Source organism: Neobacillus sp. NRS-1170 (assembly GCF_050468025.1).
The window spans coordinates 1-57,671 of the sequence record NZ_JBITPF010000030.1 but is presented as its reverse complement, the minus strand read 5'-3'; the positions used below and the strand labels follow the sequence as shown (position 1 = coordinate 57,671).

The window sequence follows — 57,671 nt, the reverse complement described above, 5'->3', positions numbered from 1 at the left end:
GCAAAACATGTCCATGTTTGCAAATCACCAAAGATGGAAGGTGTCAGGATGGAGAAAGTATTTGTTCAACAATTCGAAGCCTTGCTTGAGAAATATAGTGAATTATTAGTAGGGGAAGCGGCTGAAGAGACGAAAGAAAAGGTGAAGGCTTGGGCGCTGTACACTCACATCGCCAAATCGATGCCAGCTTTGGCCAAGCACTGGAATGAATTGTACCCGGAAGCAAAGGAAGAAATGAAGCAAATTATTAATGAGATTAAAAAGATGAATGAGGAGCACCGGAATTCTGCAGAGAAATGAAAACAGGCTGAGTGGTTCAGCCTGTTTTTGTCTAGCTACAGCGCCTAGGGGCTCGCTGGTCTACAGCCGATCCGCCGTGAAGGTTAAAAAGCAAACTTCCCGCCGGCTCGTCTTATGCTTGTCGCCCCTGGGCAAGGCGCTTTCGCTTTTCTAATTACCGTTTATATTGGTTATTCTGGCTATTGGTTTTGTTGAAGCCTGGATCCTCATTGCCTGGTCCGCCATTGCCTTTTACGCTGGCTGCACTGACACCTGCTTTGGAAGGATTTTTCTTCATTTTTGCCATGGAAAATCACCTCAAAAATAGATTTCCCCTCACAGTAAAATTTATCAAAAGTGTTGAAAAAATTTATTTTTCAAAAAAAATTAAATTTTCCACGTTTATGGATTGCACAAATTTTCAAAATCTTTTATATTAAATAATAACAGAACTAATTCAAATGTGATTTTTTTTGAGAAAAAAATGAATGAGTATTCATTCAAAATGTTGAAGGGGGAGACAATGTTGAACCAACTTATTAAAAAAGCAGCCGTCTTAGGATCTGGAGTTATGGGATCAGGAATTGCGGCGCATCTTGCAAACATAGGAATACCAACCCTATTATTGGATATCGTCCCACGTGAACTAACGAAAGATGAAGCAGCAAAGGGATTAACTTTAGCTGACCAGCAGGTACGTAATCGTATCGCGGCAGCAAACATTCAAAAATTATTGAAGCAAAAACCTGCACCGCTGACTGCTAAAAAGAATCTAACTCTTATTGAAGCAGGAAACCTTGAAGACGATTTAGTCAAATTGAAAGACGTTGACTGGGTAATCGAAGTGGTTGTTGAAAACTTGAATGTGAAAAAACAGGTTTTTGAGCAAGTAGACCAATTCCGTAAGCCTGGCAGTATCGTAAGCTCAAACACTTCCGGTATTTCAGTGGAAGCAATGGTTGAAGGACGTTCCGACGATTTTAAGAAACACTTCCTTGGAACACACTTCTTTAACCCGCCTCGTTATTTAAAATTGTTAGAAATTATCCCAACGCAATTCACAGATACAGAAGTCCTCTCATTCATGAAAACCTTTGGTGAGGATGTTTTAGGAAAAGGTGTAGTAGTGGCCAAAGATACGCCTAACTTTATCGGCAACCGCATCGGTACGTACGGTCTCCTTATTACAGTTAGAGAAATGTTAAAGGGCGGCTATAGTGTCGGAGAAATCGATTCTATCACTGGACCATTAATTGGACGTGCGAAAAGTGCTACCTTCCGCACCCTTGATGTAGTCGGACTAGATACCTTCTATCATGTAGCAAACAATGTCTACGATAGTGTCCAGGGGGAAGAAAAGGAAGTTTTTGAAGTACCTGCTTTTATGAAAGCGATGGTTGAAAAAGGCTGGCTTGGAAGCAAATCCGGACAAGGATTCTATTTGAAAAAAGGCAAAGAAATCTTAGAATTGGATCCAAATACGCTGGAGTACGGTCCACGCAAAAAGCTTTCTACACCATCCGTAGAGCTTTCAAAGCAGGAAAAAGGCACAGCGAATAAATTGAAAGCGCTTGTTTACGCCAATGATCGTGCCGGCCAATTTTTATGGAATACAACTAAACATTCATTAATATACTCAGCACAGCTCTTAGGGGAAATCGCCGATGATATCGTAGCCATTGACCGTGCGATGAAATGGGGCTTCGGCTGGGAAAAGGGCCCTTTTGAAAACTGGGATGCAATTGGCGTCGAAAAATCTGTTCAAAAGATGAAAGAAGAAGGCATTGAAGTTCCAGCATGGGTTACCGAAATGCTAGAAAAGGGTCATACCTCCTTCTATAAAGAAGAAAACGGCGAGCTTTACTTCTATCACAAAGGTGAATACCAATCAGTGGAGTTTAATCCGAAGGCGATCGACCTTATGAAAATTAAAAAGCAAAAAGGTGTTATTAAAAAGAATGGCGGCGCGAGCTTAATTGATATTGGAGATGGAGTTGCTCTACTTGAATTCCATTCACCAAATAATGCAATAGGACTTGATATCGTACAAATGATTAATTTCGCTGTCGATGAAGTCGAGAAAAATTACAAAGGTCTTGTCATCGGGAACCAAGGAAAGAATTTCTGTGTCGGTGCCAACCTAGCAATGATGCTGATGGAAGCCCAGGATGACAATATTCTGGAGCTGGATATGGTCGTGCGACATCTTCATAACGGACTTTTAAAAGTAAAATACAGCTCTAAGCCGGTGGTTGCGGCACCATTTGGCATGACGTTAGGCGGAGGTGCAGAGGTTTGCCTGCCTGCAGCGCACATTCAAGCATCCTCTGAAACGTATATGGGACTTGTTGAGGTTGGAGTAGGCTTGCTTCCAGGCGGAGGCGGTAACAAGGAGCTTTATATTAAGCACTTAGAAAGCCTGCCAAATGGAGTACAATTCGACCTGCAAAACGTGGCCAATAAAGTTTTTGAAAGCATCGCGACCGCGAAAGTATCTACTTCCGCAGAAGAGGCACGCGATAATAATTTCTTAAACTTTGCTGATGGAATCAGCTTCAATGGTGACCATCTGCTATATGATGCAAAACAAGCCGTATTGGCATTACATGAAAAAGGCTATAAGCCAAAGGTGCGCCGCAAGGTTCCAGTCGTCGGTGAAACCGGTTATGCGACACTTCTGCTTGGTGCTGAAGCCATGCGTTTATCCGGCTTTATTTCCGAGCATGATCTAAAAATTGCCAAGAAGATTGCTTATGTCATCGCCGGAGGCAAAGTGCCATTCGGAACAGAAGTCGATGAGCAATATCTATTAGATTTAGAAAGAAAAGCTTTCTTAAGCTTAATCAGAGAACCAAAAACACAGCAGCGCATGCAGCATATGCTTGTGAAGGGAAAACCATTACGCAACTAAACTAATAGATTGAGAGAAAGTGAGGGAACTTCCATGAGAGAAGCGGTAATCGTTGCCGGAGCAAGGACACCGGTCGGTAAGTCAAAGAAAGGAACACTTGCCCAAGTTCGTCCTGATGATTTGGGAGCGTTAGTTGTTAAAGAAACCTTAAAGCGTGCCGGAAATTATGAAGGCAATATAGATGATTTAATTATTGGCTGTGCGATGCCTGAAGCAGAGCAAGGAAATAACATGGCCCGCAATATCGGGGCCTTGGCAGGACTTCCTTACACAGTTCCTGCCATTACAGTGAATCGTTTCTGTTCTTCAGGATTACAGGCAATTGCCTATGCAGCACAGGGAATAATGCTTGGCCACACCGACACAGCCATCGCTGGCGGAGCGGAATCGATGAGTATGATTCCAATGATGGGTCATGTTGTTCGTCCAAATATCAAACTGGCGGAAACAGCTCCTCAGTACTATATGGGAATGGGTCATACGGCTGAACAGGTAGCACAAAAGTATGGAATTACACGCGAGGATCAAGACGCCTTTGCGGTTAGAAGTCATCAGCGTGCAGCCAAAGCCATTGCAGAAGGAAAATTCGTTGATGAAATCGTACCAGTGGATGTCACTATTCGCTCAGTGGGAAAAGACAATAAGCTGGTTGAAAAGACAATCCAATTTTCACAAGACGAAGGTGTTCGTCCAGATACAAATTTAGAAACACTTGCGAAGCTGCGCCCGGCATTTGCTGTTACAGGTTCTGTTACTGCTGGCAATGCCTCACAAACAAGTGACGGTGCAGCGGCTGTTATGGTAATGGACCGTGAGAAAGCAGAAGCGCTTGGTCTTAAGCCATTAGCAAAATTCCGTTCGTTCGCCGTAGGCGGTGTTCCGCCGGAAATTATGGGTGTCGGGCCTGTTGTAGCGATCCCTAAAGCCCTAAAGTTAGCTGGCTTAGAGCTATCAGATATTAATCTATTCGAATTGAACGAAGCCTTTGCTTCGCAATCTCTTCAAGTAATCCGCGAACTAGGACTTGATGAAGAAAAAGTAAACGTAAATGGCGGGGCAATTGCCCTTGGACATCCGCTAGGGTGTACAGGAGCGAAGTTAACATTGAGCCTGATACATGAGTTAAAGCGCCGTAACGAACAATTTGGTGTTGTAACCATGTGTATCGGCGGCGGTATGGGTGCTGCCGGAGTATTTGAATTATTGTAATACGGTCAAGGGGGTTTCGAGAGTGTAGCCCCCTCTAAAAATCATTTAGGAGGAATTTTTATGACTGAAACTAAAAAAATCGTAAAAGGCGGAAGCTTTTTAATTGAAGATCTTTCATATGAGGATATTTTTACACCGGAAGATTTTACAGAAGAGCATTTAATGATTGGGCAGACAGCTGCAGACTTTGTTGAAAAAGAAGTGGCACCGCAAATCGAGCATTTAGAAAATCATGAATTTGATCGTACGGTTAAGTTATTAAAGAAAATGGGCGATCTTGGCCTTTTAGCGGTAGACGTTCCAGAGGAGTTTGAAGGCTTAGGTTTAGATAAAATTACTTCATCTGTTATTACCGAAAAAATGTCCGGCGCTGGCGGCTTCTCCCTTTCTTATGGAGCGCACGTGGGAATTGGTTCCCTGCCAATCGTGTTATTCGGTAATGACGAACAAAAGAAAAAATATTTACCTGCCCTTGCCTCTGGTGAAAAAATTGCAGCCTATGCATTGACTGAGCCAGGCTCAGGTTCTGACGCCCTTGGTGCCAGAACAACGGCAAAATTAAATGCTGCCGGTACTCACTATATCCTTAACGGTGAAAAGCAATGGATCACCAATGCTGGTTTTGCAGATGTTTTCGTAGTTTATGCAAAAATTGACGGCGAACATTTCACTGCCTTTATTGTTGAACGAGATTTCCCTGGTGTTTCAACAGGCGCTGAAGAAAAGAAAATGGGTATTAAGGCTTCTTCCACTCGTACCCTTATTTTAGAAGATGTAGCAGTCCCAGTAGAAAACTTATTAGGCGATTATGGAAAGGGCCACGTCATTGCGTTTAATATCTTAAACATCGGCCGTTACAAGTTAGCAGTCGGCGGCGTTGGCGGCTCTAAGAAGGCATTTGAAATGACTGTTAAATATGCAAATGGCCGTAAGCAATTTAAGACTCCAATTGCCCAATTTAATTTAACAAAAGAAAAGTTTGGCACTATGGCTTCTAAAATTTATGCGGCTGAAAGCTCCGTTTACCGCACAATTGGGTTGTATGAAAACAATCAAGGCCAGCTATCAACTGAAGAAGCGAAGGACATTAAAAAGGTTGCTGGTTCCATCGCAGAATATGCAATCGAGTGTTCTGTAAATAAATTCTTTGCCAGTGAAGTGCTTTCTTACGTAGTAGATGAAGGCGTACAAATTCACGGCGGATATGGCTTCATGCAGGAATATCCGATTGAAAGAGCCTATCGTGATGCCCGTATTAACCGTATTTTTGAAGGAACAAACGAAATCAACCGCCTATTAGTGCCAGGAACCTTCTTGAAAAAGGCCTTTAAAGGCGAGCTTCCATTATTCCAAAAAGCAATGGCGCTTCAAGAGGAATTAATGATGTTAATGCCGGAAGAGCCAGGCGATGAGCCGCTTGCACAGGAAAAATATCTTGTGAAAAACGCGAAGAAAATTGGCCTATTAGCTGCAGGATTAGCAGCGCAAAAATTTGGCAAAGCGCTTGAAAAAGAGCAAGAAATCTTATCAAATATCGCGGATATTGCTTCACAGGTTTATGCGATGGAATCAGTTGTTTTACGTACTGAAAAAGCGATTGCAAAAGACGGCTTAGAAAAGAATAAGCAAAAGCTTCTTTACACTCAAATCTTCTGTCAAGAAGCCTTTAATGAAATCGAACAGCATGCAAGAGAAACGCTTGTTGCGATTGAACAGGGTGATACCCTGCGTATGATGCTCACTTCCCTTCGCAAGTTTACTCGCCACACTCCAATCAACGTGATTGCGAAAAAACGTGAAGCAGCAGATGTTGTAATTGAAGCAGAACGTTACGTAGTATAATTTTTATTGCGGCTCCCTTCTTTTCCTGAGGGGAGCTTTTTATTTGATTATGATAAAGAACATGTTCCTACTCTGGTGATTGGAGCAAAACGCCTGGAGAGGAAATCAACAGCCCAGTTTAAACAACTTTTTATTTAAATATTTTTTTAAAAAGCAGGAAATTCTACAAAAGGTGTCGAATTTTACCTTTTGGGAGTGTCATCTATTAGGATTTTATAGTTGTCTGTGATAAAATGCATTTGACTAAAGAGGGTGGTGAAACGGTTGTCATTAACTTTTTACTGGTATCCGAAATGCGGAACATGTCGAAATGCAAAGAAGTGGCTGGATGCCCATCAGCTTACTTATGAAGAAGTACATATTGTGGAAAATCCCCCATCAAGGGAATTGTTGCAAGAGTTTTACCAAAAAAGCGGCTTGGAATTAAAGAAATTTTTTAATACAAGCGGTCAAAAATACCGGGAGTTAGGTATTAAAGACCGAATGAAGTCGGCAACAGACGATGACCTATTAGATTTATTGGCTTCCGATGGCATGTTAATTAAACGCCCTATTTTAACAGACGGAGAGCATGTGACCGTTGGCTTTAAGGAAGAAGATTTTGAGAAAATGTGGCTGAAGTAACATAGCCATTATGCAAAACTGGTAATCGATTTATTTCGATAATAGATTTTTGAATAATTCAATGGAGGGATTTTGCTAATGAGTACACCAAAAGAATTACGTTATTCTGAAGAACATGAATGGGTAAAAGTTGAAGGAGAAAAAGTGCGCGTCGGGATCACGGACTTTGCACAGCACGAGTTAGGGGATATCGTTTTCGTTGAGCTTCCTGAAGTGGGCGACGAAGTAACCGCTGACGAACCATTCGGCAGCGTTGAATCAGTTAAGACTGTTTCAGAACTTTACGCACCAGTCAGCGGAAAAGTTGTTGAAGTAAACGAAGATTTAAGTGACAGCCCTGAGTTCGTGAACGAATCACCATATGAAAAAGCATGGATGATCGTGATTGAATTATCCGACAGCAGCGAGGTAGACAAGCTTATGACTGCTGAACAATACGAAGAAATGACTAAAGAAGACTAATTTTTTGCTTTAAAGCACCTCATGGAGGTGCTTTTCTTACATTTTCCACTTTTTCTACTACTAAATTTGGGCAGGCTATAATAAAATGGGAAGAAGGCGGAAAAGCATCCATGAGCAAAAACCTATTTTTGAGATGACAATAATGCTATAGTTAACGTACCTAAGAAGCAGGCACACATTGTGAAAAATTTGGAATATGTTATCATAAAACAACTTCTTTTACAGGTGATGGATAATGAATGATACGTATGTTGACAAAGTTCTTATTGTCGAAGGAAAATCGGATAAAAATAAGGTCAAGAGTATTTTAAAGGAACCCGTTGAAATCATTTGTACAAATGGAACCATCAGTTTGACAAAATTAGACGAATTGATTGAATTTCTTGAAGACAAGGATGTCTATATCCTTGTGGATGCCGATGAAGCCGGCGAAAAGCTTCGGAAGCAGTTTAAACGGGAATTTCCTCATGCGGAACATTTATATATTGATCGGATGTATCGTGAAGTAGCCACAGCGCCTGTGCATCACCTAGCAACGGTTTTATTAGGAGCGAATATTGACGTTCATACCGAGTATTTAGAAATGAGCTAACTGAAATGAATGAGTGGAATCGAAATGATTTAACCACCTTCCTCAAATCAAAGGCAACCGGGCTTGTCTATTTTTATACGCCAATGTGCGGCACCTGCCAGCTGGCCTCTAAAATGCTGTTGGTAGTTGAGGAACTGGTAAAGATAGAAATGGGAAAAATGAATTTAAATTTTTATCCTGATTTAGCGGTGGATTTTGCAGTTGAAAGTGTCCCATGTTTGCTGATCGTACAAAACGGGGTCGTGATGGAGACATTGTATGCTTTTCATTCGGTACCGTTTTTGTTGGATAAAATAAGACAGTATATAAGCTGAAACAGATGCTTTTTGTGGGCATCTGTTTTTTTATGAATATTGATATTGCCTATGAAAGGTGAAAAATAGTCTTTGCGGTCACTGTGAAAGAGCCAGAGAGTCCGTGTGGTTGTGAAAAAAGATATAACGGAGATATAACGGTCACTCTGAAAGAGGCAGAGAGCCCGTGCCGGAGTAAAAAAGAAGATAACGGTCACTGTGAAAGAGGCAGAGAGCCAGTGTGGGAGTGAAAAAAGAGAAAACGGTCACTGTGAAAGAGCTAGAGAGCCCGTGCCGGAGTAAAAAAGGAGATAACGGTCACTGTGAAAGAGCCAGAGAGTCCGTGTGGTTGTGAAAAAAGAGATAACGGTCACTGTGAAAGAGGCAGAGAGCCCGTGCCGAGGCAAAAAAAGAGGTAACGGTCACTGAGAAAGAGGCAGAGAGCCCGTGCCGGAGTAAAAAAGCATCAACGGTTACTATGAAAGAGCCACAGTGACCGTGACAGATAATACTACCCCTTAGAGGTCACTGTGAATAAACTATTATCAATCTTTCTTTTCATCCTCAAAAAAAACTATATTCTTTTCTACCAGTAGAACTATAGTTTTGTTTTAAGACCCTTCTGATTTTCTTCATTGATATCACCACACACCACTCCCGCACAACATTAGTAGTAATCTTCATCTCCGGGAACAACAGCTTAATTTCCTCCACACTCCGCAATACGGCAGCATCAATTTCCTCTTCGCACCCGCAGTCATCACATACTAATTTTCCTGCACTCAAATACACATTAAAGGAATGGCACGCAGAACAGGTCATTCCCTTTCGCTGCTCCTCAAAACTATAAGCCCACAGTTTTGAATAAGGAGATACAATTTTATGAAGAGATACCAATTTTTCAGCGAGCTTTTTATGATGGATGCCCAATTTAGACTGCTTCATATTTAATTTTTTCATGAAAGTGTTTAACTGAGGTGCATAAATAATGGGTTCATTTAGGGGTGCCTGGTACAAGAAAAACTCGGGGTTATTAAAAACGACATATCCTTCAATTGGTATATTGTAGCCCAGATTTTGGAGTAATTGACGGAGCAGGGTTTTGGTGCGTTTCAGCTGGTCAAGCGGATTTGGATATATCTTTCCTGAGAGCGTCTCTAGCCGGTCAGGTTTAAAAATAAAATCTCCTTGATAATTTTTTACTTCAAAAATATAAAGTGGTTCTTGAAAAATAAGAGAGGAATCAATTTGAAAATCCTTATTATTACTTTCAAGAAGCAAATCATTTAAAATATAACAATTACTTTGCAATATCTCCGTTAATAAATCAAACTGTACTTCACCCTGGTAGCCTTTTTCAAGGTTAAAATAATTCCTCCTTTCTTCCTCCGTTAATTCCATTCGTGTGTTTAAAATCCTAAGAATCCTTAATTCCAATGGCTCAATACGAGGTTTGAAAGCCATGATCCACATCCTTTCCTACTTTAAATTTTATAAAAATATCACCCATCCTTAACAACAAACATTTGAACAATTTATAACAATTCCACCAATTTCGACACTTACCTCCGCTGACCCCCGCAATAACTGTCGAGCATTATTAAAAGGATAATAGCGCCCCATGATGAATAGTAATAGTAAAAGCATGGGACCGGAGTGGTGAAAATGATAGAGGCTTTAAATAATTTTCTAACAAAGGTAAGAGAACAAAGGCATATCCTTCCATTGATAGAAAACGTGGACCTTCGAGTGAACATAAATACCAATCAACAGTGCATTCAACTAGTAATAAAAAATGGAACCATTTTTACTCTTCAAAATCAACCAGCTAAATACGAAATTAGCGGCAATCTAAATGAAATAACACAACTCCTCGAGGGTAAGAAAAGGTTACGAACTCTAAAGCTCAGCATATCAGCGCCTTTAAGAACGACCTTGCTGCTCGAATCCCTTTTTTACCTCACAAAAGCACAGGAAGATTTTGCAAAAATAATTTAATCATAGGTGTTGACTCGGAATTAGACATCATGTATGCTGAATTTAGAATATTCTACCAATAAATCAGTCAAATAAAGTAATCTTATCTAGAGAGGCGGAGGGACTGGCCCGATGATGCCCGGCAACCGGTTGGACAACCAAGGTGCTAATTCCAGCGGAGCAGAAAAAGGCTTCGGAAGATAAGAAGAGAGACCCCCTCTTCTTATTGAAGCGGGGGTATTTATTTTAAAAGGAGTGGGAGTAATGGCTGAAAATCAAAAAAAGTATCGGTTTGAAACATTAAGTGTTCATGGCGGATTATCACCAGATCCCGTGACAGGAGCACGCGCAGTTCCAATCTACCAAAACAATGCCTATCAATTTAAAAACACAGAACATGCAGCAAACCTGTTTAGCTTAGCAGAACCAGGTTACATATATACCCGAATTCATAATCCAACCACGACCGTATTTGAAGAACGTGTTGCCCTTCTAGAAGGAGGCGTCGGCGCCCTGGCAGTCGCTAGCGGGATGGCTGCCATCACACTCGCAATCCTAAATATTGCCGAAGCAGGCGATGAAATTGTTGCAGCTTCCAATCTCTATGGCGGAACCTATAATTTATTTGCGGTTACTCTCCCTAAATACGGGATTAAAGTAAAATTCGTAGATGCAGATAATCCGGAAAACTTCCGCACGGCTATTACCCAAAAAACAAAAGCAGTCTTTGCTGAAACAATTGGTAATCCAAGCTTGCGAGTTCTTGATATTGAAAAAATTGCCGAGATTGCTCACGAGGCCGGAGTCCCATTAATTGTTGACAATACCTTTGCAACACCTTACCTTTGCAGACCAATTGAACATGGTGCAGATATTGTGGTACACTCCGCAACCAAGTGGCTCCTAGGGAATGGCACCACGACAGGCGGCATCATTGTTGATGGCGGCAAGTTTGATTGGAATTCGTCTAAATTCCCTGGCTTTACTACTCCAGATGCAAGCTATCATGATCTTATCTATGCAGAGGCACTAGGGGCCGCAGCATATATTATCAAAGCGCGAGTCCAGCTCCTTCGTGACCTTGGACCAGCCTTAAGTCCACAAAATGCTTTCTTGTTTACACTTGGTCTTGAAACACTGCATGTTCGCATGAAAGAGCATATCGCCAATACAAACCAAGTCGTTGAATATTTATTAAATCACCCTTCCGTAGAGTGGGTTTCCTATCCAGGGCATACAACACATCCTGATCACGACTTAGCAAAAAAATATTTGCCAAAAGGTGCAGGATCTATGGTTATTTTCGGAATTAAGGGTGGAAAAGCAGCAGGAGCGAAGCTTATTGATTCCCTTTCTTTATGGGCTCATGTTGCCAATGTTGGGGATGCAAAAAGCTTAATCATTCATCCGGCTAGTACTACTCATCAGCAGTTAGATTCTGAAGGCCTTAAGGCAGCAGGAGTATCAGAAGATTTAATCCGCCTATCAATTGGTATCGAGAACGTCGAGGATTTGATTGAAGATCTAGAATCCGCGATTGAGTCTGCAACAGGCTTAACTTCGTTAAAAGCAAATGTTTAATATTTCCTAAATTCTTTTTTTAAAAAATTTCATTGACACTCCTTTTTATCCGTGGTACGATAATTTTCGTAAAATAATTACTTAAATAATTTAACGTGTTAATTGAATATATAGGATGCTCTTATCAAGAGAGGTGGAGGGATGTGCCCGATGAAACCCGGCAACCGTCAATTTATTGAAATGGTGCCAATTCACACAAAGCGTTTGCTTTGGGAGATGGGAGAAAGGTTATATTAATAATGCCTTTCTGCCTGTGCAGAAGGGCTTTTTATTTTCCTAAAATAGGAATATTTCTACCAATCAATCAAACCCTATAATCAAGTAATAGGTTGTAATTTCAGAATTTTAAGTAAACAGGATAAAAAGTAGGTGAAACGAATCTATGATCTCGATAAAAAATGTCCGAAAAATCTATCCATCGAAACAGGGGCAGCTAAAAGCCGTCGATGAAGTCAACCTGGAAATTAAAGAAGGAGAAATTTTCGGAGTAATTGGATATAGCGGTGCTGGGAAAAGTACTTTAATACGTATGCTCAACGGACTTGAGCTGCCGACCGATGGAAGCGTAACGGTAGCCGGTCGTGTTATCTCAAAAATTAAGGGCAGCGAACTTCGAAAGGCACGCCAGGAAATCAGCATGATATTCCAACATTTTAACCTTCTTTGGTCAAGGACAGTCAGCGAAAACATTGCTTTTCCATTAGAAATAGCTGGAGTGCCAAGCTCACAAAGACAAAAAAGAGTTAATGAGCTCATTAAGCTCGTTGGCCTTGAAGGCAGAGAAAATGCTTATCCTTCACAGCTGAGCGGCGGGCAAAAGCAGCGGGTCGGAATTGCCAGGGCACTCGCGAATAACCCAAAGGTTTTGCTATGTGATGAAGCAACCTCCGCGCTCGATCCGCAAACAACGGATTCAATCTTGGAATTATTAGTTGATATTAATAAACGGCTTGGCTTAACCATTGTATTGATTACACATGAGATGCATGTCATTCGAAAAATCTGCCACCGTGTTGCGGTAATGGAAAGCGGAAAAGTGGTTGAGCTTGGTTCAGTACTCGATGTATTTAAAAACCCTCAGCAGCCGATTACAAAACGATTCGTCCAACAGGTGACAGAGCCGGAAGAAACAAAGGATACTGCAGAGCATTTGCTTGAACGCTATCAATCCGGTCTGATTGTCCAACTAACCTTCATTGGGGAATCTGCTGAGCAGCCGGTCATCACTAATTTAATTAGAAATAACAATATTACGGTAAATATCCTGCAGGGGAAAATATCACAAACGCAAAGTGGTTCATATGGTACGCTTTTCATCCATATCGATGGGGACGAAAAAGAAGTCATGAATGCAGTTGACTTTATCCGTTCTCAGCAGGTAGGAGTGGAGGTGGTAGCAAATGATTAAGGAGTATTTTCCAAATGTAGATTGGCTTATTCTGTGGCAAGAAACAAAAAATACCCTATATATGACGGGGATTTCGGTGCTTGCAACCTTTATTTTAGGGACCTTGCTTGGATTAATATTATTTCTTACTTCTAATGGAAACTTATGGGGAAATAAACCGATTAACGCTGTATTCAGTACAATCGTGAATATTTTCCGTTCCATACCGTTTATAATCTTAATCGTGTTATTAATTCCGTTAACTACGATATTGGTTGGATCAATGATTGGCGTTAATGCTGCATTGCCTTCATTAATAATTGGTGCTGCGCCGTTTTATGCGCGGATGGTGGAAATTGGACTCAGGGAGATTGATAAAGGAGTCATTGAAGCAGCCAGATCAATGGGGGCAACAACTGGTACGATTATCTGGAAGGTGCTTCTTCCGGAATCAATGCCGGCACTCATTTCAGGGATTACCGTTACAGCTATTGCCCTTGTCAGTTACACGGCGATGGCAGGAGCGATTGGGGCAGGCGGATTAGGAAGTCTCGCTTACAACTATGGGTACCAGCGAAACCAAAATGATGTCACCTTTATGGCAACAGTCGTCATTTTACTTATTGTGTTTGTGATTCAATTTATTGGTGATTTCATCACTTCAAAATTAGATAAAAGATAAAAAGGAGAGGTTAAAATGAAAAAATGGTTAACAGTACTTTTAGCACTAACACTTGCACTTGCGCTGGTAGCTTGCGGTAAATCTGAAGAAAAATCAGAAGGTACTACTGAAAAGGGCAGCAAAACAACAACATTAGTTGTCGGGGCATCTACTGTTCCCCACGCTGAAATTCTTGAAAAAGCAGCACCGCTTTTAAAAGAAAAAGGGATTAATTTAAAAATTACAACCTTCACTGACTATGTTTTACCAAACAAAGCTCTTGCTTCAAAAGAACTTGATGCTAACTATTTCCAGCACATTCCTTACTTAGAGTCTCAAAATAAAGAGTTTGGATATAATTTTGTCAATGCTGGCGGAATCCATATCGAGCCAATTGGTGTTTATTCTAAGAAATACAAAAAACTAAGCGACCTTCCAAAAGGTGCCCACCTGATCATGAGCAACTCTGTAGCAGACCACGGCCGTCTCCTTTCATTGCTTGAAAAAGAAGGTCTAATCAAGCTTAAAGATGGCATTGATAAAACAAAAGCTGAATTGAAAGACGTTGTTGAAAATCCTAAGGATTTAAAATTTGATGCAAACTATGAAGCAAAATTATTACCACAAATCTATAACAATGGCGAAGGCGATGCAGTTCTAATCAACTCAAACTATGCGATTGATGCGGGCTTAAACCCAGTTAAAGATTCCATTGCGATTGAAGATAAAGAATCACCATATGTAAACGTAATTGCAGTTCGTAAAGGTGATGAAAACAAGCCAGCAATCAAAGCACTTGTTGAAGTACTTCATTCAAAAGAAATCCAAGACTTTATCCTTGAAAAATACAAAGGTGCAGTTGTACCGGTATCTGAATAATTACTATGAAAAAGCAGGCGATGTGAGCCTGCTTTTTCATATAAATAGGTAGAAACTGAGGATACATGAATCAACCTAAATGGGTAAAAATACAAAAGACTTTATACTTGAATCGACTTGGCAATTATTAAAAAAATGAGGTATTATTTTAATCGAGTGTTTTTACATAATTGGATAGTTATCTGAATTTTTTAAAAACAACTCTTTTCATTCTCATTTAGGACAGCCTCAATGAAAATAGCTGCTTGGTTTTTACTGTTTAAGAGTTGCTAATACATTTCATTTGTTATAAGATTGGAATGAGAATAAAATGAGAATAGAGTTATAGATCTCCTTTGATCTACAAGATACAAAACATTCTTTTCGGAGGTATTAATATGGCTGGATCAACTTTAACTATCAAGGATTTACACGTAGAAATTGATGGGAAAGAAATCTTAAAGGGTGTAAACCTTGAAATAAAAGGTGGAGAAATTCACGCAATTATGGGTCCTAACGGAACAGGTAAATCCACTTTATCTTCCGCAATCATGGGGCATCCAAAATATGAAGTAACAAGCGGCAGCATCACATTAGATGGTCAAAACGTTCTGGAAATGGAAGTTGATGAGCGTGCTCGCGCAGGTCTTTTCCTTGCAATGCAATATCCAAGTGAAATCAACGGCGTAACAAATGCCGATTTTTTACGTTCAGCCCTAAATAGCCGTTTAGGTGAAGGCAATGAGATTTCTTTAATGAAGTTTATTCGCAAAATGGATAAGCAAATGGAATTCTTAGAAATGGATTTAGATATGGCACAGCGTTACTTAAATGAAGGCTTCTCCGGCGGTGAGAAAAAGCGTAACGAAATCCTGCAATTGATGATGCTGGAACCAAAAATTGCGATTTTAGATGAAATTGACTCTGGTCTTGATATTGACGCTCTAAAGGTTGTTTCAAAGGGTGTTAATGAAATGCGCGGCGAAGACTTTGGCTGCTTAATTATTACTCACTATCAACGTCTTTTAAACTATATCACTCCTGACCATGTGCATATTATGATGCAAGGCCGTATTGTGAAATCAGGCGGCGCAGAGCTGGCACAACGCTTAGAAGCAGAAGGATATGACTGGATCAAGAAAGAGCTCGGCATTGAAGATGAAACAGTTGGGCAAGAAGCGTAAGCAGTTAGGAGGATTACAATGACAACAGAAACAAAATTACCATTTGATAAAGGGTTTGTGAGTTCTTTTTCAAAAGAGACGGGCGAACCTGCCTGGTTTGCAGAGCTTCGTCTAAAGGCATTAGAACATTTCGAAGAATTACCAATGCCTCGCCCTGACAAAACGAAAATTGATAAATGGAACTTCACACAATTTAATCAGCATGTTGTAAAAAGTGCTGCTTACAATTCACTAGCTGAACTTCCAGAGGAAGTAAAAGCATTAGTTGAAGAGAATAAGAACTTATACATTCAACGAAATCAAACTCCTGGCTTTTTATCTTTATCAGAAGATCTAAAAGCAAAGGGTGTTATTTTTACCGATATTTTTACCGCTGCAAAGAATCATGGCGACATATTGAAAAAGTACTATATGACTCAGGCTATTAACGCTGATGAGCACCGTTTAACGGCCCTTCACGCTGCGCTTGTGAATGGGGGAGCTTTCTTATACGTTCCTAAAAATGTTGAAATCTCTGAACCAATTCAAGCGGTGTTTGTACAGGATGATGCCCAAGCGAATCTATTCAATCATGTGATTGTCGTGGCGGATGACAACAGCTCCGTAACGTACGTTGAAAACTATATTTCAACGATGGAAGAAACGAATACACTAGCCAATATTCTAACTGAAGTCATTGCCAATAGTAATGCGAAGGTCCAATATGGTGCGGTTGATTACCTGGCAAAAGGAATCACTACCTACGTGAACCGCCGCGGTGTTGCTGGCAGAGATGCTCGGATTGAATGGGCACTAGGTTTAATGAATGAAGGCAATACGATTTCCGAAAATACAACAAACCTTCTTGGTGACGGCGCATATGCCGACACGAAAACAGTTGTGGTTGGACGCGGAGAGCAAACACAAAACTTTACTACAAAGGTCGTCCACTTTGGTAAACATACAGAAGGTTATATCTTAAAGCACGGCGTAATGAAGGATAGTGCTTCTTCCATTTTCAACGGAATCGGCAAAATTGAACATGGCGCTTCTAAATCAAATGCAGAGCAGGAATCACGCGTATTGATGCTTAGCGAAAAAGCACGCGGCGATGCCAACCCAATTCTCCTCATTGATGAGGACGATGTAACTGCAGGACATGCAGCGTCAGTTGGCCGTGTTGACAAAATCCAGCTCTATTATTTGATGAGCCGTGGAATTCCGAAAAAAGAAGCTGAACGCTTAGTTATTCATGGCTTCCTTGCTCCAGTTGTAAACCAGCTTCCGATTGAAGGAGTAAAGAAACAGCTAACTGAAGTGATTGAAAGGAAAGTACGCTAATGAATATCGGGGAAATTCGCAAACAGTTTCCAATCTTAGATCAAGAGGTTAACGGCAAGCCTTTAGTATATTTGGATAGTTCAGCAACTTCCCAAAAGCCCCTAAAGGTTATTGAAACCGTTGAAAAATATTATCGTGAAATCAATTCCAATGTCCACCGCGGTGTGCATACACTAGGAACAAGAGCTACTGATGCTTACGAAGGTGCCCGTGAAAAAGTTCGTAAGTTCATCAATGCCAAGTCGATTCAAGAAGTTATTTTTACAAGAGGCACAACTACTTCCATCAACACAGTTGCTGCAAGCTATGCGGCGGCGAACCTGATGGAAGGCGACGAAATCGTTATTACCTATATGGAGCATCATAGTAATATCATTCCTTGGCAGCAGGTTGCCAGACGAACAGGTGCCCAATTGAAGTATATTCCACTTCAAGAGGATGGAACGATTTCACTCGAGGATGTACGAGCAACAGTAACACCGAATACGAAAGTTGTTTCGGTGATGCAGGTTTCTAACGTTCTTGGTGTCATCAATCCAGTCAAAGAAATCGCCCAAATTGCCCATGAAAATGGAGCGATTATGGTAGTGGATGGTGCGCAAAGTGCCCCGCATATGAAAATTGATGTTCAAGATTTAGATTGTGATTTCTTTGCTTTTTCAGGACACAAAATGTGCGGTCCGACCGGCATTGGTGTTCTTTATGGGAAAAAACATTTGCTTGAAAAAATGGAACCAATCGAGTTTGGCGGCGAAATGATTGATTTCGTTCAATTATACGAATCAACATGGAAAGAACTACCGTGGAAGTTCGAAGGCGGTACACCGATTATTGCAGGTGCTGTCGGTCTAGGTGCTGCTATCGACTTTTTAAATGAAGTGGGATTAGACAATATTGCCGAGCATGAACATAAGCTTGCAGCCTATGCTTTAGAAAAAATGTCAACGGTTGAAGGCATGACCATTTATGGCCCGCTTGATCCGGCAAAGCGTGCAGGACTTGTAACGTTTAATCTAGCAGACGTTCACCCGCACGATGTTGCGACAGTTCTAGATGCGGAGGGAATCGCAGTCCGCGCCGGACATCATTGTGCCCAGCCGCTGATGAGATGGTTAAAAGCTTCTGCAACCGCTCGTGCAAGCTTCTATTTATATAATACCGAAGAAGATATTGATAAACTTGTTGAAGGGCTTGTCAAAACAAAGGAGTATTTCAGCGATGTCTTCTAATAATTTAGATACACTGTACCGTCAAGTTATTATGGATCATTATAAAAATCCTCGCAATCGCGGGGTTTTGGAAGATGGCAGCCATACGATAGATATGAACAACCCAACTTGCGGCGACCGCATTCGCTTAACCCTTAAGGTGGTAGATGGGATCGTGGTTGACGCAAAACAGGAAGGGGAAGGCTGCTCGATTTCCATGTCATCCGCTTCAATGATGACGCAGGCTATTAAAGGTAAAACAATCGAAGAAGCGTTAAAGCTGGCGCAGATTTTTTCCGATATGATGCAGGGAAAAGATTACGATGATGACGATATCGATTTAGGCGATATCGAGGCACTTCAAGGTGTTTGCAAATTTCCAGCCCGAATTAAGTGTGCCACACTTGCTTGGAAGGCAATGGAAAAGAGTTTAAAGGAAGAGGAACAACAATAGAACGGCAGGGGTTTGAAAGCCCCTCTCGTTTATGAATGGAGGACACGATAATGGCAAAAAAAATGCCTGAAATCGGTGATTATAAATATGGTTTTGCCGATAAAGACGTTTCCATATTCCGATCAAAGCGTGGATTGACAAAGGAAATTGTTGAAGAGATTTCAAAGCTTAAGAGCGAGCCGCAATGGATGTTGGATTTCCGTTTGAAATCACTTGAGCATTTTTACAATATGCCAATGCCGCAATGGGGCGGAGATTTGGCTTCTTTAAATTTCGATGAAATTACGTATTACGTAAAACCATCTGAGAAGTCAGAGAAGTCATGGGACGAAGTACCTGAAGAAATTAAAGCAACTTTTGATAAATTAGGTATTCCTGAAGCTGAGCAAAAGTATCTTGCTGGGGTATCTGCACAATATGAATCAGAGGTTGTTTACCATAACATGAAGGAAGACCTTGAAGCACTAGGAATCGTTTTTAAAGATACAGATTCCGCGCTTAAAGAAAATGAAGACATTTTCCGCGAGCACTGGGCTAAAGTTATTCCACCAACTGATAATAAGTTTGCTGCATTAAACTCTGCTGTTTGGTCCGGCGGCTCTTTCATCTATGTACCGCCAGGTGTTAAAGTGGATACACCGCTTCAAGCGTATTTCCGCATTAACTCAGAAAACATGGGTCAGTTTGAGCGTACGTTAATTATTGTTGACGAAGGCGCACACGTACACTATGTAGAAGGCTGTACAGCTCCTGTTTATACAACAAACTCGCTTCACAGTGCTGTTGTAGAAATCATCATTAAAAAGGATGCTTACTGCCGTTATACGACGATTCAAAACTGGGCAAACAACGTGTTTAATCTAGTTACGAAGCGTGCAGTATGTGAAGCTAATGCAACTATGGAATGGATCGACGGTAATATCGGTTCTAAGTTAACAATGAAGTACCCTGCGGTTATTTTAAAAGGTGAAGGCGCACGCGGTATGACCTTATCGATTGCAATTGCCGGTAAAGGACAGCACCAGGATGCCGGAGCGAAAATGATTCACTTAGCTCCAAATACTTCATCAACGATCGTATCTAAATCGATTTCTAAGCACGGTGGTAAGGTAACCTACCGTGGAGTCGTTCACTTCGGCCGTAAAGCGGATGGCGCACGTGCTAACATCGAGTGTGATACATTGATTATGGATAATTTGTCAACTTCGGATACAATTCCTTACAACGAAATCCTAAATGACAATATTTCACTTGAGCACGAAGCCAAGGTTTCCAAGGTTTCAGAAGAGCAGCTTTTCTACTTGATGAGCCGCGGTATTTCCGAGCAGGAAGCAACTGAAATGATCGTCATGGGCTTCATCGAGCCATTTACTAAAGAACTGCCAATGGAATATGCCGTTGAGATGAATCGCTTGATCAAGTTCGAAATGGAAGGTTCTATCGGATAACAAAGAAATAACCTTTGTGTATCAGGGTTTGAGGGGTTTTAATAAATCTTTAAATTGTCGGCATGCCGATATCGTGCCGATTTGAATTTATCTTTGAATGTAGGAGGCGAACTTTTGAAGTTCGTCTTCTTCAATTTTTTCCGTAATAGCAAGATAAGTATCGGCTGTTGTTTTGATGGTTTTATGCCCTAATCGATTAGATACATATTTTAGACTTGCACCTGATTCCAGAAGCAATACAGCATGTGTGTGCCTGAAAACATGTGTGCCTTTATATTCAACCCCTGCTTTTTTACAGTACTTCTGGATTGTTTCTCGAATGATAGAAGGTGTTAAATAGTGTCCGTTATAATTTTGAAAAATGATGCCATCTTCATTTTTGCGGAATCTTGGATCTCCTAAAACCAATTCATTTTGCTTCAACTTAAACTTTTTTAATTCACGGATTAAATCTTGGTCAATTTTAATAGTTCGATAAGAAGCAGCATTTTTTAATGTTGTTAATTTTACTTTGTTATTATCATCCCGGCTTGTTTGTTTATCGATCGTTATCTTATCATCATCGATATCTTCCCATCTTAAAGCTAAAGCTTCAGATATCCTTAAACCGGTTTTGCTTAAAAAGTACATAAGCATGTAATAAAGCTGATAATCCGGAAAGCGCTGATGTTTATATGTCTTCATGAAATCCAAAAGCTTGTTTAATTCTTCAAGGCTAAAATATTTTACTTCTTCATCTTTTTTTACTGCTACACTATCCTGAACAGGAACCCTTAATTTATCAGCAGGATTTTTTTCAAGCACTTCAAGTTCATGAACAGCATAATGCAAAATACTCTTCATAACTGAAAGATATTTTAACCTTGAACCAAATGAATATTTTTCTTTGCCGTTTTCATCAAGTTCACCAAATTTGGCAATCCATCTTTTTATTTCAGGTCTATGAATTGTCATGATTTTTTTATGTTCAAAAGTGGGTAAAACATGATTTCGAATGATCACTTCAAGCTGCGCAAACGTGGACTCCTTTACATTTGCTTTTTTATGTTCAAGCCAATTTTTGACTACTTCTCCAAATAACATATTCCTATCATTTAAGGTTTGTCCGTAATAAATTCGTTCTTCTACTTTAGCAGCTTCTATTTCAGCTTCTTTTTTCGTGCGATAAGTACCAATACTGAACTCTTTCCCTTCTTTTGATACACGTGCTTGCCATTTTCCGCTTGGTAACTTTCTAAATGTAGCCATCTATAATCACCTCCTTTCAATACTCTAAAATGATTTCGATTAACTTTTTTATCTTTGATTTCTCTAAATTGTTCAAAAGCGTGTTCTTAAAATATATCTCATGTTTAGAACTTAATAAATAATCAAGATCATGTGCATCTGGTAATGCGCGAGTTTCAATTTTCCTCTCAGTAAATAAGTGACTTTCTCGTTCACTTTCACCCTTTATAAATTCGTCTTTATCATCCGCATAACCCACTTTTTCAATAGGGAGATATCCTGCAAGCATTAGTAAATCAACTGATGGAATATTAAGACCACTAGCAATCTTTTCAAGCGTGTCTACTTTTGGGATTCCTCGTTTACCTGTTTCAACTTGAGAAAGGTAAGAATGTGCAACACCTGACAATTCACTTAGTTTTCTAATAGTAAGTCCTTTTTCCTTCCTTAATCTTCTTAATCTATCTCCAAAATCGGCCACGTTATTTACCTCTTTCTACTCCAAATTCTATATTATTTTAACTCATATGGTTGCAAAAGTAAAACAATAAAAAATAATTTGCAAAAGCAGAACAAAAAATGTATATTTTTCCAATGGTTGCAAAAAGTAAATATAAATTAATAATCCATCCGGAGGTGTTTGCAAATGTTTAATGTTTCGTTGGATCAAGATACAGCAAAAGCTATCTACTTAGAAGAAGTTCGTAAACGTATCGAGGAAATCGAACAACAAACATTGCTAATCGATATAAAGGAACTTTGTAAAATGCTTTCACTAAGTCGCCCGACTGTAGAAAAATTGTTTATTTACAATCCAGATTTTCCCACTTTAAGGATAGGGAAGAAATATTTATTTAATCGAAATCAAGTAGTGGATTATATCAATCGATGGTCAATAAATGTTAAAAAGAATGGTGGGAACATAGAAATATGATTACTGTCACACAAATTAAAGAGGAAATTTCGATTATAGAAGTATTGGAGCGGTATACAAATTTCAAAGCAAAAAATCCAAATCGACGGAGTATTTCAGCAAAATGTCCATTTCATTCAGATCAAAAGGCATCTTTTGCGGTCTATCCTAAAACAAACACATTTAAATGTTTTAGTGGTTGCAACAACGGTAAAGCAGGCGATGTTATTAATGTAGTTATGCTTGCGAATAATATTGAATTTAAAGAAGCGGTTCAATTAGTAATTGAAGATTTTAACCTTAAGGAAGAACAATATCTTCATTTACAAAAACAAAAGAAATTTAAAAATAAAATTTTCCTTAAAGCAATAAAAAGCCGAATCATTGAACAATTAAATTATTTAAACGCTATGTTGAATTTAATTGAACAGAAAATAATTACTATTAAAAATTTAGAAGACCTAGATAATTTTGGTGATTTATATCATTTTAAAGAACAAATAAAATATTGGATTTATTGTTTACAGGAGGATGATGTATGTCCATATACACTTGTAGAAGTAAAACGCTTTATAGAGAGGGTTAGCGTAAATGAAAGATTTAGCTAATGTTGAAATTTTGCATAAACATGGGTTAATTCCTGAAATTTATTCACCTTCAATTGTTAATTCTACCGAAACAAATGAAGAGTGGGGAGAAATCGAAGATTTTGCGGAATATGAAACAGTGGCATTTCCCACAGATATTTTCCCTTCAATTTTAAGAAATTTTATTGAAGCAGTGTCCGAAGATATTCAAGTTCCACGTGATATTTTAGCTTTGCTTGTTTTTTCGGTTTTATCAACTACAAATGTAGGAAAATTTATTATTCAGCTTAGAAAAGGTTGGCTTGAACCAATTAATACTTATATTATTACAGCTATGGATCCTGGAAGTAGAAAGTCTGAAGGGTTTAAAAGAATGATAAAACCAATTAAGAAACATGAGAAAAATAGCATGATAAAACAAAAAAATGCTTTCGATAATAATCAATCAGATCGAAGAGTTTTGCATGGTAGAATTGTTGAATTAGAAAAATATGCTTCAAAAGAAAAAGATATTGAAAAAGCAAAGGCTATTCAAAAAGAAATATATGAATTAAATGAAGAATTGAACGCTATGCCATATGTTTCCCAAGGTCGTATTATTGCGGATGATGTTACACCTGAGCAACTAGTTACTATAATGCAAAATAATGATGAAACAATGTCAATGTTAACACCTGAAGGTGGATTGATTGCTACACTTTTAGGCAGATACAGTGAAAAACCAAATTTTGATATTTACTTAAAAGGATACGATGGGGAAAGTGTTATTATTGATCGAAGAGGAAGGAGCGAACGTTTAGAAGAACCTTTGCTTACTATTGGAGCTACCATTCAGCCGGGAGCACTAAAAGACTTTGATGAATATTCTCATTCCAGAGGATTACCACAACGTTTCTTATATTCAATTCCAAAAAGTAATGTAGGTTATAGAAGAATAGTAACAGAGCCAGTAAGCGAAAAATGTGAATGTGCCTATGAAGCTTTTATAGATAAGTTATTATCTTTAGAGCAAAAAAAAGAAGTTCTTTTATTTGACATAGAAGCCCAAAAGGGATTTGATGCTTTATGTCAAGACTGCGAAGAACTAATGAGAGACGGTTCAGATTTTGGCTATGGACATGCAAAAGAATGGATGAGTAAATTACCGGGTAAAATCGGTAGATTAATCGCTTTGCTTCATATCTCAGAACATTGCCATTTGAATAGTATTCCATTAATTATTAATTCGGATACTGTTTACAAAGGCACTCTACTATTGGAATACTTTAAAATACATTATTTAGCAACCTTCGGAATGTTAAAAAGCGGTTCAAATAATGAAGAAAAACGAGTATGGCATCACATTAAAAAACGAGCAATTTTATCTAATGGGCATGTTGAACGAAGAGAAGTCGGAAGAGCCGTTAATTACAGCATTAAAGCTGATGAGTTTAATTTAATCTTATTGAAATTACAAAAAAGAAACTTTATTAAATTTTATAAAATAAAAAGAAAAGAAATGATTTTAGTAAACCCTATTTTTTGGAAACATACTGACATTACAGACACTAGTATTAATCCTTAGAGGCATAATAGTTCATTGCATCAGATAGTTCACTTGACACACAATTGACGCATTGACAGATAATCTTACACTTGTTTATAAATACACTTCTTGTGAGTAGTAATGTCAAAGTAGCAACTGTGTGTCATTCGGTAAACTGACATTTCAATTCCTTATGGTTCTAGGATTATTAAGTTCTGTCACTAATGTCAGTTGATTTTGTAAATATAAAATAATTATCAAAGGTGATTATGTCCTTTATATAGTTAATTCTAGTTGAAGAAGGAGGTGGTTAAAACAGTGTTAAAGTCTTGTCATTATTGCGGAGGAATCCACCAGAGGAATTATAAATGCCCTAGTAAGCAGCAGCTGAAACGGAAGAAGGAATCCAATGATCTGAATCGATTCAGATGGTCAAGGCTATGGGTGAACAAAAGCAAATGGATAAGGCAACGGGACAAATATCTATGCCAGATATGTTTGCGTGAACAGTATTACACACAGACTAAATATAATTTCAATAACCTAGAAGTCCATCATATCGTACCACTTAATGAAGGATGGGATAAACGATTAGAGGATAGTAACCTTATAACCTTATGTGCCTATCATCATAAGATGGCAGACAGAGGAGAGATACCACGAGATGAATTAGCTGGTATCGTATCATTCATTCAGCTCAATTGATTCATCCCAATAGGGCATGGAATAAATTACACTGATTTTTAACGGAACAAGGCAGAGACAGTAACAGTTGCAAGCGCTTTAGTGTTCTATCGTAATAAAGGGAAATTGATATACCCCCCGGGGGATAAAATGTTTTTTGCCGTTTGCTTGGATACCTCGCGGCCCCCATTGACTCAAATTTTTATTTTACAGAGACCTTAAAGGAGGTTTTTATAATGAGCAAAGTTAAGCCAGTATCATTAAGAACTGGAGCCATGACAAAAGATGAACGGATCAATAGGAAAAATGCGGAGGATACCCTAAAAGGCAAGAAACACATAACCCAGACACCGCCTACTGATTTATGTAGCAAAGGGAAGAAGGCTTATATGGAAATCATTGAATCATTGCCAACTGACTTTTTAAACAATACCGATGTCCATACCGTTTCTATTGTGGCAGATGCCATTGCAAACATGCAGAAATGCCGTGACATCATTAATAAAGAAGGTTTGATAGTAGAGTATACGAATAACAGCGGAGCGGTAAATAAAGACCAAAATAAAGCCATATTGGTATATCAAAAATATAGTGAAATATTTCATAAATTCGCCGGTGAATTAGGGCTGTCCCCGAGTGCTAGAAGTAAATTGGCTTTAATGCTGAATGAAGAAATGGAAAAAGAATCAGATCCACTTCTTAAAATATTAGGAAGAGTATGAGTGGAATAAAGGCACCGTTTTCAAAAGATAAGAAAGTAAGAAATTTCTTATTAACCTTGGGTTTCGGGTTTGTGCATGAACAATCAAAACTAAAAGGCTGCCTACTTAAGACAGCCTTTAAAAATACTTTTTTTATAATTAAATGAATACCCATGCGAGTAATTAAGTACAACTGTGTGAGTGAATAAATACATGCACTTAAAATTATTTTTTATTCTTTTATATGAATTGGCTGGACAAAACGGGGAAGGTAAGCCCAAGAAGACTTGCTTTTTTACGTGAATTGTTGAACTGATTTACGATATTGAAACGGCACTTCTTAGTGCATTAAGGGATAAAAAATGTAGTATCTCACCTTATCAAGACTAAAATTGTGAAATGCTTAATAAAATTTATCAACAGCCTGGTTAACGATTTTATGATGTCATAAAAGCTGAGGTCATGTTTCTAAAGTCTTTTAAACAAAAATTTAGCTAAAAATAAAACACCGTATACGGTACTTATCACGTATTTCGGGTTTTACATTCAAAAAATAAAATTGTAAGCCACCAGCAATGGCGGCTTTTTCTATTGAAAAAAATAAACCATGTTTCTAATCTTCAATAGTAAATAAATTTTTATGCCGTGTGTTGGGGAAATGCCAAGGATAGTATGGCAATAGATAAAAAAGTTTTATTAGGACAAATATTCCTTTCATTAAAAGAATAAGATGAATTGGGGGTGGTTCAGTATGTATGAAGCTAATAGCATAATTAAGTTTATTGGTTCTGGATTAGTTATGATGGGGATATTGTATTGTACCGGCTTAATACTGTTAAATGAATGGCAAATCACATGTTATTCTCTCTCAGCATTTGCATTTGTTGCATCAGATATTTTTGACTTTGCATTAGAACCATATGATAAGAAACTCTTTAATAATATACTAGTTGCAGGTAAAATCAAGCGCCTTAACAAAGCGAAAGCTATCTCATATTTTATTGCAATCTCTTTCATAACTTGGATTCCTTTTGTTCATACACCCTCATCCCAAGAGTCTATAGTTACACTAAGTAACACCGTTTTACTAATTGGTTTAGGTGCAACGATTATTTTAATTGGATTTCGTATGGATAAAAAAGTTACTCGTGATATCAATTTATGGATTAAATTGCATACAAAAAAGAAACCCATTGAAGACGATGATGAATATGATGAAGAAATGTAAATCCACCAATAAAGTGGATTTTTCTTATTGGCAGGGCAGTGGAGATTAAAATCCCATGATTAACAGTTCCAGCAAATATGTAAATTTAAAACTTCAATACAAACAATGGATGAAGTGGAGTAAGCTAAAGGAACTCTAAATTGTGAATTAAAGGTGTTACAGTTTTTCTTAAAAAGGAACGCCGCCTAGATAACGAAAAATCAGGGTAAAATAAGCTATGGATTTATATTATTGGGAGAAAGAAATCTGAAAAGAAGGACCTAGAATTGAATCCAAGAATATTAGTGCTAAAGGACCAAGAAAGGGTCATTAAAAAAGGCAGGAAACAAACTCCCCCGACCCTACTTCCTTTTTGATTTTATTAAAAATTTGGCAAGTCCATCTTATCCAAATCCAACGCATATTCTAAAAAGGCTTGTATACTTCCATATTCAGAGACAATTTCTTTCTGTCTTTTAACAAAGGGGATTCTAAGTCCCAAAATATAAAATTTATCTGCATAATTAAAGGCCTTCCAAAATTTCTCTCTAGAACAACCTATTTTTACATGTGGGCTCATAATAACCAAATTTTTATAAGCTTTTTCGTCCCACAAATATTCTGCAATTTCCTTACTTTGTATTTTACACATTAAGGTACCATATGAAATAAATTGATAATTAGCATAAAACAGTATAACGTCATTAGTATTTAATTCGTTCCAAAGCTTTTCAGAACGTGCGCCCCATATTGAAACATGTTGGATATTTGAAGGCTTATCAATTTTGAAAAATTTAGTTTCTAGATCATTTAAATCAATGCAATTTAATACCGTTTTTTTAAAATTTGCTCTTGAGTGATTATCTGCGGCGCTAAAGCACACGATTTTACCTTCCATTTAATCACCACACCTTTAATTTTTCTAAATATGTATATGTGGAAATTACTTATATGTTAAAAAATTTGTTGGAAATATGTTTTAATCCCTACAATATTTGAATTAACAAAGGGTATTCCATAAAAGTACAGTTATAAATTCAATTGTAATCATTATATAGAGATGCATGCTGATTTTTAAAAAATTACGATATAGTAGTTCTTCTGCATTAAATTAATATATTTTTAGGGGGAAAACTAGAATTTCATGGTAAAATATTACCATTATATCATGTTCATTTATAAACTATTTAAATGGGGGAAGATCATGGAGGGAGAATTAAATTTAACATTAGAAGCTTTATTTCGATTACATGGGTTCAATCCTAACAGTGGTCAGAGAGAGGCCATTGAGTCCCTTGAAGGACCATTGTTCCTAATGGCGGGTCCTGGTTCTGGTAAAACCAGAGTATTATTGTGGAGAACCGTTAATGCAATTGTTTTTCACAATATTCCCCCGGAAAAAATATTCCTATCAACGTTTACTGAAAAAGCAGCTAAACAACTAAAAGATGGATTGCAAACTATTTTAGGGACCGTTACGAATATTACAGACTTACCTTTTGATATTTCCAAAATGTATGTTGGTACTGTTCATTCTCTTTGTCAAAGAATTATTGGTGATAGAAGATTCATTAAAGATAGAACAAGGGTAAAACCACCTATTTTATTAGATGAGTTAGATCAATATTTTTATATAAATTCCAATTCTTTTTGGAAAATGACTGAAGAGCTAATTCATATGACAGAAGAGGACATTCGAACAGAACTTAAACAATATTTTGGAAAGGGTTCTGTCTCAAGACATGAAACTACACAATCACTAATTTCTATATTTAATCGTTTTTCTGAAGAAAATTTACAGGTAGAAAAACTTTATGAACATGGGACGAAGATAAAAAATGAAGCATTTTTCCATGTAGTTAAGCTATATGAGTGGTATAAAGAAAAGATACTTAACAATAATATGGTTGATTTTTCTCTATTGCAACAAAAGGCTTTATTGCAGCTCATGCAAAGTGAACATGTTATAAATGAATTTGAATATGTTGTTATTGACGAGTTTCAAGATACAAATCGTATTCAAGAGCAACTATTCTTCCGCTTGGCTTTAGGTCATAAAAACCTTTGCGTAGTGGGTGATGACGACCAAGCGTTGTACCGTTTTAGGGGAGCGACTGTAGAGAATTTTGTTCTTTTTCCAAAGCGTTGCGCACTAAATCTGAATGCTAATGCAAAGGAAATTAAACTAAATATTAACTACCGCTCCAAAAAGCAAATCGTTGACACATATACTAACTTTATAGAAAAAATAAGTTGGGTTCGAGATGATGGTGAAGGTTACTATCGTCTTCATGATAAAGATATTCAGGCAAATAGCAAAGATAATGACCTTTCTGTTTTAACTACAACATGCTCTAAATCAGAAGATGTAGCAAATGAAATTGCATTGTTTGTAAGGAAGCTTATTGATGAAAAGAAGGTTGAGGACCCAAATCAAATTGCCTTTTTGTTCCCAGCTTTAAAGAACAATAAACATGTCCAACGAATGAAAAAGGCATTAGAAAAAGAAGGAATAAATGTATATGCTCCTAGAGCAGGAAGATTTTTGGAAGTAGAAGAAGCAAAAGCTCTTTTTGGACTTCTTATAAAAATCTTTGGAAAGCCTCAAAGGCAAGACTTTTCCGGTGCATACAAAGATTATCATGATTGGTTAGATACAGTAGAAGATATTGCAATAGAATTGATGAAACAAGACGAGCGGTTGGAGAGATATGTGTTTTCAAAAGTTGCAGAACTTAAAGGTTGTAAAGAGGATTATATACGCCTATTAAAAACACTAAATGACAATGAGTGGTCTTTGTTTGACATATATATTCCTAACACACATAAACGTACATTAGCAAGTACCCCATTACTTTCTCAACAAACAATTCGAGGCCTAGGAACTGACCGCTTAGACAAATTTATTGAACTTAGAGCGAAACAAGGAAAACCATTTACTTTGCAGTATATTTTAAATAGGGCGACTTCAGTTGACTGGAACATCTTAGACCTTTTCTATCGAATTTGTGGATTTCCATACTTTTCACAATTGTTCAAGTTAGCTGAGAATGGAACGGATGAAGGACCTATTTGTAATCTCTCCATGATCTCAGAGTATTTGTCTCGTTACATGGAACAATCTCGATCAGTAATAACAGGTGCAAGGTTGATAGAGGATAAACTTCGCAACGATTTTTTTGGTCGATATATTTATGGACTGTTTCGAGTCGGGGAATCTGAAGTTGAAAATGAAGAAACACCATTTCCAAAAGGTCGTGTACCCTTTCTTACAATTCATCAATCAAAGGGACTTGAATTTCCGTATGTTGTTTTAGGGAACCCTGGAAAGAAAAATAGGGGTGTCCCTAGGAATGAAGAGATCGTGAGACCGCTGATAAAAGGTGATAATGAACCGTTAGAACGAATACCTGAATTTGATACAATGAGGCTATTTTACGTTGCCTTATCAAGGGCACAGGAAGGGTTAATAATAGCTAATCTAAGGGGGCAAGGTCAAGTGGTAGATCCTGCGTTTAAACAGCTTTTTGCACAAATGAACTATCCGACCATACCAAGTGTAAGTATTGCTAATCTACCAAATGTTAAAATGAAGGAAGAGGACATACCTAAAGTTTATTCTTATACGAGTGACTATCTGCTTTATTTAAAATGTCCTAGAAACTATATGGTGTTCAAAAAATACGGCTTTGTGCCGTCTCGTTCCCAAACAATGTTATTCGGTAATCTTGTCCACCAAACAATTGAAGATATCCATAATAGAATCATTTCTTTAAGAGGTGATAGAAATGGGAAATGATGAAATGTTACAATTTATTGAAGAGGCTTTTGAAGAAAATTATGAGCTTTTAAGATTAGAGGGGGGGCACTCCCTTTCTCCTCATGTAAAAAAATTGGCTTTAGAGCAAGTAAAGAACTATTGGAAAAAACTTAAAAGCCTTGCTGAAAATGTTTCCGATACAGAAGTTAAATTAACGCTCCCTCAACAAGTAACCCCAGCTGGTAGAAAGTTTACTATTCAAGGGGTTGTTGACGTTGTCAAAGAAGATAATCAAACAATAATGTATGATATTAAAACCCACGATGTAGAATTTGTTAGATGCAATAAGCAGGATTATGAAGGGCAGCTAAACATCTATGCACACATTTGGCAATCCATACGTGGACAGCAATTAGACGGAACATCTATAATTGCCACCGGAGAAACAGACCTTCTAAAAAAGGCAAACCAAAGATTTAAACAAACAAATGACGAAAAAATATTAGAAGATGCATTGAAATTATGGGACCCAGAGGTTCCAATTGAACTTACCCCTGAAAAGGTTCAGGAGTATTTGGTTTCCTTTGGAGAAGTTGTTGATATGATTGAAGAACATGAATTTCTGGCTCCTCCGGTTGAGAAATTGAAAAGTAAATTGAAAAATAATAAAACTTTTATTGACCACGCTTGTAGAAACTGTGACATTCGGTTTTCCTGCGAATCGTATAAGGAGTATGCCTTTACTACTACAAAAGCAAGAAGAAACTTTTTAGAATTTTATTCGGATTACGGGACAGAAAATGAGCGTGTAGATTTAATTGAAGCAAACTTAGAAGAAGAGGTGTAAAGCTGTGTCTATTGAAGAGTTAAAACAACCTGAACGAATTGGTGAAGAGAAGATTGAAAAATTAAAAGAACTATTTCCAGAAGCTTTTGGAGACGGAAAATTAAATTTGGAAATCATAGAAGACGAGATTGCCAAAATAAATGAAGAATTATTAGAAGAAAAAACGGAAGAATTTTATGGATTACAATGGGCGGGGAAAAAGGAGGCAAGAAAGCTTGCTTTTTTAGCACCGCAAGGAACGTTAATGTTTAAAGAAGGTGAAGGAGTAAATGAGGATAAAACAAAAAATATTTTAATTGAGGGAGATAATTTAGAAATTTTACGCATTATGCAAAAAAGTTATTCTGGAAGAATAAAGATGATTTATATTGATCCCCCATATAATACTGGAGCAGATTTTGTCTATCCAGATGATTATAAAGAGCCTGTTGAGAAATATTTACAAAAAACGGGACAATCGGATGAAGAGGGATTATTAACTAGTAATCCTAAGGCAAGTGGTAGATATCATGCGAATTGGTTAAGTATGATGTATCCACGCTTAAAATTGGCTAAAAACCTTTTGCAAAAAAACGGAGTTATTTTCGTAAGTATCGATGATAATGAACAAGCTAATTTAAAAAAAATAATGGATGAGATTTTTGGAGAAGAGAATTTTGTTGATTCGATAATATGGAAAAAGAGATATGGTGGCGGGGCTAAAGAAAAATATTTAGTTAGTTTACACGAAACAATATTGTTTTACGCTAGAAATATAAATGAACTTCCTGAAATTTTTGTGCCATTATCTGAAGAAGATATAAAAAGGTATTATAAAAGTAAGGATAAAAATTATGAATTAAGAGGCCCATATCGTACTCACCCATTAGAAGCTACAAAAAGCGTTGGTGAAAGAAAAAACTTAATTTATCCAATACCTGGACCAGATGGCAACGAGATATGGCCAGAAAGACAGTGGTGGTGGGATAAAGATAGAACAATGAAGGCGTTAGAAAATGGAGAATTAGAGTTCGTGAAAACTAAGAAAGGAACTTACACAGTTCACACTAAACAGTATTTAAAGGATGAGAAAGGGGTTATTAGGAAAACAAAAGCACAATCAATTATAGACGATATATATACACAACATGGAACAAAAGAGATAGAGAGTTTATTCGGAGATTCTACTGTTTTTACTTTTCCGAAACCAACTGAACTAATAAAAAGGCTTATAAATATCGCCGATGTTAGGAAAAATGAAATAGTTTTAGATTTTTTTGCTGGATCTGGTACGACAGGTCATGCTGTATTAGGAAGTAATGCAGAAGATAATACAGATAGAAATTTTATATTAGTCCAATTACCTGAAAAAATTAAAAAGAATGTGTATCCAAACATTGCGGAAATTACAAAAGAAAGACTTAGAAGAGCAATTAAGCAAATTAATGAGCAGAACAATAATAACACGAAATTGGATAGAGGGTTTACTGTTTATAAATTAGAAAAATCTAATTTGCGAAAGTGGGACACATACAATGGACGAAAGGTAGATACACTCACTTTAAATGTAGACCTGTTTACCAATTCTCCTTTTAAAGAAGATTCTAAGGATAGAGATATTGTAATTGAATTAATGATTAATCAGGGTTTTCCGTTTGACAGCTCTATTAAAAAGGAAAGAAATTCAAATGAGTTATGGGTCATTGAACATGAAGAAGTCACATTAATCGTTTGTCTTGATGAAAATTTAGATAATTTAACATTAGAAATTTTATCAACACAATATAAAAAAGCCACTTTAATTTGTCTTGATAGTGCTTTATCAAATGAACAAAAAATTATTTTAAGTGAAACAATGAATGTAAAAACGCTTTAATAGTGAGGTGGACAAAATGGGAAAGAAGTTTACATTTAAATATAATCCGGACCAAAAATTCCAGTTAGATGCCATCTCAAGTGTTGTAGATCTATTTGAAGGCATTCCTTTTCAGGAACAAAAAGAAATGTTTGCAGGTACAACGAATGATGTGACACCTAACTTCCCAAACGAAGAGGTTTTAGACGAAATACTATTACATGAGAATCTTCAAATAATTCAAGAGAGAAATAATGCAGAAAATCGTGGCAGTGAGCTTGATATTACTGATGACTTAGAAGTTGACGATGGCATGGTACTTGAAGTTGCAGGAAATGATTCTTTTAGAGTTCCTCATTTCACTGTTGAAATGGAGACAGGAACAGGTAAGACGTATGTATATTTACGAACCTTGTATGAATTTAAAAAACGATATGGGTTTACTAAATTTATCATTGTTGTTCCAAGTGTTGCAATCTACCAAGGTGTTATTAAGTCAATTCAAACAATGCGAAATCATTTTCGTCAATTGTATGATAATCAGGATGTGACTGTAATACCATACGATAGTAATAAGTTAGGTGAATTGAACACTTTTTCAAATAACACTGACTTAACGATAATGGTGATGACAATTGATGCTTTTAATAAAGGGAATAATAACATTTATAAGCATACTGAAAAGCTTCAAGGAGAATGGAAGCCATATCAATACATACAAGCAACCAGGCCAATTATCATTTTAGACGAGGCTCAAAATTTTGAATCCTTAAAGGCAAAAGAGGCAATTAGAACGCTAAAACCCTTGTTTGTTTTACGGTATTCAGCAACACATAGGGAGACCCCCAATTTGGTTTATCGTTTAACTCCTATTGATGCTTTTAAGAATAATCTTGTGAAGCAGATTGAAGTTATTGGAGTAGCTGAATTAGGAAACTTAAATGATAAGGTTTTACGTTTAGTTGAAATTAAACGTACAAAGCCGTTAACTGCTATTCTAAAAGCATTCGTGTTAGAAAAAGGTGAATTAGTAGAAAGAGAAATAACCCTTAAACAGGGTGATAATCTTTATACTAAAACAAGAAATCCTGATTATGAACATTTTATTGTAGATGAAATCCGATACGGCAAAAAAGAAGAGGAACAAATTATTCAGTTTGAGAATGGTTCATCATTATCAGTTAGTGACTCAATACTTTCAAAGGAGAGTATCTTCAGGGCCCAAATTGAAAGAACTATAAGCGTTCATATGCATCGACAACAGGAATTAAAAACTCAGGGAATTAAAGTCCTATCTCTGTTCTTTATAGACCGGGTGAAAAACTATACAGCTCATGATGGTTTAATAAAGCGTATATTCGATGAGAGTTTCGAAAAGCTGAAAAATCATTATGACCATTTTAGAGCATTACAAGCGAGTGAAGTAAGAGAGGGTTATTTTTCCAAACCAAAAGTGGATTCACCGGAAGAAGCAGCAGTTGATACAGATGGGAGAACAAATGCACAACGGGAAATGGAGAAGCAAGCATTTGAACTAATTATGAAGAGAAAAGAACGTCTCCTAAGTTTCAATGAGCCTGTTTCCTTCGTATTTGCTCACTCAGCTTTAAAAGAAGGATGGGATAATCCTAATGTATTCCAAATCTGTACGCTCAATCAAACAAGTTCAACAATAAAAAAACGTCAAGAAATTGGTCGCGGCTTAAGAATAGCTGTTGATCAAGAAGGTAACCGAGCAGAAAATCATGAAATTAATGTCTTAACTGTTATTGCAAACGAACAGTATGAGTCATTTGTTTCACGTTTACAACAAGAATATATAGAAGATGGTACAGATGCTCCGCCACCTCCAAAGAAACCAGAACAAGGTGAAGTTAAAAGAAACAATGATTTATATAATTCAGAAGATTTTATAAAGTTTTGGCGAAAATTAAATAAGAAGATGACATATAAAGTGAATATCGATACGGAAAAATTAATCGAACAATGTGTTGAACGATTAAATAATGCGGATTTTCCATCTCCTCTAATTGAGATTACGAGGGGTCGATTTATTATGTGTGAATATAAAATTTCACTAATCGATGTTGAAGGTAAACGAGCAAAAATCAAAATCCATATGGAAGATTCTACTGGTACAAAAAAAGAGAATGAGCTATTTATAGAAGTAGATGATGATTTAAAAAAGATCACCAGGGACGAACGTTTGAGGGGTTTCAAATTGCTTCATATTGATGAATTATACGGGGAGCCATACGTAAAGTTTACAAATGAAATTACAGTAAAGAAATTTGAGCCTTATATATTCCATACAGAACGGGCAGAAAAACCAAAGAAATTATTAGAACAGGCAGACAAAACAACGTATCCAATACCTGATTTCATAACTCGTACCGCTAATGAGACGTACTTAACAAAGAAGACAGTTTTAGATATTTTTAAAAGGATAAGTAAAGAAAAGATAGAGAAGATTTTCTATAATCCAGAAGGATGGATTTCGACATTTTTATCACAAATACGTATTGCATTAAGTGATCATATTGTTGAAAATATTGATTTTCAAATTGATGAAAATAAAGAAATTTATGATGATGTAGATGCTTTATTCCCTAAAATGGTGAAACACCCTCAACGTGAACTAATTGAGTCTGGAGTTGCAGGATTATATGATAAAGTTCAAATAGATTCAGATGTAGAACGAAATTTTATCACAGACTTAATTAAACCTGATGTGGATAAGGGCAACACGGTACTGTATTTTAAATTCCCTCCTAAATTCAAAATACAATTGCCAAAGATTATAGGAAATTATAATCCTGACTGGGCAATTATACGAAAGTATAATGATGGTAAATTAAAACTTGAGCTAACACGGGAAACGAAAGGAGGAGTAAAGCTAGATGATTTACGCTTCCCGCAAGAAAAGCGTAAGATTCTATGTGCAATGAAGTATTTCGAAAAAATTGGTGTTAGTTATAGAGTCGTAACCGATACAAGTTATGATTGGATGGATATAAAAGAATCAAAACAATTAAGTCTAGAGGAAAGTAATATGATGTAAGAAAAATGGATCAGTTATGCTGATCCATTTTTTTCGTTTCGCAGAAAGTAGATAGAGGAAAAGATACGACAATATAAGGAGTTTTTCCTAAACTCCAGCTATGAATAGTACCTTTCCAGCAGGAAAATAAAAAGGTCTTGCCCTTTTGTTCTCGTTGTATGTGAGGGTGTTTCAAATACTTTTAAATCAAAGACTATAACGATTTTACGGGAACGAAACAGTCAGAAGCGGGAAGAGATACTACCGCCCGTAAAAACAAATGGGGTAAAACACCAATATAAACCTAGAGTTGCTTTGGTGCATCCCTTTTTAATATATATGATAGATAAAAATATTGGATAAAAATATATTTGTTGTAAAATAGAGGTATGGATTTGTTTTATTTTGGTTAAAATATAGAACTATTTGCGGGGGACTAGAGGATGAGACAAAAAGCTTTAGATTTGTTACATGCAATGGTGAATGAACAAGCTGTCTTTAAAAAGGATCAGTTAGAGGCAATTGAATCTGTATTAAATCGAGAAAAGACATTAGTTGTTCAACGTACTGGATGGGGAAAAAGTATGGTTTACTTTATCGCAACTAAATTATTAAGAGAGCAAATTGCAGGACCTACAATACTTATAAGCCCTCTTCTTTCTTTAATGAGAAATCAGATTGAATCAGCAAGAAAAATCGGAATCAATGCTGTTACGATAAATAGTAGTAATGATGAAGAATGGGATGAAATTGATAGACTCCTTTCAACAAATCAATGTGATATTCTTATTATTTCTCCTGAACGATTATCAAACCAACGCTTTATAAACAGTACCTTACCTTTAATAGAAAATAATGGAGGAATAGGCTTTTTTGTTGTTGATGAAGCCCACTGCATTTCTGATTGGGGTCATGACTTTAGACCTGATTACAGACGCATTGTTAGGATTGTTAATGGTCTTTCTCCTAATGTTCCTATATTAGCTACTACAGCTACTGCAAATAACAGGGTTGTCAGGGATATAGCAGAACAGTTAGGGAATGGCTTAAAAATAATAAGAGGAAGTCTAAAAAGGGAGTCATTAAGACTTTCTGTTCTGCATATGCCTGATTATGCAAAAAGGTTAGCTTGGTTAGCAGAAATGGTTCCCCAAATGAATGGCACAGGAATTATTTATTGTACTACCATAGGAGAATGTGACAGAGTTTCAAGTTGGCTTCACAGCCAAGGAATTAATGCACTTCCATACCATAGTAAATGTGAAGATAGAGAAATGCTAGAAAATAAGCTAATAAGAAATGAAATAAAGGTCTTAGTTGCAACTGACGCTTTAGGTATGGGTTTTGATAAACCTGATTTAGGTTTTGTGTTTCACTTTAGTATGCCTGGTTCATTAGTATCTTACTATCAGCAAATCGGCAGAGCTGGAAGGTCCTTATCGAATGCTGATGTAGTGCTACTTTTTTCAGAAGATGATAAATCTATTCACGAAGGGTTTATTGATAGTTCTTTACCGGAACAGAGGTATATGGGGATAATATTATATTTATTAGAACAGTATGGGGGACTTAGTAAGTATGAGTTATTATCAAAAGTGAACTATTCAAATGGACAGGTTGATCAATGCCTAAAATTGCTTGAAATAGACCAACTTGTCTATAAACAAGGAACAAAATTTTACCGTTCAGCCAAACCGCTTACGTCTGAATTGCTTAAAAATGAAAATGTACATCAAACTAAGATAAATGAATTAAACAAAGTAGTGGAATATGCCAATACAAGTGAATGCTTAATGAGATTCATTTCAGAGGAATTAGATGATATAGATATTGAGGATTGTGGAAAGTGTCAAAATTGTATTGGGCATAGTAACTTTCCTGTTGAAGTTAGAAGCGACTTATTATGGGCAGCGAATGAGTTTTTATATAATCAGCCAATTGTGATTGAATCTAGAAAACAATGGCCTCCTAATGGAGTTGGGGGACTAAGAGGGAAAATTCCTGTTGAACAAAGGAATGAAGAGGGAAGAGCATTGAGTATTTATGGTACTGCTGGTTTTGGAAGAATGGTTAGGACAGCACGATATGAAAATGGTTATTTCGGGGAAGATCTTGTGGATGCAACAGTTCGTTTTATTTCCACTAAATGGGACATGAATCCTCAACCACAGTGGGTTACTTCAGTCCCTTCTCTGCGAAATCCGTTACTAGTTCCAAGCTTTGCTAAAAAAGTAGCCGAAAGATTAGAATTACCGTACCTTGATGTAATCCATAAAATTAAGCATACAACGGAGCAAAAGTATATGAAAAATTCCTTTCTTCAGGCTTCAAATGTTATAAATGCATTTTCTATTAACCAAGATTGTCCCTCCACGCCCGTTTTGTTAATAGATGATATAATGAACTCAGGATGGACATTTACTATATGTGGTGTTTTGTTAAGAAATGCTGGGAGTGGGCCAGTTATACCATTTGCACTTTCTAAAACACCAAATTGAGGTGTGTAAAGAAATGAATCAAAATATATCGCCGGATAGCTTGGCAATTTTGTTATTGTGTTCAAATATTGGATTGAACAGCTTAAAAAGCAAAGAAATCAATTATAAGTCATTTAGTGATAAAGAGTGGATTAAATTATCGCATAGGATTGTTAGGTCTGAGGTGAGAAGACCGTCAGCCTTGTTTGAATTAAATGAGATAGGAATCCGTGAATATCTACAAATACCCTTAAGTACTGCGAAAAGAATAAGATATTTACTTGATCGAACAGGTAGTTTAACTTTGGAGTTGGAAAAGTTAGGTAATATGGGGATATGGGTAATTACTCGAGCTGACTCTGTCTACCCAAAAAGTTTTAAAAAAATCCTAAAATTAGATTCACCTACAATTTTATACGGGGCAGGGAAAATCGAATTATTGAATGATCGAGGCGTAGGTATTGTAGGATCTAGGGATGTTGATGAGCAAGGAGCTGTTTTTACCGATATATTAGCCAGAAGATGTGCTAAGGAAAAACTTACCGTAATTTCTGGTGGATCAAAAGGTGTGGATTTGATTGCACAAAATGCAGCTCTGGAAGAAGGCGGTAATGTTGTAGCAGTACTATCGGATAGTTTAGCTAAAACAGTTAAAAAAAAGGAAATATTAGCGCATATTTTAAAAGGAAATTTACTTTTAATTTCAGCTTACCATCCAAATTCAAGATTTTATAGTTATTCAGCTTTAGGTAGAAATAAGCATATTTATGGTCTTTCAAAATACACAGTGGTTTCTTCAAGTACAGCAGGAAAAGGTGGTACATGGAGTGGGGCAATAGAAAATCTGGAAGCTAAATGGGTCCCTTTATTTGTAAGAGATGAAACTGGAGTTCCTGACGGAAATATTGAACTAATCAAAAAAGGCGGTATTGGAATTGGAACTAAAGAGTTGGAAGAAACTGAGAGCTTAGAAACTTTATTACAAACCCGAGTGACAGAATATTTTAGTAGTGATGAGGAAATTAATGTTCCTCACGAGAAGCGTACTAAATTAAACGAACCTTTAGATTTATTTAACGTGGTATGGCCGTATATAGAGAGCTTGTTAAATAAACCACGATCAATAAAAGAATTGTCTATGGAATTTAATATTGAAGAATCCCAAATGGATATATGGATCAAAACGGCTTACTCAAAGGGAAAAATAAAGTATGTTAATGAAACAAAAATTATTTCAACAGTATTTTTTAATAAGGAAGAGCATCAGGATCGTCAGATAAGTATCTTTGAGACGCCCGTTGACTAAATTAAATAAATTGAGTCAATTAGGAAACCCAACAATTTTGTTGGGTTTCCTAAGTTATGAACACATTTGACCACATAACATATGGAACAAAATATTATTTCGTTTTTTCATATTTTTTATAGGCATGAAAGAAAGAACTCCTATTTAGCTTGAGTGGCTTTTTTTGTGTGCGGATATGTGTGCTACCTGTTTTTGCCTTATTTAATGTATTTTAATCAAAACGTATTAAAATGTTGATTTAAAGGCTTTTTTTAACCCTATTTTCTTCTGCTATATTTCCAAATAAATGGGCGGCATGATGTAATATTTGACGACTTTTACTACTATATATATTGCTGCCAGTTGCTCATATTTAATAAGCATGGGCTGAAAAAATTCAGGAGTACATGAAAAGAACCACAGATTGTAGTCTGTGAGTTCTCTCTGAGCTATCTTTCAAATAAGTCATAATAATCGCACTTTGAAATCCTGAATGCCCCTTATTTATGCGACTTCACACTTGCGGGCACCGTGCCGAAGTTGTGCCGATTTCATGCCGAGATGAATTTATTTTGTAATTTAAACTATTAAATAAAATGGCTTTATATCAATCTTCAGCCTCTTTTTTTATATATCATTTCATACTGTTTTAAGCAAAATTAATCAAATTCGAGATGGAAGGCTCCATCGGTTAATATTTTTTGAAAAAATTACCCGCTTGCCTTGATGGCAGGCGGTTTTTTTGTGTTGAAATATGCTAATCAGCGGATAGCTGGCTCCAATTAGCGGAAAACACCGCCCAATCAGCGGATGGCTGGCTCCAATTAGCGGAAAACACCGCCCAATCAGCGGATGGCTGGCTCCAATTAGCGGTTAACGCGGCCCAATCATCGGAAAGCATTCCAATCAGCGGATAACTGGCTCTAATCAGCCGATAACACCGCCCAATCAGTGGATGGCTCTTCTAACTGAATTAGGTTATGCTATTATTAAGTGGTGGAGGTGAATGAGTTGATTTATATTGGTGTGACCGGCTGGGGTGACCATGACAGCTTATACCCTGGTCAAATTTCCTCTAGAGATAAATTGAAAGAGTACGCAGGCCATTTTCCCATTGTTGAAGTAGACACTGCATTTTATGCAATCCAGCCGCAGCGGAACGCACAAAAATGGGTCAATGAAACGCCAGAATGCTTCCAGTTTATCGTAAAGGCCTATCAAGGGATGACCGGCCACTTACGCGGAGAAATCCCGTTCGAAACAAAACAGGCTATGTTTAATGCCTTTAATGAGTCACTAGAGCCATACATAGAGAAAAAAAAGCTCGCAATGGTGCTTTTTCAATTCCCTCCTTGGTTTGATTGCAATCGTGAAAATGTTGACTATCTAAGATGGTGCAAAAAGCAAATGGGAGAGGTACCATGTGCCTTGGAATTTAGACATCAATCGTGGTTTAAACCAGAATACCGTGATAGAACACTCGATTTTATGAAAGAAGAAAAATGGATTCATAGCATATGTGATGAACCGCAGTCTGGGGAAGGATCTGTTCCGACCATTCTTCAATCCACCACTCCTGAAAAAGTACTTGTCAGGTTCCATGGCCGAAATGTCCACGGCTGGCAAAAGCGTACAGATGTAGATTGGCGGGAAGTCCGGTTCCTATATCGCTATAACCAACAGGAACTAGAAGAATGGGCCGAATCCATCGCAAAGCTCAAAAAAGAATGCAGTGATGTATATCTCCTCTTCAATAATAACTCGGGCGGTGACGCGGCAGATAACGCTAAACAAATGATGGAACTGCTCCAGATTGAATATGAAGGGCTTGCCCCAAGGCAGTTGGATTTATTTTAATTATGAAAGATTTTAGAAGGTGAAGAAATGGAATGGATTCTTTTGGTTATCATAGGACTGTTAGCGAGTTCATTAGGATCGCTAATCGGTTTAGGAGGAGGAATAATCGTTGTTCCCGCCTTGCTTTACTTAGGATCATTTTCGGCCTTTGGCCATGTTAGCCCGCAGGTTGCGGTAGGAACGTCCTTGTTCACGATGATTTTTACAGGGCTATCCTCTACGCTTGCTTATATGAAACATAAGACCGTCGATTATAAGAGCGGATTAATTTTCTTGATTGGAAGTGGTCCCGGCAGTATTCTTGGAGCATGGGTAACAGAAAAATTACCGATGCATTCTTTTAATATTCTTTTTGGATTGTTCATTATTTTTGTCTCAATTATTTTACTGCTAAAAGATAAACTAAAGCCGATTCCATATAAAAAGGAAAAAGGAATTGTTCGCACTTTTACAGACAATACGGGGAAAACCTTTGAATACGGCTATAGTCCAATGATCGGCATTCTCGTTGCATTTATTGTTGGGTTTATATCGGGTATATTTGGGGTCGGAGGAGGTTCCTTGATGGTACCAACGATGATATTAGTCTTCTTCTTCCCGCCGCACGTCGCTACGGCTACCTCGATGTTTATGATTTTACCAACATCAATCCTCAGTTCCATTACGCATATAACGCTCGGGAATGTTAATTGGCTTTATGCACTGGCACTAGTCCCTGGAGCGTGGATTGGCGCTAGGGTGGGGGTCTACTTAAATACTAAGCTTAAGAGTAAAACGATCGTATTATTATTGCGGACGGTACTGGTTATTGTCGGCATACGATTAATTTATGAAGGAATTGCAGGATAAGATACAAATGGAAACCATACATATTTATCATACAAATGATATTCACAGCCACTTAGAAAATTGGCCTAGAATTGAGCTATTCCTCAAACAAAGAAAAACGCATCATCAAAAACATGAAGAAGAAATTCTATTATTTGATATCGGCGATTTTATCGACCGCTGGCATCCTTATTCGGAGGCTACTAAAGGAAAAGGAAACATCCAATTATTAAATATGTGCGAATATAACGCCATCACGATTGGAAATAACGAAGGAGTCAATCTCCCATACGATGATTTGGATCATCTATATGATAACGCCCAGTTCGATATAATTGCTGCGAACTTTTATAAAAAAAATCAAGTTTATCCAAGCTGGGTTAAACCATATAAGATTTATCCAACAAAAAACGGAACCCGTATAGGGGTCGTTGGGGTAACGGCGAATTTTGCGCATCTATATGAATTGCTTGGCTGGGAGCTGACGGATCCCATCATGGAGTTGAAAAAATGGCTCCCAATCTTAAAAGAACAATCAGACATTATCATCTGTCTTTCTCATCTTGGGAAAGAGGATGATGAAAAAATTGCCAGTGAGTTTCAGGAGATTGATGTCATTCTAGGGGCGCATACACATCATTATTTTGAAAACGGCCGGCTAGTAGGGGAAACACTGCTTGGAGCCGCAGGGAAGTATGGATATTTTGTGGGCCATATCACCCTAAAGCTAAATGAACAAAAGCAAATTAACGAAAAGGAAGCTATACTTTATGACGTAAAGGAACTTCCGGAGGCTCCCAATGAACAGGAGCAGGTCCAGTCATACCTAAGGCTAGGTAAAGAACTATTAAGTCTAAAAGTAACAACTCTACAAGAACCACTATTTAGTGATCCGTTTATGGTATCAAATTTTTCCAGCCTCCTTTGTTCTACCTTAAAAGAATGGTGTAAATCAGATATTGCCATGATTAATGCTGGACTCCTTTTAGGACCCTTATCAGGTGAGGTCACTGAATATGATCTTTTAACGGTTTGCCCTCATCCCATCAATCCGTGTGTCGTAGAGCTGACTGGCAGGGAATTTAAAAAAATTCTCACAGAAACCCAGGATGAAAACCTTCAACATAAACAAATCAAAGGATTAGGATTTAGAGGGGACGTTCTTGGGATATTTGTATATGAAGGCATTCGAATCCAAGATGGAAGGATGTTCATTAATGGGAAACCATTAGAGATGGAGGCAAAGTACACATTGGCCTTGCCGGATATGTTTACTTTCGGCCATTTTTTCAAAGAGGTCCTTCTCTCTAAACATAAAACCTATTTTCTGCCTGAGTTCTTGCGCGATCTATTAAAATGGAAATTGCAGCAGATGTCCTAGTTGAATACACTCTTTTTCGATTATTGTCATAATGTGATAATGAGGAAAGGAGTGTAGGAATTGATTGAGCTTTCACCAATCGAAATAGACGGCCATACCTTTTTGGCTGTGACCGTGTTACTTCCTAAAACAACATTGCTTGCAATTTCAAGCGATAAAGGATACATCATGTGCGGTGCCTTGGATGTCGGCCTTTTAAATGAAAAATTGAAGGACCGCAAGATTATTGCGGCAAGAGCCGTCGGGGTAAGAACCATCGATCAGCTTCTAAATGCGCCAATGGAATCGGTGACATTTGAAGCAGAAGAACTGGGAATCCACCAAGGAATGATCGGCAGGGACGCCTTGCTGAAAATGATTTAAAAGCTTGCTTTTAACTAAGCAAGCTTTTTAATTGGGCTAGTTCCACATCTTATAGCATACATATAGCTTGAAGGGGTGATTGTTTTGGCTAAGATTCGCCGACGGTTTACGAAGCGAGGTCCGCTGCCTTTCCGTTATGTTATGCTGCTATCATTTGTATTTTTTCTTTTTTCTACTGCCATTGGGATATGGATTATTAACAAAGGCATTGAACCGACGTTAATTAGTTATGCGGAATCCCAATCCAAAAAAATAGCCTCACAGGTTATTACAAAAGCCATAAATAAAAAGACAGTCGAGATAGGTGATGTAATTGCCGTAGAACCGGGCACGGATGGTGCTCCTCCTAGCGCAACCTTAAAAACGGAGGTAGTAAATCAGAAATTGTCCGAGATCACCAGTCAGATCCAAAAGAATCTTAATGCTGCGGAGAAGGGGGATCTTTCTTCCCTGCAGCAATTAACTGACGTAGAAATAGAATTAGAAAATACGAATTCGGATGGAATTGTTTGGAACGTACCGCTTGGGCGGGCAACCAATATGGCCTTGTTTGGGAATCTTGGGCCGAAGATACCGGTGAGGTTTCAAGCGATTGGGGACGTCCGTCCGGATGTAAAAATTACACCAAAACCACTGGGAATTAATAATACGTGGATTGATGTAGCCATTCATTTAGAAGTATCGGTGCAAATTATTACTCCGTTTTCGACGAAAATCACAAAACTGGATCAAAAAATTCCAGTTGGCGGCAGATTAATTCAGGGCGATGTTCCGCAATTTTATAATAATGGCAGTAATGCTCTGCCATCCATCGAATTGCCTAAACCAGAAGAAAAGAAAAAAACAAAGTCGACAAACTAAAAGGACAATCCTTAGTGGAAAGTCCTTTATTTGTCCAGCTCCAGCGCCTAGCCCCTCGAGGTCATAAGCCGCTCCCAAAATGAAGGCAAAAAGCGCCTTCCTTTTGGGAGCATCTTATGCTTGTCGGGGCTGATCAAGGCGCCTCCGCTTTTCTTATTTCCTTAGATTCATCCGCTCAATCCGCTTCCATTTTGCTAAATGCGGGTATGGATCAAACGACCATTCTGTTATCCCGTTATCTTTATACATGCCATAATGCAAATGCGGAGGAAATTTACCTGAGGTACCCGGCGGCCCATAACCTGTGTTTCCAACACTGCCAATAACCATTCCAGGCTCAACAATGGAACCAACCTTTAAATTACCGGCAAAGCCTCTGAGATGGGCAAAATAATGATACGTATTATTAATGTCACGTATGCCGATTCTCCATCCTCCAAACTTATTCCAGCCCTTCATTTCAATTATGCCATAGCAGGTGGCTCGGACAGGGACACCATGATTGGCAAAAATATCAGTCCCTTCATGCATTCTTCTGCCTCCCCAGCCTCTTGCATCTCCCCATGTACTGCGATAACTGTGATTGGAGCGAATTGGAACAGGGAAAACCTGAGTATCTAAATTAAGCCTTCCAAAATGGCGGTACATTTTGGCCTTACCAACAATAATCCCAACCGTTTTATCACGATGATAGTAATTCCATAGTCCGATTTTAATATTATCTTGATCGACACCATAGGAAAGAAGATAATTAGCAAAAGCGTATAAAACATCCTCATCGCTCTTTAAGCTCGCTTTACCATCTCCATTACCATCGACACCTATCCCATTAAAAAACTGAATGACGGCTGGATTTTTAGTCTTAGGGTTCGGATTCGTTAAGCCAGACCACTCTTCAGGTCGATAATAAATGGCGATGGTCCCTTCTGGTTTTGGTAAATCACGACGGGCCAAACGGACACTTCTTTCATATTGATCAATGGCGGCTAGGTAATACCAAGGTATATGTGTAACGGTTTCCACTTTTTTATAAAGCTTCATTCTTTCCTGATAGGGATCAGGTTCCTTAGCTTGAGCATCCCTGACAGCAAATGTAGAGGTGAAAAGTAAAAGGAAAGTTCCAATCATCAGAACAACCCTCACGCAGGAATCCTCCTTCCGATTAATGTACAAGTTTAGTTTATGTCTTCTAAACAATTTCATTATGGTCAAAAATTGGTAAGAAGAATTGATTGCTTGTCGTCAGGCAGGCAGTATGTTAAAGTGACAACAGAAGAACTCATTTTCCATACATAAGTGGATTGCAAGGGGTGTAAAAATGAGCAAGAAAGAAGAAATATTACGTAAACCCGAGTGGTTAAAAATAAAGCTGAACACGAATGAATCTTATACGGGCCTGAAGAAAATGATGCGCGAAAAAAACCTTCACACTGTATGTGAAGAGGCTAAATGCCCTAATATTCATGAATGCTGGGCTGTAAGACGTACAGCAACCTTTATGATACTAGGTGATACTTGTACTCGTGCCTGCCGCTTCTGTGCCGTTAAAACGGGGCTACCAACAGAACTCGATTTGCAAGAACCAGAACGAGTGGCCGACTCCGTTCAGCTTATGAACTTAAAGCATGTGGTCGTTACAGCAGTTGCACGGGATGATTTAAAGGACGGCGGTGCTGCTGTATTTGCTGAAACGGTTCGGGCGATTCGCCGGAAAAATCCATTCACGAGCATTGAAGTTCTTCCTTCCGATATGGGCGGAAAAGAAGAAAATTTACAGATGTTAATGGATGCTAAACCCGACATCTTAAACCATAATATTGAAACCGTCCGCCGCTTGACTCCAAGAGTTCGAGCACGTGCCAAATACGACCGCTCACTTGAATTTTTACGACGGGCAAAAGAAATGCAGCCAACCATTCCGACTAAATCCAGCTTAATGATTGGAATTGGCGAAACAAAGGAAGAAATTCTTGAGGTAATGGATGACCTGCGAGCGAACAATGTGGATATTATGACCATCGGACAATATTTACAGCCTACCAAGAGTCATTTGAGGGTGGAGAAATATTATAGTCCTGATGAATTTAAAGAACTGCAGCAAATTGCCATCAGTAAGGGCTTCAGCCACTGTGAAGCCGGTCCGTTAGTGCGCTCCTCCTACCATGCTGATGAACAGGTAAACGCTGCTGCAAAGCATAAGCAATTACTTGGTGAAAAGGAAGCAAAGAAAGCGTAAGCCAAGAAGAGTTCAGTCTAGGATGACTGAACTCTTTTTATTACTTATTTGTGGTTATAGTTTTGATCGTCCGGAGTAAGTCCATTTTCGTCCTCATGAGTGCTCATCCGTGAACCTTGAGGAGATTTTTTCATTTCTTTAATCAAGCCATTGACCAAATTCCGGGTATTACGGCTTGTTGAATCAAGATTAGCCAGATTTTCAACATCGCGCATTAAAACCTTATTGTCTGTCACGTAAACGTGATAGTATCTTGGTACAACGGACATTGCGGTTTGTTTCACCTGATCCGCCGTTAAATTTCGGTCCTTGGAATTAGTGTCATAAGCAACTAAAACTTCTTGGTCTGTTACAAGGGTGGCTACATCATTTACATTATTAATGTTGGTACTATATTTGCTGATTATGTTAGCAAGCTGTTCTCGGTCAAGAGCTGTATAATGATTATTGGCTGTGTTATCATTCATCAACGGACTCTTTTGGTGGCGGACATACCCATAATTGTTGCTGACATTTCGAATGCCGTTGCCGGCTCCTTCATTGTAAAGCTCATGCCGCTTATTATTTACATTAATGGTATTTCCGCTTTCCTCATAAATGTCATTCTTAGTGTCCTTTGTACATCCAGTTAAAGCAGTAAGCGTACACAATCCAATGACGATGATTGACTTTTTCAAGCTTAACACCTCCTTTTATTAGAATAGCCAAAGGGAGGATTTTTTTTCTTAGTAATTGATGGTGAATCGGTTATAATGAGAATTAAGAGTGTCTGGCAAATTGAGGTGAAAAAGGATGATAAATATTAACAACACCATGTATGAATTGGTGCAGGAGCATCGTAACGGTTTTAATGAAGATGCCCTAAAAGGGAGATATAGCGATATTTTATCAAGATACGATTACATTGTGGGAGACTGGGGCTACGGCCAGCTCCGTTTAAAGGGTTTTTTTGAAGACCAAAATCAAAAAGCTACCTTTGATACAAAAATAAGCACGCTCAGCGAATATCTTTATGAATACTGCAACTTCGGCTGTGCTTATTTTGTTTTGAAAAAGGTAAAAAAATAACGAAAGGCCAGAAAACTGGCCTTTCGTTTATTTGTTATATGGGGCCTGTACATCCGTGTCCGGATCATCATGCGGCGGATGGGCTCCTTCCATCTGCCGGGGCAGATCTTGATGAAATGACTTGAATTCATAATTAAATGCACTAATGGTCCGCTGCCCTTCTTCCCAGGGCGTGCTCTTATTTTGAACAGGCTCGTCTTTTCGTAGGGCCGAACCATATGGCCCCTCGGGAAACTCCTGAGCAGTAAGGAAATTATTCTGTTTTTCCACATTGGATAATTCCGTATACTTTTCTGCCTCTTTATCCGCCATATTTTCCACTCCTTTTAAAACCTAGTTTAGCCCAAGGAGTGAAAATCATGAGTAATTGTTTAAACTAATTCCATTAGAAAGGATCTTAGTTCCTCTGCATCTTCTTCATTTAATTGAAAAGCATATTCTAAATAGCCTTCCTCTTGCAGGTCATCGTGGCCTATAATAGCAAAACGGTTTCCCTGCATATCAAGGACAAGATGTTTACCATAATGGCGTGCGGATTGAACAATGGCTAAATCATAGCGATGGTTTTCACCGACAAAACTTACAAATCTTGTTTTTGTATTCTCCATATCATCATATAAGAAAAACCGTTCTTTCATCAAAATAATCTCCTTTAAAAAAATACTTTATTGCACCTTCTCTATATTAACAAATTTATATGATTGAGGGGAGTAGTGAAATTTCCACAAAATTTGTGAAATTGCATGTCTGGAAATACGAAATCTGTCAAAATATGCTACAATATACTTAAATTCTCAATTGTTGATTGGAAGAGGGATGAATTTAATGGTCCGTCGTTACATCGAAAAAGCAATAAGTGTAATGCAATGGGGAAAGAATTTACTGCCTCTTTCGTCAATTCGGTTTTACCCACCTCCAATTATATTGCGGAATCCCGCGTTAGAGGGTGTAGCAGCAGCCCTTCAATCTGGACATGAAGTGGCTGTGATTGTTTTTAATATCAAAAATTCTTCTGAATTGGATGATATACTGGGACAAACCCTTTATACACAGCTAATAAAAAGTATTAAAAAGTATTTCCGACTTTCTATTGAGAAAGAAATAAACAGTCAAGATGTCATCACTCTTCATGATTTTTATGGTGACGGTTTTACGATATTCTTAAAAGTTGATTTTGATCGGGATTGTTTATCAGAAATAGATTTGTTTATGAATAAAATAACCTATCATGTTGAAAAGAAATTACATATGTTATACCCTGCTGTCGAGCTTTATTTAGAAACGGGTTATATGTTTATTGATAAAAAACACTACTCGATTCATGATTCTGTTTTAAAAGCCCATATGCAGGCCGTTTTTATGGCAGAAAGAAAAGCTAAATCCGGTTTTAATGAAATGATCATGACGATGAATAAAATTATTTCAAAAAAGGACATTAAACTCTTAGCTCAGCCGATTATCGATGTAGCAACAAAAGAAATTCGAGCTTGGGAAATGCTAACACGAGGACCACAGGGAACCCTATTAGAAAATCCAATGCCGCTCTTTTCGCTGGCCAGGCAGACAGGGATGCTGTATGAACTGGAAATGATTATCATTGAAAAAGTCTTGGAGCAAATAAAGACAACGCGATGCCGCCAGGACATATTTGTGAATTGCACACCTTTAACTCTTGGCAATTTAAGATTTACAAGAGATTTAAAAAATCTTATGTTAAAATATAAAAGTATTTCGCCTAAGCAAATCACTATTGAAGTAACCGAAAGCGATTCGATCGAGGGCTTAAAGAACTTTATCTATAATATTAAAGTGTTACGATTAATGGGGTTTCGAATCGCGGTCGATGATACTGGTGCAGGCTATTCCAGTTTAAATACGATTAGTGAAATCATGCCAGATATCATCAAAATTGATCGCTCAGTGATCCAAAATATTCATCTAAATTCTCTAAAGGAATCGATGCTGAAAGGATTGCTGCTTGTGGCAAGAGAAGCAGGGTCGTTAGTTGTCGCTGAAGGAATTGAAAGCGAAGAAGAAGCATCGGTTCTGACGAGAAATAAAGTGGATTTAGCGCAAGGAAACTTTTATGCCCCTCCAGCTGCATTCGTAAACGGGCTTGCTACTTAGTCAGACAACAAAAAAGGAAGTGGAGCAAATGTATTTTGTAGACCGGGATAAAATGGAAACAACATTGGTTTATTTAGAAAAACAAATAAATCTTTTTACTGCGCAGCCGGAATGGACAACACCATTAGAAAAAGCTGCATTAGAACGGGTAACACAAATGATGCTAGAAGCCATTTTTGATGTTGGCAATGCCATGATTGACGGTTTTATCATGCGCGACCCCGGGAGCTACGACGATATCATTGAAATTTTAATGGATGAAAGAGTCATTTCACAGGAAACGGGTAATACATTAAAAAGTCTCATTCCATACCGGAAAAATCTTGTCCAAGATTATACAGAAATCGTCCATAGTGAACTAAAGGAACAATTTGAAAAGTCACATCCGGCTTTATCTCTTTTTGCGAAAAATGTCCGCGATTATCTTACAAATGAATTAGGTCCAGTTTCCGCCTTTAAAAGTCAGGGGTGAGGGTTTTTGAAAAAATATAAAGGCTATTTAATTGATCTAGATGGAACGATGTATAAAGGATCTGAGCGGATTGAGGAAGCCTCAGATTTTGTTAAAAAACTACGGGATAATAGAATCCCATATCTATTTGTAACAAATAATTCTTCAAGGACGCCAGCTCAGGTTGCTGAAAAACTTCGCGATTTCGATATTCCGGCAGAGGAAGAACTTGTATTTACGACCAGCCAGGCAACCGCCAATTACATTTATGAAACCAAGAAGGATGCTTCTGTTTATGTTATTGGAGAAGAGGGGCTACGCTCGGCGCTCGAAGAAAAGGGATTCCAATTTGCCGGGGAAAATGCAGAATTTGTCGTGATTGGGATTGACCGCTCCATCAGTTATGAGAAATTAGTTGTTGCTTGTTTGGCGGTCCGAAATGGAGCGACTTTCCTTTCTACGAATGGTGATATTGCGATTCCAACTGAAAGAGGTCTTGTGCCGGGTAATGGTTCGCTGACATCCGTCATTACGGTTTCTACCCAAACGAAGCCGATTTTTATCGGCAAGCCGGAATCGATTATTATGGAGCAGGCCTTAAAGGTATTAGGAACGGCCAAAGAAGAAACGATTATGGTCGGGGACTATTATGACACAGATATTTTAGCTGGCATGAATGCCGGAATGGACACGCTATTAGTTCATACAGGTGTGACAACGAAAGAATTGCTTAAAGGGTATAAACGAAAACCTACATATGCCATTGATTCGTTGGATCAATGGGAGGTATAAAAAGGATGGGATATGCACCCATCCTTTTAACTATTTTTTTCTTTTTCAATTCTTGCTGCCCTGTGCGCCAGTCTGCTAGAGGCAGCGGCTGCAATCGCACCGACAATATCATCTAAAAAAGTATGGCACTCTCCGGTTGATTTATCATTTAGATGGGCTAAGATGCCAGGCTTTTGTTTATCAATATAACCATAATTGGTAAATCCAATTGATCCATACACATTCACAATTGAGAAGGCAAGAATTTCATCTACTCCATAAAGACTTTCATCTGTCCCTATGATCGATTGAAGCGGCTCCTCAAGCATACCTTTTTCAGCAAGCATGTCGAGCTGGATTCCGGTAATAATGGCATTTTGCACTTCACGTTTGGAGAGGACACGTTCTACATTAGCAATACAGTCTGCCATTTGTAAATTTTCATGATATTTTTCTTGTAAATAAAAAACTAAATCAGCAATATCTTGAATTTGGACGCCTCTTTCTTTTAGCCATCTGCGTGCAGTTTCTTCGGTCAAATCTACTTTTTTGTCGTCTGCCATCCCTTTTATCACCTTTTCTTTGGATTTTCACTATATATATACGCTTTTTTCATAAGATATGCAATTTTAACGTAAAAGAACTAGACAAAATTTTATCTTTCCAATCGACCACTTTTCCTATTCATTTTTGAAAAAAAACGGGAAGACAACAAGTTTTTTAATGGTGATACATATATATGACTTAATAAGGGTATGAAAAAGAGGTGGGACTGGAATGCTTCAGAAAATGCTTGAAAATCAATATGGGATAACGACACAAGAACATATAAAATTAGATACTTATGACGCCTTAAGAGGCAATGGCTGGCTGTATGTAATCTCTAATCCTGCTGGAAGAGAAGAAGAGGATCTTTCTGAACTAGAGAAAATTGCCGAGCATCTGCGAAATTATGGCGACCATAATGTACCTATATTTTTGCAGTCCAAGGAAGGGAATTTAATTACGACATGGGAACAAAATAAATATTGTGTATTAGCCAATCGGCAGGCAGATGAAAAACAGAGGAAAATTAAATTAGGGCGAAAGCTCGCTAAATTTCATGAGCGCGGGAGAAGGGTTCCCTATCAAATCGAGCGGTCAAGCCGGATGGGAAAGTGGAAGGAATTATGGGAAAAGCGTCTCGAACAAATGGAAAAGGTTTGGAACGGCCTTCTCTTTCAAACGCCAGAAGATGAATTTGAACGGATGTTTATTGAATCATTTCCCTATTATATGGGCTTAACTGAGAATGCCATTCAATACCTGGTAGATACAGAGTTAGATGATGAGCCAGGCGAAACGGACAGCGGCACAGTCTGTCATGAACGTTTTTGTAAAAAAACGTGGGGTGGCAATTATGTTATTAAAAATCCCTTTGATTGGGTATTTGATCACCGCAGCCGGGATTTAGCTGAATGGACAAGGGAGAGATATTTCCGCAATTTTCAAACGTACGATGTCGACCTAAAACAATTTTTTGAAGAATACCAAAGTGTTGCTCCATTATCATCATTTTCGTGGCGTTTATTATACTCGCGTTTAATTTTTCCTCTCCACTATTTTGAGTGTATCGAAAATTATTATATAACTCGGTCGGAGCAAGATAAGAAGGTATTAGAGGAGCAGCTAAGTAAAATTTTAAGACAATCGGGCGAATATGAGCGATTTTTGGCCGGATTTTTTCACATTTCGGGAGCTCCAGTCAAAAGGTTGAATCTCCCTCAGTTAGAATGGCTATACAAAGTGTAAAACACACGAATCGACACATTTCTGAAAAATTTCAATCAGAATAATATGGTAAAATAACAAGGAGTTCTAAAATTAGGATTGAGGTAGGTTCGCAGCATGAAGCCTTATATTTACATTACTAGAAAGCTGCCAGAGGCAATGATTGAAGCTATGCAACAAAAATACGAAGTAAAAATGTGGGAACATGAGGATATACCGGTTTCAAAAGAGGTCCTTTACGCCGAAGCTAAAAAAGCAGATGCCCTCTTTACCATGTTATCTGACCAAATTGATGAACAAATTTTAACCGATGGAAATCGGTTAAAGGTGGTCGCTAATTTGGCTGTGGGTTTTGACAATATTGATGTTAAAACAGCCAGCATTGAAGGAGTTGCAGTTTGCAATACTCCTGATGTTTTAACCGACACAACGGCTGATTTAACCTTTGGATTGCTAATGGCGGCCGCTCGCCGGATTGTCGAGGCAGCCGAATATGTTAAAGAAGGAAAATGGAAGAGTTGGAGCCCGATGCTCCTCGCAGGCCATGATATCCATCATAAAACAATTGGGATTGTAGGCATGGGGAAAATTGGCGAAACCGTTGCGAAACGTGCAACAGGGTTTGATATGGAAATTCTTTATCATAACCGGACAAAAAAGCCTGAAATGGAACAGCAGCTCGGTGCCAAGTATGTTTCTTTTGAAGAGCTTGTAGAAAAATCCGACTTCATTGTTTGTCTAACACCGCTAACACCAGAAACCAAAAACTTGTTCTCCCGTGAAGTATTCAGCGGAATGAAACAATCGGCTATTTTTATCAATGCTTCTAGAGGTCCTGTGATTGATGAACAGGCCTTATTTGACGCCTTAACAGCAGGGGAAATTGCCGGTGCGGGATTAGATGTATTTGAAAGAGAACCAATCAATCGGGACCATCCATTATTATCGCTACCAAATGTAGTCGCACTTCCGCATATCGGCAGTTCAAGTGTTGAAACCCGAACCGCCATGATGAAGCTTTGTGTAGAAAATATCATGGCAGTTTTAGAAGGAAACATGCCAAAAACACTTGTGAATAAAGACTGGAAACCCTTTGTGAAAGCATAAATTAAAAAAGCGATTGCTGATAAAGGCAATCGCTTTTGTCGATTTAAATTAAAATACTTGCTCTACTTCGACAACGCCTGGCACTTCTTCTAAAAGAGCTCTTTCAATGCCGGCTTTTAATGTGATGGTTGAGCTTGGGCAAGATCCGCAAGCACCAAGCAAGCGAAGCTTAACAATACCATCCTCTACATCAACTAATTCACAATCCCCGCCATCGCGAAGAAGAAATGGGCGTAATTTATCTAATACTTCCTGAACTTGTTCAAACATTTCTTGTTCTGCCATATTAATCGTCTCCTTTCCTATCTATATTATAATGTCATTGGCCTTAAAAATCCATTCTCAGAAAATAGGATAACACACATTTGCAGACAATTTCTTCGTTTTTATCATTTAATTATTGTAAAATAAAAGAAAAAAGATGGGAATGGTTTTATGGAATTTACAGAAGTAGAAATTGTTCTTTACGGTGCTGAACAATTATGCCCAAGCTGTGTCAACCTGCCTTCGTCAAAAGAAACGTTTGAATGGCTGGATGCGGCCATTACAAGAAAATTCCCGGAGCAGCCCTTTAAAATGACATATGTAGATATCCTGCTGCCTCCAGAGGAAGACCCTGAAAAATATCATTTTGCCAAACGGGTTATTGAGGAAGATATGTTTTATCCAGTAGTGGTGATAAAAGAAAAAGTAGTTGGCGAAGGCAATCCCCGTTTGAAAACTATTTTTTCAGAGCTTGAAAAATACGGATATAAAGCAATATAAAGAAGAAGCATTCCATTTTTAAACGGAATGCTTCTTTGATTATCATCCATTATGAAATTTATACATCCACAGGATTCCGGACTTAAGCAGGCGGGCGACGCGTCCTGTGATGGCACGGTCTGCCATCATCCCGAACCCATGCTTTTTCCCTAAAGAACCAAGAACACCTTTTAATTTAATTGCAGGGAACGTCTCAGGTAATGGTTCACCGTTCCAGCGCTTCCTTAGTACTTCAACAATTTGTTCAGCCTGACCTTCAGCTAATTGGGCGCTTGGAGCATGCGGGGAACTTGCACAGTCACCAACAATAAAAACATGTTCATCATTAGGAAGATGATGATGAGGTGTTGTCTCCAGCCTTCCTAATCGGTCCTTTTCCCCGTCCATCTCCCGGACAATTTTATTCGCTTGGATCCCTGCTGTCCAAACAATCACGTCACATTTGATAGGCTGATCATGATTGAATAGTGTATTTTCTTCCACTTTTGTTATATTAGAATTGTTAATGATTTCGACATTATGCTTCACAAACCAGTTTTCAACATATCTGCTTAATCGCTCTGGAAAAGCAGAAAGAATATACTTTCCGCGATCAAATAATTTAATCTGAATATCTTCACGGCTTTCGCTCAATTCGCTTGCCAGTTCTACACCACTAAGCCCTGCACCAACAATCCCTACAACTGATCCGGGAGCTAAATTATTTAATGCGGAGTAGGTGCGGCGGGATTTTTCAATGCTTTGAATGCTGTACGAAAATTCATCAGCACCAGGGACCCCATGATATTTGTCTTCACAGCCAAGGCCGATGATTAAGTCATCATATGCAATAGGTTCATCACCATTTAACAAGACTTTTTTATCTTTTTGGTTAACCCCGATGACATCTCCATATTTGATGTTAAGTTGTGTATGCTCTGGAAAAGCGACCCGGATTTCCTTATCAGAAATCGTTCCTGCAGCAAGAGCATAATATTCTGTTTTTAAACAATGATACGGAACGCGGTCAATAAGCGTTATCGTAACGTCCTCTGGCAGATGATTTGGAAGCAGTTCATTTAGTACTTTCATGCCGCCATATCCGCCGCCTAGTATAACAAGGTTTTTCATTTTTGTATTTCCCCTTTTTAAACCAATATCTAATGTCTTTATTTTGCTCAGTTGGGACCCATTTCAGAATAAAAAACAAATGGGAATTAATTGATATATTTTAGAATAATTTTCTGTTCTTTTACCACATATGAGTATATCTAAAATGTGTCGAAATAACAACACTTATCACACTTTTCTTGACACTAAAGCTGCAGTCGCGATAATTGACGGAACATGCTAAAAATAGTAGGATAGGTACGTAATGGAGAGGTGAAAAGAATGATTCAACCGATCATTGAATTTTGTATCAGCAATCTGGCGAATGGTGCGCAAAAAGCACTTGAAAAATTAGAAAAAGATCCAAATTTGGATATTATTGAATATGGATGTCTTGGATATTGTGGTAAATGTGCCTCCACATTATATGCTCTAGTTAACGGTGAGGTAGTGACAGGAACAACGCCTGATGAATTAGTAGACAACATCTATCAATATTTAGAGGAAAATCCGATGTTTTAAAATATACTATATCAATACTTGGCTGAGTTAAAGGACATTGTTGATTTTTAACACTGTTGATTGGAGCGGAAGGCACGAAGACTCCTGCGGGAGTACGG

58 protein-coding genes and 2 riboswitches (1 of these 60 running past the window's edge) are annotated in these 57,671 nt (G+C 37.9%); of the genes, 45 read left to right on the top strand and 13 right to left on the bottom strand.

Translation table 11 applies throughout. The features are described 5' to 3' along the window. On the top strand, positions 1-89 hold the end of the coding sequence (fhuF, locus tag ACIFOT_RS14320; RefSeq protein WP_430065588.1) for a siderophore-iron reductase FhuF. Its footprint begins 679 nt before the window's first position; the window shows 89 of its 768 coding nt (coding positions 680-768); the start codon falls outside the window, past its left edge; the stop codon is at positions 87-89. Beyond that, complete coding sequence (locus tag ACIFOT_RS14315) at positions 49-300, top strand: DUF2573 family protein (RefSeq protein WP_430065586.1); 252 nt, start codon at positions 49-51, stop codon at positions 298-300. Before fhuF ends, ACIFOT_RS14315 begins: the two co-directional genes overlap by 41 nt. A gap of 154 nt (positions 301-454) precedes the next feature. On the opposite strand, the gene ACIFOT_RS14310 is transcribed toward ACIFOT_RS14315, so the two are convergent. Further along, positions 455-586, bottom strand: a complete 132-nt coding sequence (locus ACIFOT_RS14310) for a YuzL family protein (protein WP_430065584.1) — start codon at positions 584-586, stop codon at positions 455-457. Positions 587-802: 216 nt separating this feature from the next. On the opposite strand from ACIFOT_RS14310, the gene ACIFOT_RS14305 reads away from it, so the two are divergent. The 7 genes from ACIFOT_RS14305 (at position 803) to ACIFOT_RS14275 (ending at position 8,233) form a co-directional block, all read left to right on the top strand. Continuing rightward, entirely contained in the window at positions 803-3,190 is a 2,388-nt protein-coding gene (locus tag ACIFOT_RS14305) for a 3-hydroxyacyl-CoA dehydrogenase/enoyl-CoA hydratase family protein (RefSeq protein ID WP_430065582.1), read from the top strand. A gap of 33 nt (positions 3,191-3,223) precedes the next feature. Continuing rightward, positions 3,224-4,399: an acetyl-CoA C-acetyltransferase gene (locus ACIFOT_RS14300; RefSeq protein WP_430065580.1), complete on the top strand. Its 1,176-nt coding sequence runs from the start codon at positions 3,224-3,226 to the stop codon at positions 4,397-4,399. 60 nt (positions 4,400-4,459) lie between these two features. Next, positions 4,460-6,241, top strand: a complete 1,782-nt coding sequence (locus tag ACIFOT_RS14295) for an acyl-CoA dehydrogenase family protein (protein WP_430065578.1) — start codon at positions 4,460-4,462, stop codon at positions 6,239-6,241. A 264-nt stretch (positions 6,242-6,505) separates the two neighbouring features. Further along, the gene (locus ACIFOT_RS14290; protein ID WP_430065576.1) at positions 6,506-6,865 is read left to right on the top strand and encodes an arsenate reductase family protein; all 360 of its coding nucleotides are present in this window, start codon (positions 6,506-6,508) and stop codon (positions 6,863-6,865) included. A gap of 78 nt (positions 6,866-6,943) precedes the next feature. Continuing rightward, positions 6,944-7,327, top strand: coding sequence for a glycine cleavage system protein GcvH (gene gcvH / locus ACIFOT_RS14285; protein WP_430065574.1), 384 nt, complete (start codon positions 6,944-6,946; stop codon positions 7,325-7,327). A gap of 235 nt (positions 7,328-7,562) precedes the next feature. After that, complete coding sequence (locus tag ACIFOT_RS14280) at positions 7,563-7,919, top strand: toprim domain-containing protein (protein WP_430065572.1); 357 nt, start codon at positions 7,563-7,565, stop codon at positions 7,917-7,919. A gap of 5 nt (positions 7,920-7,924) precedes the next feature. Further along, the gene (locus ACIFOT_RS14275; protein ID WP_430065570.1) at positions 7,925-8,233 is read left to right on the top strand and encodes a thioredoxin family protein; all 309 of its coding nucleotides are present in this window, start codon (positions 7,925-7,927) and stop codon (positions 8,231-8,233) included. Positions 8,234-8,776: 543 nt separating this feature from the next. Here the strand turns inward: ACIFOT_RS14275 and ACIFOT_RS14270 are convergent. Then, positions 8,777-9,676, bottom strand: coding sequence for a nuclease-related domain-containing protein (locus ACIFOT_RS14270; RefSeq protein ID WP_430065568.1), 900 nt, complete (start codon positions 9,674-9,676; stop codon positions 8,777-8,779). Between the two features lie 201 nt (positions 9,677-9,877). Between ACIFOT_RS14270 and ACIFOT_RS14265 the strand changes: the two genes are divergently transcribed. The 10 genes from ACIFOT_RS14265 to sufB all read left to right on the top strand — a co-directional run bounded on the left by ACIFOT_RS14265 (position 9,878) and on the right by sufB (position 20,290). Further along, positions 9,878-10,210, top strand: a complete 333-nt coding sequence (locus ACIFOT_RS14265) for a hypothetical protein (RefSeq protein WP_430065566.1) — start codon at positions 9,878-9,880, stop codon at positions 10,208-10,210. Between the two features lie 79 nt (positions 10,211-10,289). After that, a riboswitch (SAM riboswitch) is annotated at positions 10,290-10,396 on the top strand. Between the two features lie 57 nt (positions 10,397-10,453). Next, a complete protein-coding gene (locus tag ACIFOT_RS14260; RefSeq protein ID WP_430065564.1) occupies positions 10,454-11,770 on the top strand; it encodes an O-acetylhomoserine aminocarboxypropyltransferase/cysteine synthase family protein in 1,317 nt (438 codons plus the stop codon). Positions 11,771-11,888: 118 nt separating this feature from the next. Then, a riboswitch (SAM riboswitch) is annotated at positions 11,889-11,993 on the top strand. 159 nt (positions 11,994-12,152) lie between these two features. Further along, positions 12,153-13,178: a methionine ABC transporter ATP-binding protein gene (locus tag ACIFOT_RS14255; RefSeq protein ID WP_430065562.1), complete on the top strand. Its 1,026-nt coding sequence runs from the start codon at positions 12,153-12,155 to the stop codon at positions 13,176-13,178. Next, positions 13,171-13,839 carry a methionine ABC transporter permease gene (locus tag ACIFOT_RS14250; RefSeq protein WP_223591959.1) on the top strand — a complete coding sequence of 223 codons (669 nt, stop codon included), beginning with the start codon at positions 13,171-13,173 and terminating at the stop codon, positions 13,837-13,839. The genes ACIFOT_RS14255 and ACIFOT_RS14250 overlap by 8 nt, the downstream gene beginning before the upstream one ends. A 15-nt stretch (positions 13,840-13,854) precedes the next feature. Continuing rightward, positions 13,855-14,697, top strand: coding sequence for a MetQ/NlpA family ABC transporter substrate-binding protein (locus ACIFOT_RS14245; RefSeq protein ID WP_430065559.1), 843 nt, complete (start codon positions 13,855-13,857; stop codon positions 14,695-14,697). Positions 14,698-15,074: 377 nt separating this feature from the next. Next, positions 15,075-15,860, top strand: coding sequence for a Fe-S cluster assembly ATPase SufC (gene sufC, locus ACIFOT_RS14240; protein ID WP_289989444.1), 786 nt, complete (start codon positions 15,075-15,077; stop codon positions 15,858-15,860). A gap of 18 nt (positions 15,861-15,878) precedes the next feature. Continuing rightward, positions 15,879-17,180 (top strand): Fe-S cluster assembly protein SufD, encoded by a 1,302-nt coding sequence (gene sufD, locus ACIFOT_RS14235; protein ID WP_430065557.1) that lies wholly within the window; start codon positions 15,879-15,881, stop codon positions 17,178-17,180. Then, positions 17,180-18,409 (top strand): cysteine desulfurase, encoded by a 1,230-nt coding sequence (locus tag ACIFOT_RS14230; RefSeq protein ID WP_430065555.1) that lies wholly within the window; start codon positions 17,180-17,182, stop codon positions 18,407-18,409. The genes sufD and ACIFOT_RS14230 overlap by 1 nt, the downstream gene beginning before the upstream one ends. Next, a complete protein-coding gene (sufU, locus tag ACIFOT_RS14225) occupies positions 18,399-18,842 on the top strand; it encodes a Fe-S cluster assembly sulfur transfer protein SufU (protein WP_430065553.1) in 444 nt (147 codons plus the stop codon). Before ACIFOT_RS14230 ends, sufU begins: the two co-directional genes overlap by 11 nt. Positions 18,843-18,892: 50 nt before the next feature. Continuing rightward, positions 18,893-20,290 carry a Fe-S cluster assembly protein SufB gene (sufB, locus tag ACIFOT_RS14220; protein WP_430065551.1) on the top strand — a complete coding sequence of 466 codons (1,398 nt, stop codon included), beginning with the start codon at positions 18,893-18,895 and terminating at the stop codon, positions 20,288-20,290. Positions 20,291-20,377: 87 nt separating this feature from the next. Here sufB and ACIFOT_RS14215 read toward each other — a convergent pair whose 3' ends face one another. Together ACIFOT_RS14215 and ACIFOT_RS14210 are read right to left on the bottom strand one after the other, a co-directional pair. Continuing rightward, positions 20,378-21,538, bottom strand: a complete 1,161-nt coding sequence (locus ACIFOT_RS14215; RefSeq protein WP_430065549.1) for a tyrosine-type recombinase/integrase — start codon at positions 21,536-21,538, stop codon at positions 20,378-20,380. 16 nt (positions 21,539-21,554) lie between these two features. After that, positions 21,555-21,998, bottom strand: coding sequence for a helix-turn-helix domain-containing protein (locus ACIFOT_RS14210; RefSeq protein ID WP_430065547.1), 444 nt, complete (start codon positions 21,996-21,998; stop codon positions 21,555-21,557). A 165-nt stretch (positions 21,999-22,163) separates the two neighbouring features. On the opposite strand from ACIFOT_RS14210, the gene ACIFOT_RS14205 reads away from it, so the two are divergent. The 6 genes from ACIFOT_RS14205 (at position 22,164) to ACIFOT_RS14180 (ending at position 27,155) form a co-directional block, all read left to right on the top strand. Next, entirely contained in the window at positions 22,164-22,451 is a 288-nt protein-coding gene (locus ACIFOT_RS14205; RefSeq protein ID WP_430065545.1) for a helix-turn-helix domain-containing protein, read from the top strand. Next, positions 22,448-23,038, top strand: a complete 591-nt coding sequence (locus ACIFOT_RS14200; protein WP_430065543.1) for a CHC2 zinc finger domain-containing protein — start codon at positions 22,448-22,450, stop codon at positions 23,036-23,038. Before ACIFOT_RS14205 ends, ACIFOT_RS14200 begins: the two co-directional genes overlap by 4 nt. Further along, a complete protein-coding gene (locus ACIFOT_RS14195; protein ID WP_430065541.1) occupies positions 23,022-24,581 on the top strand; it encodes a YfjI family protein in 1,560 nt (519 codons plus the stop codon). The genes ACIFOT_RS14200 and ACIFOT_RS14195 overlap by 17 nt, the downstream gene beginning before the upstream one ends. Positions 24,582-24,860: 279 nt before the next feature. After that, positions 24,861-25,247 carry an HNH endonuclease gene (locus ACIFOT_RS14190; protein ID WP_430065539.1) on the top strand — a complete coding sequence of 129 codons (387 nt, stop codon included), beginning with the start codon at positions 24,861-24,863 and terminating at the stop codon, positions 25,245-25,247. Positions 25,248-25,462: 215 nt separating this feature from the next. Beyond that, on the top strand, positions 25,463-25,948 hold the full coding sequence (locus ACIFOT_RS14185) for a phage terminase small subunit P27 family (RefSeq protein WP_430065537.1): 486 nt from the start codon (positions 25,463-25,465) through the stop codon (positions 25,946-25,948). Between the two features lie 730 nt (positions 25,949-26,678). Next, positions 26,679-27,155, top strand: coding sequence for a hypothetical protein (locus ACIFOT_RS14180; RefSeq protein ID WP_430065535.1), 477 nt, complete (start codon positions 26,679-26,681; stop codon positions 27,153-27,155). A 361-nt stretch (positions 27,156-27,516) separates the two neighbouring features. Here ACIFOT_RS14180 and ACIFOT_RS14175 read toward each other — a convergent pair whose 3' ends face one another. Beyond that, positions 27,517-28,032 carry a hypothetical protein gene (locus ACIFOT_RS14175; protein WP_430065533.1) on the bottom strand — a complete coding sequence of 172 codons (516 nt, stop codon included), beginning with the start codon at positions 28,030-28,032 and terminating at the stop codon, positions 27,517-27,519. 306 nt (positions 28,033-28,338) lie between these two features. On the opposite strand from ACIFOT_RS14175, the gene ACIFOT_RS14170 reads away from it, so the two are divergent. The 6 genes from ACIFOT_RS14170 to ACIFOT_RS14145 all read left to right on the top strand — a co-directional run bounded on the left by ACIFOT_RS14170 (position 28,339) and on the right by ACIFOT_RS14145 (position 40,398). After that, the gene (locus ACIFOT_RS14170) at positions 28,339-30,933 is read left to right on the top strand and encodes a UvrD-helicase domain-containing protein (RefSeq protein ID WP_430065531.1); all 2,595 of its coding nucleotides are present in this window, start codon (positions 28,339-28,341) and stop codon (positions 30,931-30,933) included. Continuing rightward, positions 30,923-31,741, top strand: a complete 819-nt coding sequence (locus tag ACIFOT_RS14165; protein ID WP_430065529.1) for a PD-(D/E)XK nuclease family protein — start codon at positions 30,923-30,925, stop codon at positions 31,739-31,741. Before ACIFOT_RS14170 ends, ACIFOT_RS14165 begins: the two co-directional genes overlap by 11 nt. Before the next feature lie 4 nt (positions 31,742-31,745). Next, a complete protein-coding gene (locus ACIFOT_RS14160) occupies positions 31,746-33,596 on the top strand; it encodes a site-specific DNA-methyltransferase (RefSeq protein WP_430065527.1) in 1,851 nt (616 codons plus the stop codon). 16 nt (positions 33,597-33,612) lie between these two features. Next, positions 33,613-36,636: a DEAD/DEAH box helicase family protein gene (locus ACIFOT_RS14155; RefSeq protein WP_430065525.1), complete on the top strand. Its 3,024-nt coding sequence runs from the start codon at positions 33,613-33,615 to the stop codon at positions 36,634-36,636. Positions 36,637-37,058: 422 nt separating this feature from the next. Next, positions 37,059-39,113 carry a RecQ family ATP-dependent DNA helicase gene (locus ACIFOT_RS14150; protein WP_430065523.1) on the top strand — a complete coding sequence of 685 codons (2,055 nt, stop codon included), beginning with the start codon at positions 37,059-37,061 and terminating at the stop codon, positions 39,111-39,113. Between the two features lie 13 nt (positions 39,114-39,126). Continuing rightward, the gene (locus ACIFOT_RS14145; protein WP_430065521.1) at positions 39,127-40,398 is read left to right on the top strand and encodes a DNA-processing protein DprA; all 1,272 of its coding nucleotides are present in this window, start codon (positions 39,127-39,129) and stop codon (positions 40,396-40,398) included. A 736-nt stretch (positions 40,399-41,134) separates the two neighbouring features. Here the strand turns inward: ACIFOT_RS14145 and ACIFOT_RS14140 are convergent. Next, positions 41,135-41,278, bottom strand: coding sequence for a hypothetical protein (locus tag ACIFOT_RS14140; RefSeq protein WP_430065519.1), 144 nt, complete (start codon positions 41,276-41,278; stop codon positions 41,135-41,137). Positions 41,279-41,388: 110 nt separating this feature from the next. Here ACIFOT_RS14140 and ACIFOT_RS14135 point away from each other — a divergent pair, with 110 nt between their 5' ends. From ACIFOT_RS14135 to yunB, 5 genes are all read left to right on the top strand, one after another. After that, positions 41,389-42,234, top strand: a complete 846-nt coding sequence (locus ACIFOT_RS14135; RefSeq protein WP_430065517.1) for a DUF72 domain-containing protein — start codon at positions 41,389-41,391, stop codon at positions 42,232-42,234. Positions 42,235-42,261: 27 nt separating this feature from the next. Next, positions 42,262-43,083 (top strand): sulfite exporter TauE/SafE family protein, encoded by an 822-nt coding sequence (locus ACIFOT_RS14130; RefSeq protein ID WP_430065515.1) that lies wholly within the window; start codon positions 42,262-42,264, stop codon positions 43,081-43,083. A 7-nt stretch (positions 43,084-43,090) separates the two neighbouring features. Beyond that, positions 43,091-44,443: a bifunctional metallophosphatase/5'-nucleotidase gene (locus ACIFOT_RS14125; protein ID WP_430065513.1), complete on the top strand. Its 1,353-nt coding sequence runs from the start codon at positions 43,091-43,093 to the stop codon at positions 44,441-44,443. Positions 44,444-44,503: 60 nt separating this feature from the next. Beyond that, positions 44,504-44,806 (top strand): YunC family protein, encoded by a 303-nt coding sequence (locus ACIFOT_RS14120; protein ID WP_430065511.1) that lies wholly within the window; start codon positions 44,504-44,506, stop codon positions 44,804-44,806. Between the two features lie 75 nt (positions 44,807-44,881). Further along, complete coding sequence (gene yunB, locus ACIFOT_RS14115) at positions 44,882-45,667, top strand: sporulation protein YunB (RefSeq protein ID WP_430065509.1); 786 nt, start codon at positions 44,882-44,884, stop codon at positions 45,665-45,667. Positions 45,668-45,820: 153 nt separating this feature from the next. Here the strand turns inward: yunB and ACIFOT_RS14110 are convergent, their stop codons facing one another. After that, the gene (locus ACIFOT_RS14110) at positions 45,821-46,795 is read right to left on the bottom strand and encodes a M23 family metallopeptidase (RefSeq protein ID WP_430065635.1); all 975 of its coding nucleotides are present in this window, start codon (positions 46,793-46,795) and stop codon (positions 45,821-45,823) included. A gap of 190 nt (positions 46,796-46,985) precedes the next feature. Here ACIFOT_RS14110 and lipA point away from each other — a divergent pair, with 190 nt between their 5' ends. Continuing rightward, positions 46,986-47,903 carry a lipoyl synthase gene (gene lipA / locus ACIFOT_RS14105; protein WP_430065507.1) on the top strand — a complete coding sequence of 306 codons (918 nt, stop codon included), beginning with the start codon at positions 46,986-46,988 and terminating at the stop codon, positions 47,901-47,903. A gap of 44 nt (positions 47,904-47,947) precedes the next feature. On the opposite strand, the gene ACIFOT_RS14100 is transcribed toward lipA, so the two are convergent. Next, entirely contained in the window at positions 47,948-48,580 is a 633-nt protein-coding gene (locus ACIFOT_RS14100) for a YhcN/YlaJ family sporulation lipoprotein (protein WP_430065505.1), read from the bottom strand. A 115-nt stretch (positions 48,581-48,695) separates the two neighbouring features. Between ACIFOT_RS14100 and ACIFOT_RS14095 the strand changes: the two genes are divergently transcribed. After that, entirely contained in the window at positions 48,696-48,971 is a 276-nt protein-coding gene (locus ACIFOT_RS14095; RefSeq protein ID WP_430065503.1) for a YutD family protein, read from the top strand. 27 nt (positions 48,972-48,998) lie between these two features. On the opposite strand, the gene ACIFOT_RS14090 is transcribed toward ACIFOT_RS14095, so the two are convergent. Both ACIFOT_RS14090 and ACIFOT_RS14085 read right to left on the bottom strand, forming a co-directional pair. Further along, complete coding sequence (locus ACIFOT_RS14090; protein ID WP_430065501.1) at positions 48,999-49,283, bottom strand: cytosolic protein; 285 nt, start codon at positions 49,281-49,283, stop codon at positions 48,999-49,001. Between the two features lie 59 nt (positions 49,284-49,342). Next, positions 49,343-49,609, bottom strand: a complete 267-nt coding sequence (locus ACIFOT_RS14085) for a DUF3055 domain-containing protein (RefSeq protein WP_430065499.1) — start codon at positions 49,607-49,609, stop codon at positions 49,343-49,345. Positions 49,610-49,796: 187 nt separating this feature from the next. On the opposite strand from ACIFOT_RS14085, the gene ACIFOT_RS14080 reads away from it, so the two are divergent. Genes ACIFOT_RS14080 through ACIFOT_RS14070 form a run of 3 tightly spaced genes read left to right on the top strand, consistent with a single transcriptional unit; the run spans position 49,797 to position 52,341 of the window. Beyond that, entirely contained in the window at positions 49,797-51,098 is a 1,302-nt protein-coding gene (locus ACIFOT_RS14080) for an EAL domain-containing protein (RefSeq protein ID WP_430065497.1), read from the top strand. Between the two features lie 28 nt (positions 51,099-51,126). Beyond that, a complete protein-coding gene (locus tag ACIFOT_RS14075; RefSeq protein ID WP_430065495.1) occupies positions 51,127-51,570 on the top strand; it encodes a DUF86 domain-containing protein in 444 nt (147 codons plus the stop codon). 6 nt (positions 51,571-51,576) lie between these two features. Next, positions 51,577-52,341, top strand: coding sequence for a TIGR01457 family HAD-type hydrolase (locus ACIFOT_RS14070; protein ID WP_430065493.1), 765 nt, complete (start codon positions 51,577-51,579; stop codon positions 52,339-52,341). Positions 52,342-52,367: 26 nt separating this feature from the next. On the opposite strand, the gene ACIFOT_RS14065 is transcribed toward ACIFOT_RS14070, so the two are convergent. Then, positions 52,368-52,883, bottom strand: a complete 516-nt coding sequence (locus ACIFOT_RS14065; RefSeq protein WP_430065491.1) for a phosphatidylglycerophosphatase A family protein — start codon at positions 52,881-52,883, stop codon at positions 52,368-52,370. 214 nt (positions 52,884-53,097) lie between these two features. Here ACIFOT_RS14065 and yutH point away from each other — a divergent pair, with 214 nt between their 5' ends. Continuing rightward, positions 53,098-54,111, top strand: a complete 1,014-nt coding sequence (yutH, locus tag ACIFOT_RS14060) for a spore coat putative kinase YutH (protein ID WP_430065489.1) — start codon at positions 53,098-53,100, stop codon at positions 54,109-54,111. A 96-nt stretch (positions 54,112-54,207) separates the two neighbouring features. Continuing rightward, positions 54,208-55,197, top strand: a complete 990-nt coding sequence (locus tag ACIFOT_RS14055; protein WP_430065487.1) for a 2-hydroxyacid dehydrogenase — start codon at positions 54,208-54,210, stop codon at positions 55,195-55,197. Positions 55,198-55,245: 48 nt separating this feature from the next. Here the strand turns inward: ACIFOT_RS14055 and ACIFOT_RS14050 are convergent, their stop codons facing one another. Further along, positions 55,246-55,482, bottom strand: coding sequence for a NifU family protein (locus tag ACIFOT_RS14050; RefSeq protein ID WP_223591894.1), 237 nt, complete (start codon positions 55,480-55,482; stop codon positions 55,246-55,248). A 150-nt stretch (positions 55,483-55,632) separates the two neighbouring features. On the opposite strand from ACIFOT_RS14050, the gene ACIFOT_RS14045 reads away from it, so the two are divergent. Next, positions 55,633-55,962: a YuzD family protein gene (locus ACIFOT_RS14045; RefSeq protein WP_430065484.1), complete on the top strand. Its 330-nt coding sequence runs from the start codon at positions 55,633-55,635 to the stop codon at positions 55,960-55,962. 42 nt (positions 55,963-56,004) lie between these two features. On the opposite strand, the gene ACIFOT_RS14040 is transcribed toward ACIFOT_RS14045, so the two are convergent. Next, entirely contained in the window at positions 56,005-57,072 is a 1,068-nt protein-coding gene (locus ACIFOT_RS14040) for an NAD(P)/FAD-dependent oxidoreductase (protein ID WP_430065482.1), read from the bottom strand. Between the two features lie 261 nt (positions 57,073-57,333). Between ACIFOT_RS14040 and ACIFOT_RS14035 the strand changes: the two genes are divergently transcribed. Continuing rightward, positions 57,334-57,573, top strand: coding sequence for a YuzB family protein (locus tag ACIFOT_RS14035; RefSeq protein WP_430065480.1), 240 nt, complete (start codon positions 57,334-57,336; stop codon positions 57,571-57,573). Positions 57,574-57,671 lie beyond the last annotated feature (98 nt).

Excerpts from the sequence above, each read along its gene's own strand:
- ACIFOT_RS14315 (WP_430065586.1), top strand. The coding sequence starts at position 49 with ATGGAGAAAGTATTTGTTCAACAATTCGAAGCCTTGCTTGAGAAATAT.
- ACIFOT_RS14310 (WP_430065584.1), bottom strand. The coding sequence starts at position 586 with ATGGCAAAAATGAAGAAAAATCCTTCCAAAGCAGGTGTCAGTGCAGCC.
- ACIFOT_RS14305 (WP_430065582.1), top strand. The coding sequence starts at position 803 with ATGTTGAACCAACTTATTAAAAAAGCAGCCGTCTTAGGATCTGGAGTT.
- ACIFOT_RS14300 (WP_430065580.1), top strand. The coding sequence starts at position 3,224 with ATGAGAGAAGCGGTAATCGTTGCCGGAGCAAGGACACCGGTCGGTAAG.
- ACIFOT_RS14295 (WP_430065578.1), top strand. The coding sequence starts at position 4,460 with ATGACTGAAACTAAAAAAATCGTAAAAGGCGGAAGCTTTTTAATTGAA.
- gcvH (WP_430065574.1), top strand. The coding sequence starts at position 6,944 with ATGAGTACACCAAAAGAATTACGTTATTCTGAAGAACATGAATGGGTA.
- ACIFOT_RS14280 (WP_430065572.1), top strand. The coding sequence starts at position 7,563 with ATGAATGATACGTATGTTGACAAAGTTCTTATTGTCGAAGGAAAATCG.
- ACIFOT_RS14275 (WP_430065570.1), top strand. The coding sequence starts at position 7,925 with ATGAATGAGTGGAATCGAAATGATTTAACCACCTTCCTCAAATCAAAG.
- ACIFOT_RS14270 (WP_430065568.1), bottom strand. The coding sequence starts at position 9,676 with ATGGCTTTCAAACCTCGTATTGAGCCATTGGAATTAAGGATTCTTAGG.
- ACIFOT_RS14265 (WP_430065566.1), top strand. The coding sequence starts at position 9,878 with ATGATAGAGGCTTTAAATAATTTTCTAACAAAGGTAAGAGAACAAAGG.
- ACIFOT_RS14260 (WP_430065564.1), top strand. The coding sequence starts at position 10,454 with ATGGCTGAAAATCAAAAAAAGTATCGGTTTGAAACATTAAGTGTTCAT.
- ACIFOT_RS14255 (WP_430065562.1), top strand. The coding sequence starts at position 12,153 with ATGATCTCGATAAAAAATGTCCGAAAAATCTATCCATCGAAACAGGGG.
- ACIFOT_RS14250 (WP_223591959.1), top strand. The coding sequence starts at position 13,171 with ATGATTAAGGAGTATTTTCCAAATGTAGATTGGCTTATTCTGTGGCAA.
- ACIFOT_RS14245 (WP_430065559.1), top strand. The coding sequence starts at position 13,855 with ATGAAAAAATGGTTAACAGTACTTTTAGCACTAACACTTGCACTTGCG.
- sufC (WP_289989444.1), top strand. The coding sequence starts at position 15,075 with ATGGCTGGATCAACTTTAACTATCAAGGATTTACACGTAGAAATTGAT.
- sufD (WP_430065557.1), top strand. The coding sequence starts at position 15,879 with ATGACAACAGAAACAAAATTACCATTTGATAAAGGGTTTGTGAGTTCT.
- ACIFOT_RS14230 (WP_430065555.1), top strand. The coding sequence starts at position 17,180 with ATGAATATCGGGGAAATTCGCAAACAGTTTCCAATCTTAGATCAAGAG.
- sufU (WP_430065553.1), top strand. The coding sequence starts at position 18,399 with ATGTCTTCTAATAATTTAGATACACTGTACCGTCAAGTTATTATGGAT.
- sufB (WP_430065551.1), top strand. The coding sequence starts at position 18,893 with ATGGCAAAAAAAATGCCTGAAATCGGTGATTATAAATATGGTTTTGCC.
- ACIFOT_RS14215 (WP_430065549.1), bottom strand. The coding sequence starts at position 21,538 with ATGGCTACATTTAGAAAGTTACCAAGCGGAAAATGGCAAGCACGTGTA.
- ACIFOT_RS14205 (WP_430065545.1), top strand. The coding sequence starts at position 22,164 with ATGTTTAATGTTTCGTTGGATCAAGATACAGCAAAAGCTATCTACTTA.
- ACIFOT_RS14200 (WP_430065543.1), top strand. The coding sequence starts at position 22,448 with ATGATTACTGTCACACAAATTAAAGAGGAAATTTCGATTATAGAAGTA.
- ACIFOT_RS14195 (WP_430065541.1), top strand. The coding sequence starts at position 23,022 with ATGAAAGATTTAGCTAATGTTGAAATTTTGCATAAACATGGGTTAATT.
- ACIFOT_RS14185 (WP_430065537.1), top strand. The coding sequence starts at position 25,463 with ATGAGCAAAGTTAAGCCAGTATCATTAAGAACTGGAGCCATGACAAAA.
- ACIFOT_RS14180 (WP_430065535.1), top strand. The coding sequence starts at position 26,679 with ATGTATGAAGCTAATAGCATAATTAAGTTTATTGGTTCTGGATTAGTT.
- ACIFOT_RS14175 (WP_430065533.1), bottom strand. The coding sequence starts at position 28,032 with ATGGAAGGTAAAATCGTGTGCTTTAGCGCCGCAGATAATCACTCAAGA.
- ACIFOT_RS14170 (WP_430065531.1), top strand. The coding sequence starts at position 28,339 with ATGGAGGGAGAATTAAATTTAACATTAGAAGCTTTATTTCGATTACAT.
- ACIFOT_RS14165 (WP_430065529.1), top strand. The coding sequence starts at position 30,923 with ATGGGAAATGATGAAATGTTACAATTTATTGAAGAGGCTTTTGAAGAA.
- ACIFOT_RS14155 (WP_430065525.1), top strand. The coding sequence starts at position 33,613 with ATGGGAAAGAAGTTTACATTTAAATATAATCCGGACCAAAAATTCCAG.
- ACIFOT_RS14150 (WP_430065523.1), top strand. The coding sequence starts at position 37,059 with ATGAGACAAAAAGCTTTAGATTTGTTACATGCAATGGTGAATGAACAA.
- ACIFOT_RS14145 (WP_430065521.1), top strand. The coding sequence starts at position 39,127 with ATGAATCAAAATATATCGCCGGATAGCTTGGCAATTTTGTTATTGTGT.
- ACIFOT_RS14140 (WP_430065519.1), bottom strand. The coding sequence starts at position 41,278 with ATGCTTTCCGATGATTGGGCCGCGTTAACCGCTAATTGGAGCCAGCCA.
- ACIFOT_RS14130 (WP_430065515.1), top strand. The coding sequence starts at position 42,262 with ATGGAATGGATTCTTTTGGTTATCATAGGACTGTTAGCGAGTTCATTA.
- ACIFOT_RS14125 (WP_430065513.1), top strand. The coding sequence starts at position 43,091 with ATGGAAACCATACATATTTATCATACAAATGATATTCACAGCCACTTA.
- ACIFOT_RS14110 (WP_430065635.1), bottom strand. The coding sequence starts at position 46,795 with ATGATTGGAACTTTCCTTTTACTTTTCACCTCTACATTTGCTGTCAGG.
- lipA (WP_430065507.1), top strand. The coding sequence starts at position 46,986 with ATGAGCAAGAAAGAAGAAATATTACGTAAACCCGAGTGGTTAAAAATA.
- ACIFOT_RS14095 (WP_430065503.1), top strand. The coding sequence starts at position 48,696 with ATGATAAATATTAACAACACCATGTATGAATTGGTGCAGGAGCATCGT.
- ACIFOT_RS14090 (WP_430065501.1), bottom strand. The coding sequence starts at position 49,283 with ATGGCGGATAAAGAGGCAGAAAAGTATACGGAATTATCCAATGTGGAA.
- ACIFOT_RS14085 (WP_430065499.1), bottom strand. The coding sequence starts at position 49,609 with ATGAAAGAACGGTTTTTCTTATATGATGATATGGAGAATACAAAAACA.
- ACIFOT_RS14080 (WP_430065497.1), top strand. The coding sequence starts at position 49,797 with ATGGTCCGTCGTTACATCGAAAAAGCAATAAGTGTAATGCAATGGGGA.
- ACIFOT_RS14075 (WP_430065495.1), top strand. The coding sequence starts at position 51,127 with ATGTATTTTGTAGACCGGGATAAAATGGAAACAACATTGGTTTATTTA.
- ACIFOT_RS14065 (WP_430065491.1), bottom strand. The coding sequence starts at position 52,883 with ATGGCAGACGACAAAAAAGTAGATTTGACCGAAGAAACTGCACGCAGA.
- yutH (WP_430065489.1), top strand. The coding sequence starts at position 53,098 with ATGCTTCAGAAAATGCTTGAAAATCAATATGGGATAACGACACAAGAA.
- ACIFOT_RS14055 (WP_430065487.1), top strand. The coding sequence starts at position 54,208 with ATGAAGCCTTATATTTACATTACTAGAAAGCTGCCAGAGGCAATGATT.
- ACIFOT_RS14050 (WP_223591894.1), bottom strand. The coding sequence starts at position 55,482 with ATGGCAGAACAAGAAATGTTTGAACAAGTTCAGGAAGTATTAGATAAA.
- ACIFOT_RS14045 (WP_430065484.1), top strand. The coding sequence starts at position 55,633 with ATGGAATTTACAGAAGTAGAAATTGTTCTTTACGGTGCTGAACAATTA.
- ACIFOT_RS14040 (WP_430065482.1), bottom strand. The coding sequence starts at position 57,072 with ATGAAAAACCTTGTTATACTAGGCGGCGGATATGGCGGCATGAAAGTA.
- ACIFOT_RS14035 (WP_430065480.1), top strand. The coding sequence starts at position 57,334 with ATGATTCAACCGATCATTGAATTTTGTATCAGCAATCTGGCGAATGGT.